At 74.1% G+C, this 57,671-nt stretch carries 53 protein-coding genes and 1 pseudogene (2 of these 54 running past the window's edge); 32 read left to right on the top strand and 22 right to left on the bottom strand.

What is annotated here, in order from left to right:
• From BM093_RS16945 to BM093_RS16930, 4 genes and pseudogenes are all read right to left on the bottom strand, one after another.
• Positions 1–1,616, bottom strand: the 5' portion of a protein-coding gene (locus BM093_RS16945; RefSeq protein WP_093344264.1) for a pyruvate dehydrogenase. 145 nt of this gene lie to the left of the window's left edge; 1,616 of the gene's 1,761 nt are visible here — the first part of the coding sequence; its start codon is at positions 1,614–1,616; its stop codon lies off the left edge, out of view.
• Positions 1,617–1,670: 54 nt separating this feature from the next.
• Positions 1,671–2,455, bottom strand: a pseudogene (locus BM093_RS16940) (DUF5996 family protein).
• A 185-nt stretch (positions 2,456–2,640) separates the two neighbouring features.
• Positions 2,641–3,312 (bottom strand): GntR family transcriptional regulator, encoded by a 672-nt coding sequence (locus tag BM093_RS16935; RefSeq protein WP_093344260.1) that lies wholly within the window; start codon positions 3,310–3,312, stop codon positions 2,641–2,643.
• The gene (locus tag BM093_RS16930) at positions 3,313–4,686 is read right to left on the bottom strand and encodes an L-serine ammonia-lyase (RefSeq protein ID WP_093344257.1); all 1,374 of its coding nucleotides are present in this window, start codon (positions 4,684–4,686) and stop codon (positions 3,313–3,315) included. It abuts the gene before it with no gap.
• Positions 4,687–5,079: 393 nt separating this feature from the next.
• Between BM093_RS16930 and BM093_RS16925 the strand changes: the two genes are divergently transcribed.
• Genes BM093_RS16925 through BM093_RS36000 form a run of 5 tightly spaced genes read left to right on the top strand, consistent with a single transcriptional unit; the run spans position 5,080 to position 10,303 of the window.
• Complete coding sequence (locus BM093_RS16925; RefSeq protein WP_245773579.1) at positions 5,080–6,348, top strand: sarcosine oxidase subunit beta family protein; 1,269 nt, start codon at positions 5,080–5,082, stop codon at positions 6,346–6,348.
• Between the two features lie 34 nt (positions 6,349–6,382).
• Positions 6,383–6,673, top strand: coding sequence for a sarcosine oxidase subunit delta (locus tag BM093_RS16920; RefSeq protein ID WP_093344250.1), 291 nt, complete (start codon positions 6,383–6,385; stop codon positions 6,671–6,673).
• On the top strand, positions 6,670–9,471 hold the full coding sequence (locus BM093_RS16915) for a 2Fe-2S iron-sulfur cluster-binding protein (protein WP_093344247.1): 2,802 nt from the start codon (positions 6,670–6,672) through the stop codon (positions 9,469–9,471). The genes BM093_RS16920 and BM093_RS16915 overlap by 4 nt, the downstream gene beginning before the upstream one ends.
• Positions 9,461–10,093 carry a sarcosine oxidase subunit gamma gene (locus tag BM093_RS16910; protein WP_093344243.1) on the top strand — a complete coding sequence of 211 codons (633 nt, stop codon included), beginning with the start codon at positions 9,461–9,463 and terminating at the stop codon, positions 10,091–10,093. The genes BM093_RS16915 and BM093_RS16910 overlap by 11 nt, the downstream gene beginning before the upstream one ends.
• Positions 10,094–10,141: 48 nt before the next feature.
• A complete protein-coding gene (locus BM093_RS36000) occupies positions 10,142–10,303 on the top strand; it encodes a hypothetical protein (RefSeq protein WP_177238517.1) in 162 nt (53 codons plus the stop codon).
• A gap of 8 nt (positions 10,304–10,311) precedes the next feature.
• Here BM093_RS36000 and BM093_RS16905 read toward each other — a convergent pair whose 3' ends face one another.
• On the bottom strand, positions 10,312–10,977 hold the full coding sequence (locus BM093_RS16905; protein WP_093344240.1) for a GntR family transcriptional regulator: 666 nt from the start codon (positions 10,975–10,977) through the stop codon (positions 10,312–10,314).
• 482 nt (positions 10,978–11,459) lie between these two features.
• On the opposite strand from BM093_RS16905, the gene BM093_RS16900 reads away from it, so the two are divergent.
• The 10 genes from BM093_RS16900 to BM093_RS16855 all read left to right on the top strand — a co-directional run bounded on the left by BM093_RS16900 (position 11,460) and on the right by BM093_RS16855 (position 21,379).
• On the top strand, positions 11,460–12,551 hold the full coding sequence (locus tag BM093_RS16900) for an SMP-30/gluconolactonase/LRE family protein (protein WP_143105411.1): 1,092 nt from the start codon (positions 11,460–11,462) through the stop codon (positions 12,549–12,551).
• Positions 12,551–13,324 (top strand): SDR family NAD(P)-dependent oxidoreductase, encoded by a 774-nt coding sequence (locus BM093_RS16895; RefSeq protein WP_093344233.1) that lies wholly within the window; start codon positions 12,551–12,553, stop codon positions 13,322–13,324. Before BM093_RS16900 ends, BM093_RS16895 begins: the two co-directional genes overlap by 1 nt.
• A gap of 28 nt (positions 13,325–13,352) precedes the next feature.
• The gene (locus BM093_RS16890) at positions 13,353–14,501 is read left to right on the top strand and encodes an acyl-CoA dehydrogenase family protein (RefSeq protein WP_093344230.1); all 1,149 of its coding nucleotides are present in this window, start codon (positions 13,353–13,355) and stop codon (positions 14,499–14,501) included.
• Positions 14,502–14,543: 42 nt separating this feature from the next.
• Positions 14,544–15,437 carry an SMP-30/gluconolactonase/LRE family protein gene (locus tag BM093_RS16885; protein WP_093344227.1) on the top strand — a complete coding sequence of 298 codons (894 nt, stop codon included), beginning with the start codon at positions 14,544–14,546 and terminating at the stop codon, positions 15,435–15,437.
• Positions 15,434–17,044: a class I adenylate-forming enzyme family protein gene (locus tag BM093_RS16880; RefSeq protein ID WP_093344224.1), complete on the top strand. Its 1,611-nt coding sequence runs from the start codon at positions 15,434–15,436 to the stop codon at positions 17,042–17,044. The genes BM093_RS16885 and BM093_RS16880 overlap by 4 nt, the downstream gene beginning before the upstream one ends.
• 45 nt (positions 17,045–17,089) lie before the next feature.
• Positions 17,090–18,283 (top strand): thiolase family protein, encoded by a 1,194-nt coding sequence (locus BM093_RS16875; RefSeq protein ID WP_093344221.1) that lies wholly within the window; start codon positions 17,090–17,092, stop codon positions 18,281–18,283.
• Complete coding sequence (locus BM093_RS16870) at positions 18,280–19,170, top strand: enoyl-CoA hydratase (protein WP_093344218.1); 891 nt, start codon at positions 18,280–18,282, stop codon at positions 19,168–19,170. The genes BM093_RS16875 and BM093_RS16870 overlap by 4 nt, the downstream gene beginning before the upstream one ends.
• Entirely contained in the window at positions 19,167–19,949 is a 783-nt protein-coding gene (locus BM093_RS16865; protein ID WP_093344215.1) for an enoyl-CoA hydratase/isomerase family protein, read from the top strand. The genes BM093_RS16870 and BM093_RS16865 overlap by 4 nt, the downstream gene beginning before the upstream one ends.
• Entirely contained in the window at positions 19,946–20,707 is a 762-nt protein-coding gene (locus tag BM093_RS16860) for an SDR family NAD(P)-dependent oxidoreductase (RefSeq protein ID WP_093344213.1), read from the top strand. Before BM093_RS16865 ends, BM093_RS16860 begins: the two co-directional genes overlap by 4 nt.
• Positions 20,708–20,785: 78 nt before the next feature.
• Positions 20,786–21,379: a TetR/AcrR family transcriptional regulator gene (locus BM093_RS16855; RefSeq protein ID WP_093344209.1), complete on the top strand. Its 594-nt coding sequence runs from the start codon at positions 20,786–20,788 to the stop codon at positions 21,377–21,379.
• 40 nt (positions 21,380–21,419) lie between these two features.
• Here the strand turns inward: BM093_RS16855 and ribB are convergent, their stop codons facing one another.
• The 5 genes from ribB to BM093_RS16835 all read right to left on the bottom strand — a co-directional run bounded on the left by ribB (position 21,420) and on the right by BM093_RS16835 (position 26,219).
• A complete protein-coding gene (gene ribB, locus BM093_RS16850) occupies positions 21,420–22,526 on the bottom strand; it encodes a 3,4-dihydroxy-2-butanone-4-phosphate synthase (RefSeq protein WP_093344206.1) in 1,107 nt (368 codons plus the stop codon).
• Between the two features lie 37 nt (positions 22,527–22,563).
• Positions 22,564–23,058 carry a flavin reductase family protein gene (locus tag BM093_RS16845; RefSeq protein WP_093344203.1) on the bottom strand — a complete coding sequence of 165 codons (495 nt, stop codon included), beginning with the start codon at positions 23,056–23,058 and terminating at the stop codon, positions 22,564–22,566.
• A 136-nt stretch (positions 23,059–23,194) separates the two neighbouring features.
• Positions 23,195–23,359, bottom strand: a complete 165-nt coding sequence (locus tag BM093_RS35995; protein WP_177238524.1) for a hypothetical protein — start codon at positions 23,357–23,359, stop codon at positions 23,195–23,197.
• A gap of 281 nt (positions 23,360–23,640) precedes the next feature.
• Positions 23,641–24,561: an alpha/beta hydrolase gene (locus BM093_RS16840; protein ID WP_093344200.1), complete on the bottom strand. Its 921-nt coding sequence runs from the start codon at positions 24,559–24,561 to the stop codon at positions 23,641–23,643.
• Positions 24,562–24,575: 14 nt separating this feature from the next.
• Positions 24,576–26,219 carry a flavin-containing monooxygenase gene (locus BM093_RS16835; RefSeq protein ID WP_093344197.1) on the bottom strand — a complete coding sequence of 548 codons (1,644 nt, stop codon included), beginning with the start codon at positions 26,217–26,219 and terminating at the stop codon, positions 24,576–24,578.
• Between the two features lie 245 nt (positions 26,220–26,464).
• Here BM093_RS16835 and BM093_RS16830 point away from each other — a divergent pair, with 245 nt between their 5' ends.
• From BM093_RS16830 to BM093_RS16820, 3 genes are all read left to right on the top strand, one after another.
• Positions 26,465–28,894 (top strand): ATP-binding protein, encoded by a 2,430-nt coding sequence (locus BM093_RS16830; RefSeq protein ID WP_093344194.1) that lies wholly within the window; start codon positions 26,465–26,467, stop codon positions 28,892–28,894.
• 62 nt (positions 28,895–28,956) lie between these two features.
• Complete coding sequence (locus BM093_RS16825) at positions 28,957–29,472, top strand: hypothetical protein (protein WP_093344193.1); 516 nt, start codon at positions 28,957–28,959, stop codon at positions 29,470–29,472.
• Between the two features lie 15 nt (positions 29,473–29,487).
• Positions 29,488–29,934 (top strand): DUF421 domain-containing protein, encoded by a 447-nt coding sequence (locus tag BM093_RS16820; protein ID WP_093344191.1) that lies wholly within the window; start codon positions 29,488–29,490, stop codon positions 29,932–29,934.
• A gap of 11 nt (positions 29,935–29,945) precedes the next feature.
• Here BM093_RS16820 and BM093_RS16815 read toward each other — a convergent pair whose 3' ends face one another.
• Both BM093_RS16815 and BM093_RS16810 read right to left on the bottom strand, forming a co-directional pair.
• Positions 29,946–30,587: a UdgX family uracil-DNA binding protein gene (locus BM093_RS16815; protein WP_093344188.1), complete on the bottom strand. Its 642-nt coding sequence runs from the start codon at positions 30,585–30,587 to the stop codon at positions 29,946–29,948.
• 144 nt (positions 30,588–30,731) lie between these two features.
• Positions 30,732–31,079 carry a DUF3140 domain-containing protein gene (locus tag BM093_RS16810; protein WP_093344185.1) on the bottom strand — a complete coding sequence of 116 codons (348 nt, stop codon included), beginning with the start codon at positions 31,077–31,079 and terminating at the stop codon, positions 30,732–30,734.
• A gap of 105 nt (positions 31,080–31,184) precedes the next feature.
• On the opposite strand from BM093_RS16810, the gene surE reads away from it, so the two are divergent.
• The 10 genes from surE to BM093_RS16760 all read left to right on the top strand — a co-directional run bounded on the left by surE (position 31,185) and on the right by BM093_RS16760 (position 42,832).
• A complete protein-coding gene (surE, locus tag BM093_RS16805) occupies positions 31,185–31,931 on the top strand; it encodes a 5'/3'-nucleotidase SurE (protein ID WP_245773578.1) in 747 nt (248 codons plus the stop codon).
• Positions 31,928–32,857: a 1-phosphofructokinase family hexose kinase gene (locus BM093_RS16800; RefSeq protein WP_093344182.1), complete on the top strand. Its 930-nt coding sequence runs from the start codon at positions 31,928–31,930 to the stop codon at positions 32,855–32,857. Before surE ends, BM093_RS16800 begins: the two co-directional genes overlap by 4 nt.
• Positions 32,858–33,545: 688 nt before the next feature.
• Positions 33,546–33,818, top strand: coding sequence for a hypothetical protein (locus tag BM093_RS16795; RefSeq protein ID WP_093344179.1), 273 nt, complete (start codon positions 33,546–33,548; stop codon positions 33,816–33,818).
• A 54-nt stretch (positions 33,819–33,872) separates the two neighbouring features.
• Positions 33,873–34,205, top strand: coding sequence for a plasmid stabilization protein (locus tag BM093_RS16790; protein WP_218162806.1), 333 nt, complete (start codon positions 33,873–33,875; stop codon positions 34,203–34,205).
• 47 nt (positions 34,206–34,252) lie between these two features.
• Positions 34,253–36,592, top strand: coding sequence for a molybdopterin oxidoreductase family protein (locus tag BM093_RS16785; protein ID WP_093344173.1), 2,340 nt, complete (start codon positions 34,253–34,255; stop codon positions 36,590–36,592).
• Positions 36,583–37,035 (top strand): hypothetical protein, encoded by a 453-nt coding sequence (locus tag BM093_RS16780; protein ID WP_093344170.1) that lies wholly within the window; start codon positions 36,583–36,585, stop codon positions 37,033–37,035. The genes BM093_RS16785 and BM093_RS16780 overlap by 10 nt, the downstream gene beginning before the upstream one ends.
• 52 nt (positions 37,036–37,087) lie before the next feature.
• Positions 37,088–38,023 (top strand): alpha/beta hydrolase fold domain-containing protein, encoded by a 936-nt coding sequence (locus tag BM093_RS16775; protein ID WP_093344167.1) that lies wholly within the window; start codon positions 37,088–37,090, stop codon positions 38,021–38,023.
• Between the two features lie 64 nt (positions 38,024–38,087).
• Entirely contained in the window at positions 38,088–39,320 is a 1,233-nt protein-coding gene (locus BM093_RS16770) for a PP2C family protein-serine/threonine phosphatase (protein WP_143105410.1), read from the top strand.
• Between the two features lie 214 nt (positions 39,321–39,534).
• Positions 39,535–40,812 carry an ATP-grasp domain-containing protein gene (locus BM093_RS16765; RefSeq protein ID WP_218162802.1) on the top strand — a complete coding sequence of 426 codons (1,278 nt, stop codon included), beginning with the start codon at positions 39,535–39,537 and terminating at the stop codon, positions 40,810–40,812.
• 10 nt (positions 40,813–40,822) lie between these two features.
• Positions 40,823–42,832, top strand: coding sequence for a CocE/NonD family hydrolase (locus tag BM093_RS16760; protein ID WP_093344392.1), 2,010 nt, complete (start codon positions 40,823–40,825; stop codon positions 42,830–42,832).
• 70 nt (positions 42,833–42,902) lie between these two features.
• Here BM093_RS16760 and BM093_RS16755 read toward each other — a convergent pair whose 3' ends face one another.
• Both BM093_RS16755 and BM093_RS16750 read right to left on the bottom strand, forming a co-directional pair.
• Entirely contained in the window at positions 42,903–43,385 is a 483-nt protein-coding gene (locus BM093_RS16755; protein WP_177238523.1) for a hemerythrin domain-containing protein, read from the bottom strand.
• An 11-nt stretch (positions 43,386–43,396) separates the two neighbouring features.
• Positions 43,397–44,983: an HAD-IIIA family hydrolase gene (locus BM093_RS16750; protein ID WP_245773577.1), complete on the bottom strand. Its 1,587-nt coding sequence runs from the start codon at positions 44,981–44,983 to the stop codon at positions 43,397–43,399.
• A 160-nt stretch (positions 44,984–45,143) separates the two neighbouring features.
• On the opposite strand from BM093_RS16750, the gene BM093_RS16745 reads away from it, so the two are divergent.
• The gene (locus BM093_RS16745; RefSeq protein ID WP_093344158.1) at positions 45,144–46,031 is read left to right on the top strand and encodes a polysaccharide pyruvyl transferase family protein; all 888 of its coding nucleotides are present in this window, start codon (positions 45,144–45,146) and stop codon (positions 46,029–46,031) included.
• A gap of 16 nt (positions 46,032–46,047) precedes the next feature.
• Here the strand turns inward: BM093_RS16745 and BM093_RS16740 are convergent, their stop codons facing one another.
• Entirely contained in the window at positions 46,048–47,139 is a 1,092-nt protein-coding gene (locus BM093_RS16740; RefSeq protein ID WP_093344387.1) for a glycosyltransferase, read from the bottom strand.
• 5 nt (positions 47,140–47,144) lie between these two features.
• The gene (locus tag BM093_RS16735; RefSeq protein WP_245773576.1) at positions 47,145–48,539 is read right to left on the bottom strand and encodes a cytochrome P450; all 1,395 of its coding nucleotides are present in this window, start codon (positions 48,537–48,539) and stop codon (positions 47,145–47,147) included.
• A gap of 74 nt (positions 48,540–48,613) precedes the next feature.
• On the opposite strand from BM093_RS16735, the gene BM093_RS16730 reads away from it, so the two are divergent.
• Positions 48,614–49,852, top strand: a complete 1,239-nt coding sequence (locus BM093_RS16730) for a glycosyltransferase (protein WP_093344152.1) — start codon at positions 48,614–48,616, stop codon at positions 49,850–49,852.
• On the opposite strand, the gene BM093_RS16725 is transcribed toward BM093_RS16730, so the two are convergent.
• Genes BM093_RS16725 through BM093_RS16710 form a run of 4 tightly spaced genes read right to left on the bottom strand, consistent with a single transcriptional unit; the run spans position 49,824 to position 53,782 of the window.
• Complete coding sequence (locus tag BM093_RS16725) at positions 49,824–50,246, bottom strand: nuclear transport factor 2 family protein (protein WP_245773575.1); 423 nt, start codon at positions 50,244–50,246, stop codon at positions 49,824–49,826. The two genes, BM093_RS16730 and BM093_RS16725, sit on opposite strands and share 29 nt — an antisense overlap.
• Positions 50,243–50,953 carry a ThuA domain-containing protein gene (locus tag BM093_RS16720; protein ID WP_093344383.1) on the bottom strand — a complete coding sequence of 237 codons (711 nt, stop codon included), beginning with the start codon at positions 50,951–50,953 and terminating at the stop codon, positions 50,243–50,245. The genes BM093_RS16725 and BM093_RS16720 overlap by 4 nt, the downstream gene beginning before the upstream one ends.
• Complete coding sequence (locus tag BM093_RS16715; protein WP_093344149.1) at positions 50,950–51,462, bottom strand: (2Fe-2S)-binding protein; 513 nt, start codon at positions 51,460–51,462, stop codon at positions 50,950–50,952. The genes BM093_RS16720 and BM093_RS16715 overlap by 4 nt, the downstream gene beginning before the upstream one ends.
• 1 nt (position 51,463) lies before the next feature.
• Positions 51,464–53,782 carry a xanthine dehydrogenase family protein molybdopterin-binding subunit gene (locus tag BM093_RS16710; protein WP_093344146.1) on the bottom strand — a complete coding sequence of 773 codons (2,319 nt, stop codon included), beginning with the start codon at positions 53,780–53,782 and terminating at the stop codon, positions 51,464–51,466.
• 211 nt (positions 53,783–53,993) lie between these two features.
• On the opposite strand from BM093_RS16710, the gene BM093_RS16705 reads away from it, so the two are divergent.
• Positions 53,994–54,212, top strand: coding sequence for a ferredoxin (locus tag BM093_RS16705; protein WP_093344143.1), 219 nt, complete (start codon positions 53,994–53,996; stop codon positions 54,210–54,212).
• A gap of 98 nt (positions 54,213–54,310) precedes the next feature.
• Here BM093_RS16705 and BM093_RS16700 read toward each other — a convergent pair whose 3' ends face one another.
• Together BM093_RS16700 and BM093_RS16695 are read right to left on the bottom strand one after the other, a co-directional pair.
• Complete coding sequence (locus tag BM093_RS16700) at positions 54,311–55,333, bottom strand: amidohydrolase family protein (RefSeq protein ID WP_093344140.1); 1,023 nt, start codon at positions 55,331–55,333, stop codon at positions 54,311–54,313.
• Complete coding sequence (locus tag BM093_RS16695) at positions 55,326–56,687, bottom strand: metal-dependent hydrolase family protein (protein ID WP_093344137.1); 1,362 nt, start codon at positions 56,685–56,687, stop codon at positions 55,326–55,328. Before BM093_RS16695 ends, BM093_RS16700 begins: the two co-directional genes overlap by 8 nt.
• Positions 56,688–56,938: 251 nt before the next feature.
• Between BM093_RS16695 and BM093_RS16690 the strand changes: the two genes are divergently transcribed.
• On the top strand, positions 56,939–57,671 hold the start of the coding sequence (locus BM093_RS16690) for an FAD-dependent oxidoreductase (protein WP_245773574.1). It continues 737 nt past the right edge of the window; the window shows 733 of its 1,470 coding nt (coding positions 1–733); the start codon lies at positions 56,939–56,941; its stop codon lies off the right edge, out of view.

The raw sequence follows: 57,671 nt of genomic DNA, 5'->3' as shown, positions 1-57,671 counted from the left end.
AGCGCGTTGGGGTCGGTCCGCACGTCGACCAGCGACGGGCCGCGGTGCGCCAGCGCCTCCCGCAGCGCACCCCGCAGCTGCGCCGGGTCCTCGACGGTGCGGCTGTGCAGCCCGGCGGCCCGGGCGATCCCGCCGAGGTCGGCCGGCCCGTGGTCGGTCTCGAACGCCGGGAACCCGGCGACCATCATCTCCAGGCGGATCATGCCCAGCGTGCCGTTGTTGAAGGCGACGATCGTGAGGTCCAGGTCGTGCTCGACGGCGGTGAGCAGCTCCCCGAGCAGCATCGTGAGGCCGCCGTCGCCGGACATCGACACCACCTGCCTGCCGGGGTGCGACACCGCGGCGCCGATGGCGTGCGGCAGGGCGTTGGCCATCGTGCCGTGCCGGTAGGAGCCGATGATCCGCCGGCGACCGTTCGGGCTGATGTAGCGGGCGGCCCAGACGTTGCACATCCCGGTGTCCACGGTGACGACGGCGTCGTCGGCGAGCTCGTCGTCGAGCACCGACGCGACGAACTCCGGGTGCACCGGGCGGTGGTCCTCGACCCGGGAGGTGTAGGCCTCGACGACGTTCTCGAGGGCCTGGGCGTGCCGGCGCAGCATCTGGTCGAGGAAGGAGCGGTCGGTCTTGCGCTCGAGCAGCGGCAGCACGGCCCGCAGCGTCGCGCCGACGTCGCCCTGCACCCCGAGCTCGAGCACCGAGCGCCGGCCCAGGTGCGCGGCGCGCCGGTCGACCTGCACGGTCCGGGCCTGCGGCAGGAACGCGTCGTAGGGGAAGTCGGTGCCCAGCAACACCAGCAGCTCCGCCTCGTGCGAGGCCTCGTAGCACGCCCCGTAGCCGAGCAGCCCGCTCATCCCCACGTCGTAGGGGTTGTCGTACTGGATGTACTCCTTGCCGCCGAGTGAGTGCCCGATCGGGGCGTTCACCGTCCCGGCGAGCTCCAGCACCTCCTCGCGGGCGTCGCGGGCACCGGCGCCGACGAACAGCGTCACCGTCCGCGCGGCGTTGATCCGTTCGGCCAGGGCGGCCACGCGGTCCTCGGACGGGTGCACCGTCGCCGTCGGCGGTACGAGGTCGCAGTGCCCCGTCGGGTGGGCCGCCCGCTCGGCGGTCATGTCGCCGGGCAGCACCAGCACCGACACCCCGCCCTCGGCGAGCGCGGTCTGCTGGGCGATCCGCTGCAGCCGCGGCAGCTGGTCGGGCCGGGACACCAGCTCCACCCACGACGAGCACTCCGCGAACAGCGCGGTCGGGTGGGTCTCCTGGAAGTAGTTCGTCCCGATCTGTCCCGTCGGGATGTGCGAGGCCAGCGCCAGCACCGGGGCACCGGAGCGGTGGGCGTCGTAGAGCCCCTGGATCAGGTGGGTGTTGCCCGGCCCGCAGCTGCCCGCACACACCGCGAGCCTGCCGGTGAGCTGGGCCTCGGCGGCGGCCGCGAGGGCGGCGGCCTCCTCGTTGTGGACGTGCACCCAGTCGATCCCGCCCTGCGCCGACCCTCCGGAGCGCCGGACCGCGTCGACGATCGGGTTGAGGCTGTCGCCCACCAGCCCGTAGATCCGTTGGACACCGGCCTGGACGAGTACCTCGACCAGCTGATCACTGACGGAGACGGCCACGGCCCGGGAGGTTACCGCTCCACGGGCCGATCGGCCCGGCCACGACGTGACGGGTCAGCGTCGGATGCGGTCACCCCACCGGTAGGGATCGTCCTCGAGCGCGGCGCGGTCCCACCGCGCGCGTTCGGCGGCGGCTTCGTAGGTGGTGTGCAGGAACTCGGTCAGGGCCCGGTCCGGGTCCGGGGCGGTGCGGACCGCCTCGTAGGGGAGCAGGAACTGGCCGAACTCGTCGCTGAAGTGGGCCGCCGCGGGGCCGACGGGGTAGTCGCGGAAGCCCGCGGGCTCGGGGTAGGCGTAGGAGTAGAAGGCGCCCTCCTCACCCCCGCCGGGCCAGAACCCGCAGCTGGACAGCTCGCGGGAGTACCCCTCGACCATGACCCAGTCCCCGCAGTTCGGTGCCCCTCCGGGGTGCGGGGGCGCGGGGCGTCCGGAGAATCGGGTGCAGGCCAGGTCCATCGCGCCCCAGAAGAAGTGCACCGGGCTGACCTTGCCGGTGAAGTGCGACCGGAACTCGCCGATCACCCGGTTCGCCGCGAGCAGCTGGCGCCAGAACAGCTGGGCGGCCTCGCCGTCGTAGGAGGCGTGCTCGTGGTCCTCGGCGAACGGGATCGCGGGGTCGACCTCGTTGGGGCTCGGCCGGATCGGGGCCTCGATCCCGAGCCGGCCGAGCATGTCCAGGACGTGGTGGTAGAACTCGGCGACCGGCATCGGCCGCAGCGGGAGGCTGCGGTGCCCGCCGTCGCTGGTGCGTACCGCGAGCCGTAGAGCGTCACCTGCCACCAGTGGTTGACCAGCGGGGCGTGCGCCATGCGGATCTTGCCCACGATCTGGGTCCACATGTGCAGGGTGTCGCGGGTGGCGGTCCAGTCCGCGACCCGCAGGCTCGGCCAGCCGGTCGGGCCCGCCCTGTCCTCGGCTGCTCCGGTCACGCGGCCTCCCGGTCTCGTCCGCACGGCCGGCGTCCGGTGTGACCGGCGTCATGGCGGTGTCGAGGGGACCGTACCGGCGATCGGGGACCGGGCGCTCAGAGCACCGCGCGGATGGCGGCCTCGAACCCGACGACGTGGTCGTGGCACACGGTCGCGGCCCGGTCCGCGTCGCCGTCGGCGATCGCGTGGAGCAGGTCGGCGTGCTCGTCGACGTGCCTGCCGACCTCGGCCAGCCGGTCGAGGAACAGGCAGTGGATCCGGGTGGCGAGGTTGTTGTACAGGGTCAGGGTGTCCTCGAGGTAGGGGTTGCCCGCGGCCCGGTACATCGAGCGGTGCACGCTGGTGTCCCAGCGCATCAGCTCCACCCGGCTCATCCGGGCGTGGTCGAGGGTGCGGATCCGCCGGGCGAGTTCGCGCAGCTGCGCCCGGAGCTGCGGCGGCGCGGCGGTCGCGGCGCGGCGGGCCGCCAGCGGTTCGAGTGCCGTGCGGATCTCGGAGACGTCGCGCAGGTCGGAGATGTCGACGGTGGTCGCGAACGTCCCGCGCCGCGGGTAGGACACGACCAGCCGCTCGGCCTCCAGCCGCTTGAGCGCCTCGCGGACCGGGGTGCGGCCGAGGTCGAGCGCGCGGGCGAGCTCCTCGTCGTCGAGCGGCGACAACGGTGCGATGTCCAGCATCACCAGCTGGTCCCGGATCGCCACGTAGGCCCGGTCGGCCAGCGAGGCCGGGGCGTCGAACTCCAGCGGGGTGTCGCGTACGGCAGTCATTCAGCACTCCACGATGTTCAGCGCCAGCCCGCCCCGGGCGGTCTCCTTGTACTTGTCCTTCATGTCCGCGCCGGTCTCGCGCATCGTCCTGATCGCCTTGTCCAGCGACACGTGGTGGACCCCGTCGCCGTGCAACGCCATCCGGGCCGCGGTGATCGCCTTGATCGCGGCGACCGCGTTGCGCTCGATGCACGGGATCTGCACCAGGCCGCCGACCGGGTCGCAGGTCAGACCCAGATTGTGTTCGATGCCGATCTCGGCGGCGTTCTCGACCTGCTCCGGCGTGGCCCCGAGGAGCTCGGCGAGGCCGGCCGCGGCCATCGCGCAGGCCGACCCGACCTCGCCCTGGCAGCCGACCTCGGCGCCGGAGATCGAGGCGTTCTCCTTGAACAGCACCCCGACCGCACCCGCGGTGAGCAGGAAGCGGACCACGGCGTCGTCGTCGAACCGGGGCAGGAACTTCGCCGCGTAGTGCAGCACGGCGGGCACGATCCCGGCGGCGCCGTTGGTGGGTGCGGTGACGACCCGCCCGCCGGCGGCGTTCTCCTCGTTGACGGCCAGCGCGAACAGCGTCACCCACTCCATGGCGTAGAGCGCGTCGGGCTCGCCGGTCGAGGACCCGAGGTGCTCGCGCAGTGCGGCGGCCCGCCGGCGCACCCGCAGCCCGCCGGGCAGCGTGCCGGTGGCGTGGCTGCCGCGCTCGACGCACTCGCGCATCACCGACCAGATGTGCAGCAGCTCGGCGCGGACCTCGTCCTCGCCGCGCCAGGACAGCTCGTTGGCGAGCATGATTCCGGAGATCGGCAGCCCGTGCGTGCGGGCCAGGCCGACCAGCGCGTCCCCGGTGGTGAACGGGTACGCGACGGGCGTTGCGTCGGGGACGAGGGCGGGGGTGCCCGCTCCGTCGGAGTCGAGCACGAAACCACCGCCGACCGAGTAGTACTCGCGGCGCTCGACGACCGCGCCGTCGCCGGCCAGGGCGTGCAGCACCATGCCGTTGGAGTGGAAGTCCAGACGCCGGTTGCGGTGCAGCACGACGTCGTCGTCGGGGGAGAAGGCGATCGGCTGCAGCCCGCCCAGCACCAGCCGCCCGCTCGCGCGGACCGCGTCGACCAGCGGATCGGCGCGCACCGGATCGACCAGGTGCGGCTCGTGCCCGGCCAGCCCGAGGACCACCGCCTTCACGCTGCCGTGGCCGTGCCCGGTCGCGCCCAGCGAGCCGAACAGCTCCACCCGCACCGACGTGGTCCGGGACGGCCGGCCGGAGTCGATCAGCCGGGAGACGAACAGGAAGGCCGCTCGCATCGGACCCACGGTGTGCGAGCTCGACGGGCCGATACCGACCTTGAACATGTCGAACACGGAGATGGTCATGCGAGCTCCCCTCGCCGCCGACCGCGGTACCCGGTGGAGGGTAGACTGATATATCAAACGTGCCAAGGGTCACGGTGCTCGTCGTCGCGGAACCGGGGCTCAGGTCCGGCCGTGACCCCGTTCGCCGTCGACCCTGCGCCTACTGCGGTCCGGCGCCTGCCGTCCCGAGGGGGACTCGCCGTTGACGACCGCCCTGTTCCTCGACGTGGACGGCTTCCCCGCCGGCGTCCTCGGGCTCGACCGGCCCCGGTGGTTCGGCTGGTAATACGTGGCTTGTGAGTGGTTATCGCGGTCAGGACCGCGATAACCACTCACAAGCCCTTGACGCCCCTTCCGCTCGCGGTTACTGATATATCAGTTCACCAGCATCCCCTATATATGGAGCTGACCCGAGTGAGCACCGCCCACGCCACCGCCGGTGACCCTCCCGGCGCGCACCTGCCCGAGCACCCCGACTTCCTCTGGCGCACCCCGGAACCGCAGCGCTCCTACGACGTCGTGATCGTCGGCGGCGGCGGGCACGGCCTGGCCACCGCGCACTACCTGGCCCGCAACCACGGGATCACGAACGTGGCGGTCGTGGAGAAGGGCTGGCTGGCCGGCGGGAACATGGCCCGCAACACCACCCTGATCCGGTCCAACTACCTCTGGGACGAGTCCGCGGCGATCTACGAGCACGCGCTGAAGCTCTGGGAGGGCCTCGAGGAGGACCTCGGGTACCCGATCCTGTTCTCCCAGCGCGGGGTGCTGAACCTGGCCCACACCGAGCAGGACGTCCGCGACTCGGTGCGCCGGGTCGAGGCCAACAAGCTCAACGGGATCGACGCCGAGTGGCTCGGCCCGGACGACGTCGCGAAGATCTGCCCGATCCTCAACATCTCCGACGACATCCGGTACCCGGTGCTGGGCGCGACCTACCAGCCGCGGGCCGGGATCGCCAAGCACGACTACGTCGCCTGGGGGTTCGCCCGCCGCGCCGACGAGGCCGGGATCGACCTGATCCAGGACTGCGAGGTGCTGGGCTTCACCACCGAGGGCAGCGTCGACGACGGCACCGCCCGGGTCACCGGCGTGCGGACCTCACGCGGAGACATCGCCTGCGGGCAGGTCGCGCTCTGCTCGGCCGGGCACACCTCCACCCTGCTCGACCAGCTGGGCGTGCGGGCCCCGCTGCAGTCGCACCCGCTGCAGGCGCTGGTCTCCGAGCTGCTCGAACCGGTGCACCCGACGATCGTCATGTCGAACGCGGTGCACGTGTACGTCTCCCAGGCCCACAAGGGCGAGCTCGTGATGGGCGCCGGGGTGGACTCCTACAACGGCTACGGCCAGCGCGGCGCGTTCCACATCATCGAGCGTCAGATGGCCGCCGCCGTCGAGCTGTTCCCGATCTTCTCCCGGGCGCACCTGCTGCGCAGCTGGGCCGGGATCGTCGACGTCACCCCGGACGCCTCACCGATCGTCGGGCGGACTCCCTACGCCAACGTGCTCGTGAACTCGGGCTGGGGGACCGGCGGGTTCAAGTCCACCCCGGGCCTGGGCTGGTGCCTGGCCCACACGATCGCCACCGGCGAGCTGCACCCCTACATCGCCCCGTTCGGCATCGACCGGTTCGTCACCGGCGCGCTCGTCGACGAGCACGGCGCCGCCGCCGTCGCGCACTGACCCGCCGCCCAGACCCCTCCCCAGGAGGCCCACCGTGCAACTCATCGACTGCCCGTGGTGCGGGCCCCGAGAGGAACTCGAGTTCCACTACGGCGGCCAGGCCCACGTCTCCTACCCGCCCGACCCGCAAGCGCTCACCGACGAGCAGTGGGGGCACTTCGTGTTCTTCCGGGACAACCCGAAGGGGCCGTTCCCCGAGCGCTGGGTGCACGGCGCCGGCTGCCGCCGCTGGTTCAACGCCGTCCGCGACACCCGCACCCACGAGTTCCTCGCCGTGTACCCGATCGGTGCGGCCCGGCCGGGCGTCCCGGGAGGTGACGCATGAACCGCGTCGACGGGTACGGCCGGATCGACCGCAGCCGCACCCTGCGGTTCACCTTCGACGGCACCGTCTACACCGGCCACCCCGGCGACACCCTCGCGTCGGCGTTGCTGGCCCACGGCGTGCGCGTCGTCGGCAGCAGCATCAAGCTCGGCCGTCCCCGCGGCATCACCGCGGCCTGGAACGACGACGCCACCGGCCTGGTCCAGATCGAGGAGCCGTTCCCCGAGCCGATGCTGCTCGCGTCCACCGTGGAGCTGACCGACGGGCTCGTCGCCGGCGGCGTCAACGGTCAGGGGCGGCTCGCCACGGTCGCCGACACCGCCCGCTACGACCGCCGCCACACCCACTGCGACACCCTCGTCGTCGGCGCCGGCCCGGCCGGCCTGCTGGCCGCCCGCACCGCGGCCCGGCGGGGGGAGCGGGTCGTGCTGGTCGACGACCGGCGCGAGGCGGGCGGCAGCCTGGCCCCGACCGACCGGATCGACGGCCGCGCGGCCCACCGGTTCGTCGCCGACGTCGTCGCCGAGCTGGCCGGGTACACCGACGTGCTGCACCTGCAGCGCACCACCGCGTTCGGCCACTACGACGACGGGTTCGTGCTCGCCCTCCAGCGGCGCACCGACCACCTCGGGAGCGACGCCCCGGGGCACCTGTCCCGCCAGCGGGTGCACCGCATCCGGGCCCGGCGCACGGTCGTCGCCGCCGGGGCCCACGAGCGCCCGGTCGCGTTCGCCGACAACGACCGTCCGGGGATCATGCTCGCCTCCGCGGGGCGCGAGTACCTGCTCCGCTACGGCGTGCTGGTCGGCCGGGAGGTCGCGGTGTTCACCACCGACGACGCCGCCTACGCGGCCGCGGCCGACCTCGCGGGCGCCGGGGCCCGGGTGACGCTGTTCGACGCGCGCACCACGACGCCCGCGCACTGGACCCGCGCGTGCACCGACACCGGGGTCACCGTGCGGGCGGGCACCGTCGTGACCGGTACCGAGGCCGGGCCCGACGGCGCGGTCACCGCGGTGCGGACCGGGCCCGCACCCGGCGGGGACCCGGCAGGCGGCACCACGACCCCCTGCGACACCCTGCTGGTCTCCGGCGGGTGGACGCCGGCCGCGCACCTGTTCAGCCACATCCGCGGCACCCTGGTCTTCGACGACGCCCTGGGCGCGTTCCGGCCGGGCGGCGCGGTCGCCGGCACCGAGGTGATCGGCGCCGCGAACGGGACCCTGGACCTCGCCGGCTGCCTGGCCGAGGGCGCGGGCGCGCAGGCACCGAGCGTCGCGCCGGAGCCGGAGCGGGTCCCGACGCTGGTCACCTGGTGGACCCCGGGCGACCCGGCCCGGCAGTTCGTCGACCTCGCCCGGGACGCCACCGTCGCCGACATCACGCGCGCCCTCGACGCCGGGATGCGCTCGGTCGAGCACGTGAAGCGCTACACCACGATCGGCACCGCGCACGACCAGGGCCGGACCTCCGGCATGATCGCCGCCGGGATCACCGCCGAGCTGCTCGGGCGCTCCGCCGGGGACCTGGGCACCACCACGTTCCGCCCGCCGTACGTCCCTGTCGCGTTCGGGGCGCTGGCCGGACGCGAGCGCGGCGACCTGTTCGACCCGGTCCGGACGACCGCGGTGCACCCGTGGCACGTCGCGCACGGTGCGGTGTTCGAGGACGTGGGGCAGTGGAAGCGCCCGCGCTACTTCCCCCGCCCCGGCGAGGACATGGACACCGCGGTGCTGCGGGAGTGCGCGGCCGCCCGCCGTGACGTCGCCATCATGGACGGCTCCACCCTCGGCAAGATCGACGTCCAGGGCCCGGACGCCGGCGAGTTCCTCGACCGCGTCTACACGAACATGATGAGCAGCCTGCGGGTCGGACGGGTGCGCTACGGCGTCATGTGCGGCAACGACGGGATGGTCGGCGACGACGGCACCGTCCTGCGGCTGGCCGAGGACCACTACCTGCTCACCACGACCACGGGCGGAGCGGCCACGGTGCTCGGGCACCTCGAGGACTGGCTGCAGACCGAGTGGCCGCACCTGCGGGTGCACCTGACCTCGGTCACCGAGCACTGGGCGGTGTTCCCGGTCGTCGGCCCGCGCTCGCGGGAGCTGCTCCGGCAGGTGTTCCCCGATCTGGACGCCTCGAACGACGCGTTCGGGTTCATGTCCTGGCAGGACACCGCGCTCGACGGCGTGCCGGTGCGGCTGGCCCGGATCTCGTTCTCCGGCGAGCTGGCCTATGAGGTCAATGTGGACTCCCGCTACGGGCTCGCGCTGTGGGAGCGGCTGGTCGCCGCCGGGGCACACCTGGGGATCACTCCGTACGGCACCGAGACCATGCACGTGCTGCGCGCGGAGAAGGGCTTCCCGATCATCGGCCAGGACACCGACGGCACGGTCACCCCGCACGACCTCGGGATGAGCTGGGTGGTGTCGGCGAAGAAGGACGACTTCGTCGGCAAGCGCTCGTTCGCCCGCCCGGAGAACAACGACCCGCAGCGCAAGCACCTGGTGGGCCTGCTGCCGACCGACGCGGCGACCCGCCTGCCGGAGGGTGCGCAGATCGTCGAGTTCGCCGCCGACGGCACGCTGCCCCCACCGCCGGTGCCGATGCTCGGGCACATCACCTCCAGCTACCTCAGCGCCGAGCTGGACCGCCCGTTCGCACTCGCCCTGGTCAAGGGCGGCCGCGCCCGCATCGGCGAGGTCGTGCACGTCCCCCACGAGGGCTCGCTGGTCGCCGCCGAGATCACCGGCCACGTCCTCGTCGACCCGGAAGGAGCCCGCCGTGACGGCTGAGACCCGGCCCCTGCGGCCCGCCCACCCGCTCGAGTCGTGGGAGCCGGCGTTCGCCGCGCTGACCCGCGAGGTCGCCGCGCAGGGCGGTGACCTGGTGCTCGAGCCCGCACCGCAGGCGCGGGCGACGGACCTGCGGCTCGACCCCGCCGGTCCGGCCCGGCCGGCCGTGGCAGCCGCGCTGGGGGCGGGCCTGCCGACCCACCCGAACACCTGGACCGCCACCGACGACGGCGAGATCGTCTGGCTGGGGCCCGACGAGTGGCTGGTCACGAGCCGGTACGCCCGGCCGGACGCGGCGGAGCCGGCGCTGCGTCCGCTGGTCGCCGGGCACGGCGGTGCCGCCGTCGACGTGACCGGGCAACGGGTCGCGCTGCGGCTGCGCGGCCGGCTCGCCCGGGAGCTGCTGGCCCTGGGCTGCGCCCTGGACCTGCACCCGTCGGCGTTCCCGGGCGGGCACTGCGCCCAGACCCTGCTCGGGCAGGCGGGCGTGCTCCTGCTGGCGCTCGGCGACGGCGACGACTACCTGATCCACGTCCGGTCCTCGTTCGCCGGCTACCTCGCCGAGTGGCTGCTCGACGCGGCGACCGAGTTCCGCGGCGCCGCCCCGGCGGCGGGAACCTAGCTCCTCCGGGCTCGGGTTCGCCGTGCGGCTGCAGGGCACGGGGACGTCGTGGGCCGGGCCGCGGTCGAGGTCCTCGACGCCTACGCGTGGCTGCCGGCGGGGCCGGCGGTCGGCAGCCCGGTCGAGATCCAGTACTTCGACCGCCGGATCCGGGCCTCGGTCGCGGCCGAGCCGCTGGTGGACCCGGAGATGACCCGGGTCCGGCGCTGAGCCGGGGCCTACACGACCGCGCGGATGGCCTTCTCGAAGCTCAGTACATGGTCACGGGCCCGCTGCTCGGCCTCGTCGGGACGCTGCTCGCCGATGGCCCGCAGCAGGCCCGTGTGCTCGCCGACGTGCTGGTCGAAGCTGGTCATCCGGTCGAGGAACAGGCAGAAGATCCGGGTCGCCAGGTTGTCGTAGCGGATCAGCGTGTCCTCGAGGTGCGGGTTGGCCGCCGCACTGTAGATGGCCCGGTGCACGTGCAGGTCCCACCGCATGAGGGTGTCCCGGTCCAGCGTCCGGACGTCGATCTCCTCGATCGTGTCGGCCAGCTCGAGCAGCTCGGCCTGGGCGGCGGCACCGGCGTACTCGGCGGCGCGGCGGGCGGCCACCGGCTCGAGCTGCACCCGGATCTCGGAGATGTAGGCGAGGTCGGTGATGTCCACCGCGGTGGCGAACGTGCCGCGCCGCGGGTAGGACACGACCAGACGGTCGATCTCGAGGCGCTTGAGGGCCTCCCGCACGGGGGTGCGGCCCACCTCCAGCGACCTGGCCAGCGCGACGTCGTCGATGGCGGTCATCGGGGCGATGTCGAGCATGATCAGCCGGTCCCGGATCGCCGTGTAGGCCTTGTCGGCCAGGGAGGTGTGCTCCGGCTCGCGGACGTCGGGGAGTGCGGTCACTACCGCATGGTAACTCGGGCGACCGGCGTAACAGTCGTTCACCGGCCGCACGGCGACTGACGTACCAGTCGTGCCGTCCTGTCCGGCCGGTGCGGGCCGCGGCCCCCTGATCCTCGCCGAAATGCAGCTCAGCGCTGCCGGGAGATCCACAATTCGCGCTGGTCCGCATCTCGGCGGGTGTGTCGGTCCCGGATCCCGCGGCTCCGCCGCCCGTGAGTGGTTTTCGCGGTCAGAGCCGCGAAAACCACTCACGGGTCAACCGACGCGGGCGCGTACCCAGTCGTGGAACTCGCCGATGTGGTGCTCGCCGGGCACGAGCACGCCCCAATCGAGCACTGGGCCGGCGGCGGGTCCGGGTCGGGTTGCGTTGCTGCGCTGCGTCGGCTTGACCGCGCCGTGCCGGGCTGCTAAAAATCCTAACTGGTTAGGTAACATTGAAGAGTTCGAGCACGATGGGGTGGCGAATGAACCGGCGTCGGGGTGTGCGACGCGCGGCAGCGGTGGGAACCGCGGCCGCGCTCGGTCTGGGGGTGCTCGTCGCGACGGCACATGCCGCCGAGCGGGAGACCGAGCGGGAGTGGCTCGACATCGAGGTCTTCGCGGACGTGCCTGCTCCCGGGCATCCCGAGGGCATCACCGTCGCCGACGACGGCACCGTCTACGTCGGCACGCAGCAGCACGCCAGCGAGCCGCAGACCGGCCCGTCGAAGATCTTCGCCTTCGACCCCACCGGTGACCTCGTCGCGGAGTACGTGATCGAGGGGCAGGACCCTCGGCACGGCGCCGGGGTCGTCGGCCTCGCCCAGGACGGCGACGGGATCGTCTACGCGCTCGACCGGTACCCGCAGCGGGTGATCGCGCTCGATCCGGCGACCGGCGAGCAGACCGACTACGCGACCTTCGCCCAGGTCAAGGACCTCTGCGTGCCGGCGAGCGCACTCACGCTGGTCACCCAGTGTGCGATCCCGGACGGGCTCACCTTCGGACCGGACGGCGCGCTCTACGTCACCGACGTGGCCCAGGCCCTGATCTGGCGTGTCCCGCCCGGTGGCGGCGAGGCGGAGGTCTGGTTCTCCGATCCCCGGATCGAGAGCGTCTTCGGTGCCAACGGGATCGAGTTCGTCGACGAGGACACGATCATGTTCGCCCAGTCCCTGACCGGCCCGGCGGACGGCCTCCCGCCGCGTCCGGACACGAGCAGGCTCTACACCATCGACATCGGACCCGACGGCGGTGCCGGCGAGCTGGAGCTCTTCTGGGAGAGCAGGCCGGCGGACGGGATCGACGGCTTCGCGATCGCCGAGTCGGGCAACGTCTACGCCGCTCTGGCGTTCGCCAAGGCGGTCGTCGTGCTCTCGCCCGAGGGGCGCGAGATCGGCCGCAACCCCGCGACCCCGGCCGAGAACCTCCTGCTCGACGTGCCGATGGACGACCCGGCCAGCGTGGCGTTCCTGGACGACCGTGTCCTGGTCACCAACCACACGCTGTTCCTCGGGAATCCTGCCTCGTGGGTTGTCCATGACGTCTACGCGGGCGAGCCCGGCCGGGCCGAGTTCCGTCCGCAGGTGCGCTGATGCCGACGGACATCGCCGTCACGCCGGGACGGCTGGACCGGAAGGCCGTGCTCGTCACCGGTGGTGCGCACGGCATCGGGGCGGCGATCGCGGACCGGTTCGTCGCGGAGGGCGCCGATGTGCTCGTCGCCGACGTGGCGGCGGGACGCGACTCGGTTGGACGCGACTCCGCTGGACGCGCCGTCCGCTGCGACGTCTCGGTCCCGGAGGACGTCGCTGCGGCCGTCGCCGAGGCCGAGGCCCGGTTCGGCGGGCTGGACATCATGGTCAACAACGCCGGGCTCGGCTCGGCGCGGGACCTGGTCGACCTCGACGACGAGGAGTGGGCGCGGGTCATCGGGGTCAACCTCACCGGAACATTCCACGGCATCCGGCACGCGGCTCCGGCCATCGGCCGGCGCGGTGGCGGCGCGATCCTGAACATGTCCTCGCTCGCCGGCGGACGGGCGTTGCCGGGGATGGGGGCGTACTCGGCGGCGAAGGCCGGGGTCGAGGCGCTGACCCGCACCGCGGCGGTCGAACTGCGCGGCGCCGGGATCAGGGTCAACGCGATCGTACCCGGACTGATCGGGACCGCGGCCGCGCACGGCGGGGCCGCGGTGCTGGCCCGGGGCCTGGGGGTGGACGACGTCGGGGACTACCTGGACCGCAGACAGGGCCGGTGGGGGCGACCGGACGAGGTGGCGGAGGTCGCGGTGCACCTGGTCGAGGACGCCACCGCCTTCACCTCGGGACTGCTCTATGCGATCGACAACGGCGGCAGCGCCTCCTGACCGGGAGGGCGCGCGGAAGAGGGTGGACATGACGTCGACGGAGGACGTGCCGGCTCACCGGTACGAGTTCGTGGAGTCGCTGCGCGACTTCGCCCGGCGCGAGTGCGGGACGCGCGAGCAGCGGCGCGCGCTCAGCGACGACGACCGGATCACGCACAGCGCCGAGCTGTTCGGCAAGCTGGCCGACCTCGGCTGGATCGGCTGTGCGATCCCGGAGGCCTACGGCGGCGGAGGCGGGAGCACCAGCGACGCCTGTCACCTCGTCGAGGAGATGGCGTACGGGAAGGCGCCGCTCTTCGGGCTGGGCGTCTCCCTGGTGAGCGCCACGGTCGTGCAGCGCTTCGGCACGGAGGCACAGAAGCAGGACATCCTGGGCGGGGTCTGCCGGGGAGAGGTCCTGGCCACCGCGATCAGCGAGCCCGGCGCCGGCTCGGACGCCGGGTCGATGAACTGCCGGGCCGAGCGGCGGGGCCGGAAGTTCGTCGTCAACGGGCAGAAGACCTGGATCTCCTGTGCGCACATCGCCTCCCGGATCCTGGTTCTCTGTCGGACCGACGGCACCGGGGACAAGCACGCGGGGATCACCATGCTCGACATCCCGGTCGGCACCCCGGGGCTCGAGATCCGTCCGATCGCGACGATGGGCGGCGACGAGGTCAACGACGTCTACCTCACCGACGTCGAGGTCGACGAGGACCGGGTGATCGGCACCGAGGGCGGTGCGTGGCACCAGATCATGCGCTGCCTGAACGCGGACCGGTTGATGTGCGGTGCGGTGTTCCTCGGTCACGCCAGGCGGGCGTTCGACGACGCGCTGGACTACATCCGGGAGCGGGAGCAGTTCGACCGGCCGATCGGCAGCTTCCAGGCGCTCCGGCACCGGATCGCCGACCTGGCCACCGAGGTGGAGTGCTGCCGGCTGCTCGTGCGCGATGCGGCCCGGAAGCTGGACCGCGATCCCGACCGGCAGGTGCCCCGGGAGGCTTCGATGATCAAGTTGAAGGTCACCGAGACCGCCAAGCGGATCGCGATCGAGGGCATGCAGATGATGGGTGGAGCCGGTTACACGCTGGAGCACGACATGCAGCGCCACCTCCGGCAATCGATCATCTCGACCGTCTATGCGGGAACCAGCGAGATCCAGCGAGAGATCATCGGCCGGTCCTACGGCCTCTGAGCGTGTATCGATCCCAGACGATCGCATTCGAGGAGAACTGACGTGAGCAGAGCGTTCCAGACCGTCGTCGACGGCGGTGACTACTTCGAGGGCGTCCGGTGGCACGAGGGCCGCTGGTACGCCTCGGACGCCTTCCGGGGCATCGTGTGCGCGTTCGATCCTGCCGGGGTGCGGGAGGACCTGATGCAGGTCGACGCCTTGTGCTCGGGACTCGGCTGGCTCCCGGACGGCTCCCTGCTCGTGGTCTCGATGAAGGACCGGACCCTGCTCCGGCGGTCCCTCGACGGGACGGTCTCGACGCATGCGGACCTCGCGCCGGTGTCCGAGCACTGGATCAACGACATGGTCGTCGACCGGCAGGGCCGGGCATGGGTGGGCACCATCGGGTTCGCGATCGTCGACGGTGCCGACCCGGAACCGGGAGCCCTGTACCGGGGCGACCCCGACGGCACGGTCACCGTCGCCGCGGACGGGCTGTGGTGCCCGAACGGCGTCGTCGTGACCGCCGACGGATCGACCCTGGTCGTGGCGGAGAGCTTCGCGGCCCGGCTGACCGCGTTCACCATCGGCGCCGACGGTGCGCTGAGCGGGCGCCGGGTTCTCGCCCAGTTCGGTACACCGCCCGCACCGGGCGGAGCTGCCGAGATGCTCGGCGCCGCCGAGCTCGCCCCGGACGGGCTCGCGATCGACGCCGAGGACCACATCTGGGCGGCGGACGCCGTGGGCCGGCGGTGCGTGCGGGTCTCGCCCGCCGGTGCGGTGGTCGACGAGGTCGCGCACCCGCGGGGCACCAACGTCTACAGCTGTGCGCTGGGCGGTGCCGACGGACGGACCCTGGCGCTCGCGGCCGCCGACGGGTTCTTCGAGGCGGCCCAGGGGGTGACGGGCACCGCCGAGCTGGTCACCAGCACGGTCGAGGTGCCCGCCGCGCGATGAACACCCGGCAGGCGGGGGTGACGCCGGCGGTGAGCACCCCCGCGACGTTGCTGCGCAAGATCGCGGTCACCTACGCGGAGCGGGTCGCGGTGGCCTGCGGTGAGCGCTCGCTGACCTACGCAGCCCTGGCCGAACGGGCCAACCGGTTGGCGAACGCGCTGACCGCGAGCGGGCTGGACAAGGGCGACCGCGTCGCGATGCTCGGCGACAACTGCCTGGAGTCGCTGGAGCAGATCGTCGGCTCCGGGGCGGGCGGGTTCGTGCGGTGCTCGCTGCACGCACACGACGCCCCGGCGCGGCACCGGTACCTGATCGAGATGACCGGCTCGCGGGTCCTCGTGGTGCAGGACTACTACTACGACGCGCTCGTCGCCGAGCTGGACGAGGTGCCGTCGCTGGAGCTCGTGGTCGTCCTCGGTGACCTGCCGCAGAGCCGGGGCCGGGTACCGGTCGTCGGGTACGAGGACTGGCTCGCCGCCGCGTCGCCCCGGCCACCCGGGGTGGTGCTCGAGGGGACCGACCCGAACGTCATCCGGTTCACCTCCGGCACCACGGGGTTCCCGAAGGGGATCATCATCTCGGTCGAGGGCACGATGGCGATGGGCAACGAACTCGCGCTCGTGCTGCCCCGCTTCGACGAGGACGACCGCTATCTCGCGGCGGGCCCGCTCACCCACGCCGCCAGCATGTTCATCTACTCGCTGCTGGCGGTCGGGGCCACCACGATCGTGCTGCCCCGGTTCGACCCGGCCGGCTTCCTCGAGATCGTCGAACGGGAGCGGATCACCGCGACCCTCCTGGTCCCCACGATGATCCAGATGGTCGCCGAGCACCCGGACGCCGCGAGCCGCGACGTGTCCAGCCTGCGGGCGGTGATGTACGGGGCCGCGCCGATCTCGGAGGCGACCCTGTCGAAGGCCCTCCGGCTCTGGGGCAACATCATGTACCAGCTCTACGGCCAGAGCGAGGTGGTGCCGATGGCGGTGCTGACCCCGCGCCACCACCACGTGGACGGGACCGACGCCGAGCGGCGCCGGCTCACCTCCGCGGGGCTGCCGACCCCGAACTCGTACTTCCGGATCGTCGACGAGACCGGCGCGGAGCTCCCGCCCGGCGAGGTCGGCGAGATCGAGGCGTCCGCGCCGTGTGTCATGGCCGGGATCTGGCAGAACGACGAGGCCGCCGCGGAACGGTTCACCGCGGACGGCTGGGTGCGGACCCGGGACATGGGCTACGTCTGCGAGGACGGCTTCCTCTACCTGGCCGACCGGAAGGAAGACCTGATCAACTCCGGTGGCTTCAACATCTGGCCCGCCGAGATCGAGCACGCGGTCGCCGCGCACCCCGCCGTCCGCGACGCCGCCGTGGTCGGTGTCGCGCACCCGAAGTGGGGCGAGACGCCGTATGCGGTCGTCGTGCTCCGGGAGGGCCACACGGTGTCCGAGGACGAGCTCGTCGAGTGGACCCGCCAGGAGGTCGGCTCCTACAAGAAGATCTCCGGCGTGGTCTTCGCGGACGAGCTGCCGAGGACCCCGGTGGGCAAGCTGCTGCGGCGTCAGGTCCGGGAGGAGCACTTCGCCCGGTCCGCCGGTATCAGCGGTGCCTGAACGGAGCGGCGGTGCTCGTTCGGCGGGGGAACAGGGGAGCGGTACGTGCGTGAGGTCGTGATCAGCGGGGTCGGGATGACCCGCTTCGGGAAGCATCCGGACCGGCCGGTGTCCTCGCTCGTCGCGGAGGCGACGAGTGAGGCGCTGGCGGATGCCGGTACGGCCGCATCCGATCCGGCGATCGGCGCGGTGTACTACGGCAACGTGCTCGGCGGGCTGCTGCAGGGCCAGGAGTCGGTCCGCGGCCAGCACGCGGTACGGGAGACCGGCCTGTCCGGGGTGTCGGTGGTGAACGTGGAGAACGCCTGCGCCTCGGGTGCGACGGCGTTGCACCAGGCGTGGCTGGCGGTGGCGTCCGGGCAGGTCGAGGTGGCCGTCGCGCTCGGTGCGGAGAAGCTGGTCGTCGAGGACAAGGGTCGTGCCCTGGCGGCGTTGACGTCGGCGCTGGACCAGGAGCGGCTGGCCGAGATCCGAGCGGAGCTGGGCAGCCGGGACACCGGTTCGGTCTTCATGGACGTCTACGCGCGCTTCGCGGCCTGGTACCAGGAGGCCTCGGGTGCGACGGCCGAGGACTTCGCCCTGGTCGCGGTGAAGAACGCGGCGCACGGTGCGGCCAACCCGAAGGCCCAGTACGGCCGGGAGCTGACCGTCGCCGACGTGCTCGGGGCTCGGACGGTCAGCGGCGCGCTGACGGTGCCGATGTGTGCCCCGCTGTCCGACGGTGCGGCGGCGGTCGTACTGACCACGCCCGAGCTGGCCGGGCGGCACGGTGCGGAACCGGTGCGGCTGCTCGCCACCGCGCTCGGGTCCGGCCGTGCGGGGACCTATGGCGAGCTGGTGCCCTCGGTGGCGGCCCGGGCGTTCCGGGCGGCGGGTCTGGGGCCGGACGAGATCGACGTCGTCGAGTGTCACGACGCGGCGGCCCCGGCCGAGCTGATCGTCCTCGAACAGCTCGGCCTGTGCGCCGCGGGGGAGGCCCCGGGCCTGCTCCGTGACGGGCAGACCCGGATCGGGGGCCGGTTGCCGGTGAACCCCAGTGGCGGGCTCCAGTCCAAGGGGCATCCGCTCGGCGCGACCGGCTTGGCCCAGATCGTCGAGCTCGCCGACCAGCTGCGCGGCCGTGCCGGGGACCGCCAGGCCGAGGGCGCGCGGTACGCCGTCGCGGAGAACGCGGGCGGCTACCTCGGACCGGACGCCGCCGTCGCGGCGGTCACCATCCTGGGAAGGACGGGAGCATGAGCGAGGACTCCACGCAGCCACGGGTCCGCCTCGAGTACCCGGCGGACGGTGTGGCCCGGGTGGTGCTGGCCCGGCCTGCGAAGCTCAACGCGCAGGACCGCCGGATGCTGCACGAGCTCGACGACGCCTACCAGCGGGCGGTGCGCGACGAGGCCGTGCGGGTGGTGGTGCTGGCCGCCGACGGGGAGGACTTCTCCTCCGGGCACGACCTGGACGTCGAGCGTGCCTTCGACATGGACGGCGTCACCCCGCGCACCCTGACCGGCGGCTTCGACGCGCCCGGCGCCGAGGGCTGGTACGCGACCGAGGAGGAGGTCTTCCTCGGGCTGTGCCTGCGGTGGCGGGAGCTGCCGCGCCCGCTGATCGCCCAGGTGCAGGGCCGGGCCATCGGCGGCGCCCTGGAGCTGATCTGGCCGTGCGACCTGATCGTCGCCGCCGACGACACCGTCTTCCTGGACCCGACCAGCGCGTTCGGGGCGGCGGCCGCCGAGTACTTCGTGCACCCGTGGGAGCTCGGGCACCGGCGGGCCAAGGAGATGCTGTTCACCGGGGAACCGATCGGCGCCCGCGACGCCCAGGCCCTCGGCATGGTCAACCGGGTCGTCCCGCGCGCGGAGCTGGAGGCCGAGACGCTGGCGCTCGCGCAGCGGATCGCGGCCCGTCCGCAGTTCGGGATCCGGCTGGCCAAGCGCGCGGTCAACCGCGCCCTCGACCTGCAGGGCATGCGCAGCGCGGTGGAGTCGACCTTCGACACCCACCACCTCGCGCACGCGCACAACCGCGAGCGGTTCGGGGGGCTCGTGGACCCGGCCGGCGCGGCGATCATCCGGGCCGATGCCCAACGCGGACGGCCCGACCACACCAGCGATCGGAGTGACCACCCGTGACGCACGACGACGTCCGGTACGAGATCCGGGGCAGCGCCGCCTGGATCACCCTGAACCGGCCCGAGCGGCGCAACGCGCTGTCGGTCGAGCTGCTCGACGGCGTCGCCGCCGCGCTGCGGGACGCCGCGGGCGACCGGGCCGTCCGGTCGGTGGTGTTCGCGGGGGCCGGTCCGATGTTCTGCGCCGGTGCCGACCTCAAGCGGGTCCTCGGTGAGCTCGGCGGCGCCGGCGTGACCGAGTTCCTGCGGCGGGCCGCGGCGCTGTTCGACCAGGTCGCCCGGCACCCGCAGCCGGTGATCGCCGCCGTGCACGGTGGCGTGATCGCCGGTGGGCTGGAGCTGGTGCTGGCCTGCGACCTGGTCCTGGCCACCCGCACGGCCACCTTCGCCGACGGGCACGCCCGGTACGGGTTGTTCCCGGCCGCGGGCGGCGCCACCCGGCTGCCCCGCCGGATCGGCGCGAACCGGGCCAAGCAGCTGCTCTTCACCGCCGAGAGCTGGAGCGCCGACCGGATGTACGAGGCGGGGCTGGTCAACGAGGTGGTCGACGACGACCGGCTGGTCGCGGCGGTACAGGAGCTGACCGATCGCATCGGCCGGCTCAGCCCGCTCGGACTGGCCCGCATCAAGGACGTCGTCGAGACCGGGCTCGACCGCCCGCTCGACGACGCCCTGGGCTACGAGCTGCGGGCCTGTGAGGAGTACGCGACGAGCCGGGACTTCGCGGAGGGCCTGCGGGCGTTCGCCGACCGCCGCGAGCCGGAGTTCGTGGGCGAATGAACATCACGGGAAAGGTCGCGGTGGTGGCCGGTGGCGCCTCGGGCCTCGGCCGGGCGGTGTGCACCCACCTGGGGGAGGCCGGCGCGTCGGTGGTCGTACTGGACCGGGACCGCGCGGGAGCCGAGGCACTCGCGGCCGAGCTGCCGGCGGCGCTCGGGATCGAGACCGACGTCGCGGACGCCGCAGCGGTGGAGCGGGCGATCGACCGGGCACTGGACCGGTTCGGGGCGGTGCACGTCGGGGTCAACACCGCGGGTGTCGTCGATGCCGCCCGGGTCGTGTCCCGGCGCGGACCGGCTCGCCTGGAGGACTTCGAGCGGGTCGTGCGGATCAACCTGTGCGGCACGTTCAACGTCATGCGGGTCGCCGTCGCCGCGATGCTGCAGAACGAACCGGAGGACGGCGAGCGCGGCGTCATGGTCAACACCGCGTCCGGGGCGGCGTACGACGGGCAGAGCGGCCAGGCCGCCTACAGCGCCAGCAAGGCCGGCGTGATCGGGCTGGCCCTGCCGGTGGCGCGGGACCTGGCCGGTACCGGGGTCCGGGTGAACACGATCGCGCCGGGCCTGTTCGAGACCCCGATGACCGAGTCGCTACCGGAGCGGGTGCGGGCGGGGATCGAGGCGACACTGGTGGAACCGGCCCGGATGGGCCGGCCCGCCGAGTTCGCGAGGATGGTCCTCGGCATCGTCGAGAACGGGTACCTCAACGCCGAGTGCATCCGCCTCGACGCCGCGGTCCGTCCGCCGGCCCGCTGAGCCGCCCCGGCACGGCGGATAACGTCTGTAGACAGGTGCACGGCCCGGTCCGGGCCGGCGCCGCCGAGGAGGAGAGGGATGGCACGGCAGCGAGCCACCAGCGTCCAGGAGCTCGTCGACGCCGCGGCCAGGGTCTTCGAGCGCAAGGGCTACGTGGACGCCACGATCAGCGACGTCGCGACCGAGGCGGGCGTCAGCAAACCGACGCTCTACCAGTACGTCGACTCGAAGCGCTGGTTGCTGGAGACCATCGTCGAGCAGGTCATCTACCCGCTCCGGCACGGCGTCGAGGAGATCGTCACCAGCGACCGGACGCCGCGCGCCAAGCTCGAGGCCTACCTCCGCCTCCAGGTGGACTCGGCGGTCCGGTACCGCACCTACTACCGGGTGCTCACCGCCGACGAGCACCAGCTCTCGCCGCAGGCGTTGCGCAACTACCGGTCCTGGGCGCGGGACGTGAACCACGCAGCCGAGAAGCTGCTGCACGACTGCGCCCAGGCCGGCGTCGTCCGGGACGATCTCGACACCGCGACCGCGGTGAACCTGGTCAACGGGATGCTGCTGTCGGTCGCCCGCTGGTACCGGGGGGCCGGACGGCTCGGCCCGGACGAGTTGCACGTCCAGGTACTCCGCCTGCTGAGCGGCTTCGTCCTGCCCGAGACGGACGACTGACCCCGGTCAGTCGGCACGTGCGGCAGCCCGGGCAGGTCCTTCAGCCGGCGATGCTGTCGGTCCCCGGCGTCCGGCCGTGGCGGGCCGCGGCCCAGTCGGCGAGGCGCGGCGGCTCGTCGCCGGTCGTGGCGCGGGGGGTGGTGAGGTCGGCGACGATCCACTCCGCGGTGATCGCGAGCTCCTCGGCGCGCACCGTGCCGTGCGGCTCCTCGCGCAGGGTGCATGCCCGGACCCCGTCGACCGGACGCAGGTAGACCACGATCCCCGAGCCCTGCGCGGCGAACCGGGCCATCGCCTCGTCGAGCTCCCGCCGGCACGCGCACGCGGTGGAGCGCAGGACATCGCCGCTGAGGCACTCGGTGTGCACGTGGACGGGGGTCTCGGCGGTGACGTGCGCGAGGTCGCCGGCCAGCAGCGCGACGTGCTCGGCCCCGTCGACGGCGCGGTACCCGACGGCCCGGAACGGACCGTGCTCGGTGGGCAGCGCCGTGGTGACCGCGCGCTCGACCGGGTTCTCGGTGCGCCGGCGGTAGCGGATGATGTCGGCGACCGAGACGAGGACGAGGTCGTGCTCCTTGGCGAACCGCTCGAGCTCCGCACCCTGGGCCATCTCGCCGGGGCGGTCGGTGGAGACGATCTCGCAGAGCGCTCCGGCCGGCGGCAGCCCGGCGAGCCGGGCGAGGTCGACCGCGGACTCGGTGTGGCCGGGCCGGGTCAGCACCCCGCCGTCGCGGGCGCGCAGCGGGACGACGTGGCCCGGCCGGACGAAGTCCGCGGCGGTCGCGTCCGGCGCGCCGAGCGCGGCGATCGTGGCCGCCCGCGAGGCGGCGGAGATCCCGGTGCCGGTGCCGTGCAGGTCGACGGTGACCCGGTAGGCGGTGCGGTAGCGGTCGCCGTCCTCGTGGTGCATCGGCGGCAGCGCCAGCCGGTCGCACGCGTCGTCGGGCAGCGCGACGCACACGAACCCGGAGGTGTGGCGCACGGTGAAGGCGACCAGCGACGGCGTCGCGTGCGTGGCGGCGAAGACGAGGTCGCCCTCGTTCTCGCGGTCGGCGTCGTCGACGACCACGACCGGCTGCCCGGCGGCGATCGCGGTCAGGGCGGCGCGCACCCGGGTCTCGGCCGGGTCGGTCTCGTGCAGCGTCACGGGGTGCTCCGGGTTCGTCGTCAGCTCGCGGGGACGGTCAGACCTCGGCCAGGCGCCGGAAGCGGCTGCCGTGGAAGACCAGGGGAGGGGTGTCCGGGTCCGCGCGGATCCCGTGCACGTGGAGCAGCACGATGTCGTGGTCGCCGCTGGGGACCTCGGCGTGGATGGTGCAGTCCAGCCACAGCGTCGCGCCGTCGACGAACAGCGCACCGTCGGCGGCCACGGTGGTCGCGGTGTCGGCGAAGCGGTCGCCGTTCTTGCTCGCCAGCCGCGCGCACGCCACGTCCTGACCCTCGGCGAGCACGCTGACGCCGAGCCGCGGGCGGCCGCGCAGCGTCGGCCAGGTCGTGGAGCTGTGCTGCATGCACACCGACACCAGCGGTGGCTCGATCGAGACCGAGGTGAACGAGCTGGCCGCGAGGCCGACGGGCACGCCGTCGACCTCGGCGCAGACGGCCGTCACACCCGACGGGAAACAGCCGAAGGCCTGGCGGAGCTGGTCGCCGGCGGTCACCGGCTCGATCACGGTCATCGTGGGACTCCCTCCGGAGCGGGCCTCGGTGCCCGGCACTCACTCGTCGACGCTAGTTCGTTGACGACGAAATGAACTGTCACGAAAACGAACGCTCTGCGGGTGCGGAGGTGTCCAACGACACACGGGTAGCCCGTCAGGCCGCGAGTGGACGGCGGCGCAGACCGACCAGCCGCCGGAAGCCGAGATAGCCCCCGAGCACGGAGAAGCCCGCACTCGCCGGGACCGACAGTGCCCGCAGCGCACCGCCGAGCGGGAGCCCGAGGTAGAGCGCGGCGCCGCCGATCCACAGCACGGCCACGCACACCCCGGTGAGCCGGCCGAGGTAGCGCCACGGCGGACCGTCGCGCAGGAACTCCAGGACCCGGGCCCGGACGGCCCCGCGCTCGCGCCGCGCGGGCAGCCGTCCGGGCCGGTGGCCGGCCTGCTCTGCCGTGTCGATGACCTGCTCCCTCGTGGAGTGCCGGACGTGCTCCGACGCTCCGGGGGCCGAGCCGATCGACGGGTGCCGGAGCGTGCGGGCCCCACGCTACGAAGGCCCGCTGTCCCGGCACTGTCCTCGAACTCGCCTGCGCCCGAGGGCTACAGCGAGGCGCGCAGGTGCGCGAGCACCGCGTCGTGGATCTCCGCGCTGCGCGGCACCGCCCCGGACGCCCAGTACAGCGCGTGCACGAGCCCGTCGACCCGGGTGCACGTCGTCGGGGTGCCCGCCTCGGCCAGGGCCGCGGCGAAGGACTCGCCCTCGTCGCGCAGCGTGTCGTACTCCGTGGTGACGACCAGCGTCGGCGGCAGCGAGGCGAGGTCGTTGCGCCCGAGCGCGAGGCGCGGGTCGGCGACGTCGTCCGGGCCGGAGACGTACTGCGCGCCGAACCAGGCCAGCGCGTCGAGGTGGATGAGGTAGCCCTCGGCGAACTCGGCGCGCGACGCGGTCTCGGCGACCGGGTCGACCAGCGGGTAGAGCAGCACCTGCGAGCGGACCGGCGGGGCGCTCTCGTCCCGCGCCCGGATCACCGCCGCCGCGGCCAGGTTCGCCCCGGCGCTGTCGCCCATGACCGCGATCCGGTCGGGGTCGCCGGAGTGGGCGCCGATCTCCTTGGCCGTCCACTGCAACGCCGCGAACACGTCGTCGTGCGCGGCCGGGAACCGGGCCTCCGGCGCCCGCCGGTAGGTCGTGGAGACGACGACGGCACCGGCGTCGAGCGCGAGTGCGCGGGCCCGCTCGTCGACCACGTCCAGGCCGCCGGCGACGAATCCGCCGCCGTGTACGTACAGCAGCACCGGGAACGGGCCGTCACCGAACGGCCGGTAGATCCGCAGCCGCTGCTCGGGTGACGGACCGTAATCCGCCTCGACGACGGCGGCGACGTCCCGGGCGGGCTGCTGCAGCCCGGTGAACGAGTCGACGGCGGCGCGCGTGGCGTCGACGCCGACCTTCTCGAAGGACTGGAAGCCCTGTGCGGCGAGGCCGTCGATGAGGGCCTGCACGTCCGGGTCGAGTGGCATGGTTCGTGGTCCTCTCAGGCGAACGCGCGGTCGGAGTGACGGTCGGAGATCGCGAAGCCCTCGTAGCCGGCCGCGACGACCTCGTCGCACCTGGCCCGGTAGGTGGGCGCGCCGCCGAGGTAGACGAGCACGCGCTGCGGCTTGCCCGGCACGTTCTTGCCCATGTACCAGGAGGTCGGCGAGTCGGGCAGCAGCGTGGCCTGGGCCAGCTCGTTGGTGTGGGCGACCCACTCCTGCTCGGCCTCGGGCGTCGGCTCGATGACCGCGCGGCCCTGCTCCTCCACGTGGGAGATCGCCGCGACCGAGAAGTCGACGTGGTCCTCGATCGCCAGCGGCATGTTGTAGAGCACCGACGGGCTCTGCGGACCGGTGATCATGAACAGGTTCGGGAAGCCCGCCGCCATCAGGCCCAGGTAGGTCTGCGGCCCGTCGGCCCAGTGCTCCTTCAGCGTCCGGCCCCGGCGGCCGGTGACGTTCATGGCCAGCAACGGGCCGGTGCACGCGTCGAAACCGGTGGCCAGCACCAGCACGTCGAAGGCGAGCTCGGTGCCGTCGGCCAGGCGCACACCGCCCTCGGTCACGGCCTCGATCGGGTTGGACTTCACGTCGACCAGGTCGACGTCGGGCCGGTTGAAGGCCTCGTAGTAGTCGGTCTCCAGCGGCGGGCGCTTGGTGCCGTACGGGTAGCCGCGCGGCGCGAGCAGCTCCGCGGTCGCCGGGTCGTCGACCCGCTCGTGGATCCGGTCGCGGATGTACTGGGCGACCGTGTCGTTCGCCTCGTGGTCGAACAGGATGTCGCCGTAGGCGTCGATGAACAGCCGGAACCCGCCGCGGTTCCAGCGGTCGTCGAAGACCTCCCTGCGCTCGTCCAGGGTGGCGGCGACGGCGGAGGGCTGCACGTCGGAGTAGGGGACGCCGAGGAAGTGGTTGCGCGAGGCCTCCCGCAGCGCGGCGTAGTCGGCCTTCTCGGCGGCCTCCTCGGCGGGGTCGGTCGCGTAGTTGCCGATCGGGGTGGCGTAGTTCGGGGTCCGCTGCAGCACGGTCAGGTGCCCGGCCTGCTTGGCGATCTCGCTGACCGCCTGGATCCCCGACGACCCGACGCCGATGATGCCGACCCGCTTGCCCGCGAAGTCGACCTCGTGGTGCGGCCAGTTGCCGGTCGTGTAGGTCTCGCCGGCGAAGTTCTCGATCCCGCCGAACTCGGGCTTCTTCGGCACCGACAGCGTCCCGGCACCGGAGATCACCCAGCGGGCGACGTGCACCTCGCCCGCGTCCGTGGTGGCGGTCCAGAGCGACTCGTCGTCGTCCCAGGTCAGCGACGTGATCCGGGTGTTGAAGCGGATGCTGCGGCGCAGGTCGAAGCGGTCGGCGACGTGCTCGAGGTAGCGCAGGATCTCCGGCTGGGCGGGGAACCGCTCGGTCCAGTGCCACTCCTGCTGCAGGTCCTCGTCGAAGGAGTAGGAGTAGTGCACGCTCTCGATGTCGACCCGGGCGCCCGGGTAGCGGTTCCAGTACCAGGTCCCGCCCACGTCGCCGGCGGCGTCGAAGGCGATGACGTCCTTGGCCTGCTGGTTGCGCAGTGCGTGGACGGCGTACAGACCGGCGAACCCGGCCCCGATGATGATGGCGTCGTGACTCTCGGCGGTGGGGTGCACCACTGCAACCAGCCTCCTTGCGGGTCGTGGTGATCGAGCCGGCCGGATCTCCTCCGGCGGTCGTGTGATCGCCACAACACCGTGGCCGCGGGGCGGGGCGCCCGGACAGCGTGGGAACACCCCAACGGCGCGGCGACGGATACCCCATGCCGGCCCGGGTGTACCCGGGTAGTCACTCCGTGTGGTCGGGTATGGCTCGGGTCACGAACCGTGCGATCCTCGGGGCACTCAGGTGATCGGGAGGCGTCATGGTGGACGACGCCGGGGACGACCCGTGCCGGCTGCCCGCCCGGCGTGGGCGCCACCGGCTGGCGACGGCCCTGGACAGCTTCGTCGGCCGCGCGGAGACGCTGACCCGGCTGCATGCCGAGCTCGCCGCGCACCGCCTGGTCACGGTGACCGGTCCCGGCGGGGTCGGTAAGACCCGTACCGCGCTGACCGCCGCCGAACGGTGGGACGACGACGTCTACGTCGTCGAGCTGGCCAGCGTCACCGACCAGTCCCAGATCGCGCCGACGGTCGCGACCGCGGTCGGGGTGCCCGACCAGTCCAACCGCGACGCCGTCGACCGGGTCGTCGGCCACCTGGCGGCCGCGCCGACGCTGCTGGTCGTGGACAACTGCGAGCACCTGGTCGAGGGCACGGTGCGGCTGCTGCTGCGGCTGCTCGCCGAGCTGCCGGAGCTGACGGTGCTGGCGACCAGCCGCGCGGCCCTCGGGATCCGCGGGGAGCAGGTGCACCGGCTGGACCCGCTCGCGGTGCCCGACGAGGACCCGGTCGGTGAGGACCCGGTCGGTGAGGACCCGGTCGGCGAGGACCCGGGTGGCGAGAACCCGGGTGGCGCCGCCCCGGGTGGCAACGACCCGCGGGACGCCGGCGTGCTCGACGAGGTCCCGTCGGTGCGGCTGCTGCTCGACCGCGTGCACCGCCTGTTGCCCGACTTCCGGATCACCGAGGAGAACCGGGACGCCGTCGTCGCGCTGTGCCGCAAGCTCGACGGCCTCCCGCTGGCGATCGAGCTGGCCGCGGTCCGGCTGCGCTCGCTGTCGGTGTCGCAGGTCGTCGAGCGGCTCGGCGGGCGCCTGCACATGCTCTCCGCACCCGGCACCGACGCCGAACCCCGCCAGCAGTCGCTGCGCGCACTGATCGACTGGAGCTACGACCTGTGCGGCCCGGCCGAGCAGCTGCTCTGGGCACGGATGTCGGTGTTCCCCGCACCGGCCGACCTCGAGGCGCTCGAAGGGGTGTGCGGGCACGGCGACCTCGCCGACGACCGGCTGCTCGACGCGCTCGATGGTCTGGTCGGCAAGTCGGTCGTCGTCGCCGACCGGGACGGCGACCAGCTGCGCTACCGGCAGTTCGTCCCGCTCCGGGAGTACGGCGCCGAGCAGCTGGAGGCCGCCGGCGGCACCGAGGAGATCCGCCGCCTGCACCGGGACCACTACATCGCCCTCGCCGCGGCGACGATCGACCGCTGGTGCGGGCCCGACCAGGCCCGCGACCTCGCCCGGCTGCGCCACGACCACCCCAACCTCCTCGCCGCGCTCGGGTTCTCCGCGCACACCCCGGGTGAGGCCGTCGCCGGTGCCCGGCTCGCGTCGCTGCTGCGCTACCACTGGATCGCCGGGGGCTTCCTGACCTACGGGCGGCGCTGGCTGGAGCGGCTGCTGCGCCGGATCGACCCGGGGACCGCCGAGCGGGCCGAGGCGCTGTGGGTGGTCGCCTGGGTCGCGCTGATCCAGGGCGACCGCGCGGTGGCGCGGGGGTACCTGCGCGAGTGCACCGCGACCGCCGAGCAGCTCGGGGACGTCGCGCTGCAGGGCCACGCCGCGCACTGGACGGCGCTGCTGCACCTGTTCGAGGGCGACCTCGACGACGCCGTCGAGCGTTACCGGTACGCGATCGGCCTGCACCGGCGGGTCGGTGACGTGCCGGCGGAGCTGACCGCCGGGTTCCAGCTCGCGATGGCCGAGACCTACGCCGAGCTGCCCCGCGACGCGCTCGCCACCGCGGCCTCGGTGGTCGAGCGCGCGAGCGCCGACGGTGAGATGTGGAACCACGGCTACGGGCGCTGGATCGAGGCGATCGCCCTGCTGCACCTCGGCGAGCTCGACCGGGCCCGGGACGCGATCCTGCGCACGATGCGGATCGAACGCGACTTCCGCGACGGGGTCTGCACCGCGCTGAGCGTGGAGGTCTGCTCCTGGGTCACGACGGCGACCGGGCGGGCCGCCGACGCCGCCGCCCTGTCCGGGCTGGCGGCCGGGGTCTGGCGGCGACTGGGCACCTCGCTCGCCGCGTTCGGCCCGCACGCGCTCGCCGAGGGGCGCGGGTACGCCGCGCGGATCGACCGGGAACTGGGCGCGGAACGGGCCGAGGCGCTGCGCCAGGAGTACGCCGGCGCCGACGTCGCCGACGCCGTCCGGCTCTGCATCGAGATCGTCACCGCGGGCTGCACCGGCGCCCCGCAGCAGGCCGCCCGCGCCCTGACCGAGCTGACCGGCCGTGAGGAGCAGGTCGCCGCGCTCGTCACCGACGGCCTCAGCAACAAGCAGATCGCGGAGCAGCTGGTGATCTCGCGCCGCACCGTGGACGGGCACGTGGAGCGGATCCTGCGCAAGCTCGACGTCGGGTCGCGCACGCAGGTCGCGGCCTGGGTCGTCGAACGCAGCCGGTGAGGGTGTGACGCCCCGCCCGCGGGGTAGCCGGATCGCTGATCGGACGGTCGGGGACGGGTGCGGTGAGCGGGTCGGAGCGGGAGCTCGGGGACGGCGGGCACGTGCCGCGGGACCCTGTCCGGCAGCGCCGGGCGGGGGCCGTGCAGCGGGTGGCGTGGGCGGTGCTCGCGGTACTCGTGCTCGCCGCGCTCGCCGGCCTGTTCGGGCCGGGGCCGCTCAGCCGGGTGAGCGCCACCGACCCGGCCGGCCTGGTCCGGCTCGAGCACGAACGCTTCACCCGCTACGCCGGCGACACCGACCTGCGGGTGCAGGTCCGTCCCGGCCCGGGCCGTGACGGCACCGCGGCGTTCTGGATCTCCGCGGCGTACCTGTCCCAGGTGCGGGTGCAGCAGGTACAGCCGCAACCGGTCCGGTGGACCACGTCCGGCGACCGCGCGCTGCTCGAGTTCGCGGTCAGCGGGCCGGACCCGGTCACCGTCGTGCTCCAGCTCCGGCCCGACGAGGTCGGGCTGCTGCGCGGCGCGGTCGGCGTCCCGGGCGGGGAACCGATCGGGTTCTGGCAGCTCGTGTACCCCTGAGGGAGGGAGCGACGGATGGACGCGATCCTGCGGGCCGCGCTGGTCTACCTGGCCCTGCTGATCATCTTCCGGGCGATCGGCCGGCGGAGCATGGCCCAGGTGACGACGTTCGACCTGGTCCTGCTGCTGATCGTCTCCGAGGCCACCCAGCAGGCCCTGCTCGGCGAGGACTACTCGGTCACCATGGCGGTCCTGGTGATCGTGACCCTGGTCGGGCTGGACCGGGTCGCGGACTTCCTGGGCTGGCGTTTCCCGCGGGTCGGCCGGACCCTCGACGGCGCTCCGGTGGTGCTGATCGAGCGTGGGCAGCGGCTGGACGAGACGATGCGCCGCCACCACATCAGCATGGAGGAGGTCCTGCAGGAGGCCCGGACCGGCCAGGGGCTCCGCAACGGCGACGAGATCGACTACGCGATCCTGGAACGCTCCGGCACGATCAGCATCATCCCGAAACAACGCTGAGCCATCCCGGCTCAGCGGGCCACCACGCGCAGGTCCTCGACCAGGGCGTCGAACGCCGCGCGGCGCTGCTCGTCGTCGGAACGCAGCACGGACGACGGATGCACGGTCGCCAGCGCCGAGCGCCCGGCACCGCCCGCGGCGTCCTCGGGCAGCGTGAGCAGGTTCCCGCGCTCGCGGGTGACGCGGAACTGCGGGCCGAGCACCGCCTTGGCCGCGGTCGCGCCGAGGAACACCACGACCTCCGGGTCGACCTCGCGGATCTCGGCGTCCAGCCACGGCCGGCAGGCCACCACCTCGGTGCGGCTCGGTGTGCGGTGGATCCGCCGGGTGCCGCGCTCGTCGCGGCGGAACTTGAAGTGCTTCACCACGTTGGTCAGGTACGCCTCCTCGCGGGCGATGCCCGCAGCCTCCAGCGCGTCGTCGAGCACCCGTCCGGCCGGGCCGACGAACGGCGAGCCGCGCCGGTCCTCCACGTCGCCGGGCTGCTCGCCGGCCAGCAACAGCCGCGCGCCGGCCGGGCCCGCGCCGAACACGGCCTGCGTCGCGTCGCGGTACAGCGGGCAGCCCCGGCACCCCTCGACCGCCTCGCGCAGCGCCGGGAGCCCGCCGCGGCCGGGCAGGTAGGCCTGTGCTCCCTCGGCCCGGGTGGCCACGCCGCTCACCGGCCGGCCGGCGGCGCGGTGGCCCGGGCGGTTCCGGGAGCGTGCGGGGCGTGCGTCGGTCCGGTCGGCATGGCGGGCGGGTACCCGCCCGGGTGGCGCTCAACCGGTGGAGGTGCCCGAGGCGGACGGAGCCGGTCAGCCCCGGCGCCCCTCCGGCGGTTCGAGCGGGTCGTGCCCGATCCGCATGAGGTCGCGTCGCCAGGCGGCATCGCCCGCCACGGGCTCCAGGTCGTCCCGGCGGGCCTCGTGCACGTGGTCGACGACCGCCCGCATCGTCTCCGCGTCGTCGCGGGTGAGGTCACCGCGGCGCTTGCGGAGGATGTCGAGCACCCGGCGCCCGTCGGGCGTGGCCCGCTGCTTCGGGTCCGGCTCGCTCTCCTCGCCCGCGGCGTCGGTGGCGAGCCACTCGTCGAGCTCGCGGGCGGACATGTTCACCACGCGGTGGAACTCGTCCCACAGCGCGTCGTCGACGTGTTCGGACATGCCACCCGGCTACCCGGCGCGCGGGTGGTCGATGCCGCCGCGGGCGATGTGTCCGTCGCCCGGTCGTGGGTACCCCGGTGCGTGACCTCAGTCCCCCGAGCTCTCGTGACCAACGACGACGGAATCGACTCGCCCGGGCTGGCGATGCTGGCCGATGTGGCCGCCGGTGCCGGACTCGACGTCGTGGTCGCCGCCCCGGACCGGCAGTACTCCGGCGCGTCGGCCGCGGTGACCGCCGTGCAGGAACAGGGACGCACCGTGACCGAGGAGCGCCCCACGCTGGCCGGGGCACCCGCGCACGCCGTGCGTGCCGCACCGGCGCACATCGTCGTCCTCGCGCTGGGTGGCTGGCTCGACCCGCCCCCGGAGCTGGTGCTCTCGGGCATCAACCGCGGTGCCAACGTGGGGCGCGCGATCCTGCACTCGGGCACCGTGGGCGCGGCGCTCACCGCGGGACAGTTCGGCGCCCGGGGGCTGGCGGTGTCGCTGGACGTGCCGCTCGGCGGGACCGAGCCCGAGCACTGGGACGCCGTGCGCGAGCACGTCGGCACGGTCCTGCCGCTGCTGCGCGACGCCGCGGCCGGGTCCACCTACTCGCTCAACGTGCCGGACCGGCCCGCCGACGAGCACCGCGAGCTGCGTACCGCCCCGCTCGACGCGGAGGGCACGGTGCGGACCCTGGTCGAGGAGTCCGGAGTGGACGGTGTGCTGCTGCGCGAGGTCGGGACCGACCGTCCGGCCGAGCCGGGTGCCGACCGGGCGCTGCTCGCGGCGGGCCACCCGACGCTCACCGCGCTCGGCGGCCTGCGCGAGGTCACGCCGCCCGCCCTGCCGGTCGGGGCGGCCCGGTGACCGCCCGCCCGCAGATCACGGTGCTCGCCCCGTCCCCGATCGTCACGGTGACGGTCGAGGACCGAGCCGGGTCGGCCGAGCTGCACGTGCACGCCGGTGGGCAGGGCGTCTGGCAGGCGCGGATGCTGGCCTCGCTCGGGTCGTCGGTGTGCCTGTGCGCGGCGCTCGGCGGCGAGACCGGGCACCTGCTGGAGCGGCTGATCGCGATCGACGGCGTCGAGCTGCGGACCGTGCACTCCGCCACCCGCAACGGCGGCTACGTGCACGACCGGCGCACGGGTGCCGAGCGCGTCGAGATCGCCACCGACGACGCGGCGCCGCTGGACCGCCACGAACTCGACGGCCTCTACGAGCTGACACTGGCCTCCGGCCTCGAGCGCGGCACCGTGCTGCTGTCCGGGCCGCAGGCCGAGTCGGTGGTCCCCGCCTCGCTCTACCGGCGGCTCGCGCGCGATCTCGCCGCGAACGGTGCCCGGGTCGTCGCCGACCTGTCCGGCGCGCTGCTGGAGGCGGTCGTCGACGCCGGTGTGGACCTGCTGAAGGTGGCCGACGACGAGCTGGTCGAGCACGGGCACGCCGCGTCGACCGGACTCGAGGACCTGGTGCCCGCGCTGCGCGACCTGCACGGGCACGGCGCGCGGCGGGTGCTGGTGAGCCGGGCGGGGGAGCCGGCCCTGGCCTACGACGGCGAGCGGGTGCTGGTGGTGACCCCGCCGCCGGTCGTGGCCGCCGAACCCCGCGGTGCCGGCGACTCGCAGACCGCGGGGATGACCGCCCGGCTCGCGGCGGGCGACGACTGGGAGACCGCGCTGCGGATCGGCGCGGCCTGCGGGGCGCTGAACGTCGTCCGGCACGGGCTGGGCACCGGCAGCCCGGACACGGTCGAGGTGCTGGCCGGCCGGGTCGGCCTGGAGCCGCTCGAGTGACCCCTGCGCCTCGCACGCTGCGGGCGGAAAGGCGCTGATCGACAGGCCGCGCCGCGTCGCGCGCCCGCCCCCGGGCGACAGCGTGCTGATCGACAGTCGCGGGCCGGGTGAGGTGCACGGTCTCGCCCTGCCGCGGGCGGAACTGTGCTGATCGACAGGCGCTGCTCGACGAGTTGCACGTTCCCGCCCCACCAAGGGCGGAAGTGCGCTGATCGACAGGAGCGGCCGGGCGAGATGCACGTTGTCGCCCCGTCGCGGGCGGGACGGTGCTGATCGACAGGCGGGGGCCGGATGAGTTGCACGGTCGTGCCCTGCTGCGGGCGGAACGGTGCTGATCGACAGGGGCGGGCCGGGTGAGGTGCACGTTCTCGCCCTGTCGCGGGCGACAGCGTCCTGATCGGCGGGCGCTGTCCGGCGAGTTGCACGGTCCTGCCCTGCCGCGGGCGGAAGCGTGCTGATCGACTGGTACGGCCCGGCGAGGCGCACGGTCTTGCTCCGCCGCGGGCGAGAGTGTGCTGATCGACGGGGGCGGGCCGGGCGAGGTGCACGCTCTCGCCCTCCCGAACCCGGCGGGCCCGTCACGGGGATGCCGACGACCGGACCGTTTGGGCCGGGGCACCGGTGGTATCGCGGTCCACATGCCCCGGCAGCCGCCGGGACGGCAACAGCACGAAGGGACACGGAGGCCATGACGCCCTCCACGATCACCGATCAGCAGCGGGAAGCCGACACCGTCCGCTCCGCTCCCGGCCGCGGTGGACACCACGTGCCCACCCTCGCCGCCGTCGACCGCGTCCTCGGCAAGCTCAGCGCGGACCTGAGGTCACCGAACCTGGCCCCCGCCGGGCGCCGGCGCATCCTCGACGACATCGACGCCCTGCTCGAGCGGCGCCGCTGGTTCATGGAGTTCGGTGACATCCCGCGCCCGTCCGGATCCCCCGCAGCCCGTCCGGGTGTGTGACCGGCCGAGGGCCGGGTACTCATCGCGCGAACAGGACCCCGTTTCGGAGGTGACATCGTGCCGCAGGCATGGAGTGACAAGCGGGAACGTCAGTACGAGCACATCAAGGAGCAGACCGAGGAGCGCGGCTCCTCGGAGAAGCGGGCCAAGGAGATCGCCGCCCGCACGGTGAACAAGGACCGTGCGCAGGAGGGCGAGTCCCGCCAGGCGAGCTCGACCTCGACCAAGGACGTCTCGCCCGAGCACCGCGGTGGCAAGCGCTCCGGGCGCCGCGAGGGCCCGAAGGGGCAGACCAAGGACCAGCTCTACCAGGACGCGAAGCGGGCCGGGGTCTCCGGGCGCTCGTCGATGTCCAAGGACGAGCTGCGCTCCGCACTCGGCCGCTGACCCGGGTGGTCCGGTGTGGAGCACGTCCACCCGGGTAGGGCTCCGGGATGACCGATCAGGACGACCGCATCCGGGACCCGTGGGGCCCGCGCACCCCGCACGCGGCGGGCACCGCCTGGCCCGAGCGGGTGGACCAGCACCTGCGTGACGGGGTGCGGGCCGAGGACGTGCAACGCTGGGTGCGTTCGGCCTGCGTGTTGTGCAGCAACGGGTGCGGCCTGGACATCGGAGTGATCGACGACGAGATCGTCGGGGTCCGTGGCCGCGCCGACGACCGGGTCAACCGTGGCCGGCTGGGCCCCAAGGGCCTCTACGGCTGGAAGGCCACCGACCGGGACCGGCTCACGAAGCCGCTGCTGCGCGACGACGACGGCCACCTGGTCGAGGTCGACCACGACACCGCGATGCGGGCGGTCGTCGAGCGGTCCCGCTCGCTGCTGGAACGCCGTGGCGGGCTCTCGCACGGCTTCTACACCTCCGGCCAGCTGATGGCCGAGGAGTACTACACGCTCGGCGTCATCGGGAAGGCCGGGCTCGGGACCCCGCACATGGACGGCAACACCCGGCTGTGCACGGCGACCGCGGCGGCGTCGATGAAGGAGAGTTTCGGCGCCGACGGGCAGCCGGGCAGTTACGACGACATCGAGCACTGCGACGCGTTGTTCCTGTTCGGACACAACGTCGCCGAGACCCAGACCGTGCTGTGGGCGCGGATGCTCGACCGGCTCGACGGGCCCGACCCGCCGGCGCTGGTCTGCGTCGACCCGCGGCGCACCGAGGTGGCCCGCCGCGCGACGGTGCACCTGCCGGTCCGGCCCGGTACGAACGTCGCCCTGGTCAACGGGCTCACCCGGGCGCTGATCCACCGGGGCGCCGTCGACCACGACTGGGTGCGGGCACACACGATCGGTCACGACGAGCTGGCCGCGGTGGTGGAGCCCTACGACCCGGCCCGGGTGGGCGAGATCTGCGGGATCGACCCGGCCGACCTGCAGGCCGCGGCGGACCTCTTCGCCGACGCCCGCGCCCCGTTGTCGACGGTGCTGCAGGGCTTCTACCAGTCCCACCAGGCCACGGCGGCGGCCGTCGGCGTGAACAACCTGCACCTGCTGCGCGGGATGATCGGCCGTCCGGGCGCGGGCGTGCTGCAGATGAACGGGCAGCCGACCGCGCAGAACAACCGGGAGTGCGGCGCCGACGGCGACCTGCCCGGGTTCCGCAACTGGGACAACGAGGCCCACGTCGACGAGCTCGCCGAGCTGTGGGACGTCGACCCCATCACCATCCCGCACTGGTCGCCGCCCACGCACGCGATGCAGCTGTTCCGCTACGCCGAGCAGGGGTCGATCAACTTCCTGTGGATCGCCGGCACCAACCCGGCGGTGTCGATGCCGGACCTGGGCCGGATCCGGAAGATCCTCTCCTCCGAGGACGTCTTCGTGGTGGTCTCCGACGCCTACCCGACCGAGACCACGGCCCTGGCCGACGTCGTGTTCCCGGCCGCGTTGTGGGGGGAGCGGACCGGCACGTTCACCAACGCCGACCGCACCGTGCACCTGTCGGAGCAGGCGGTCGACCCGCCCGGGGAGGCCCGCAGCGATCTCGACCTGTGGCTCGACTACGCCCGCCGGATGGACTTCCGGACCCGCTCCGGGCGGCCCCTGCCGTGGTGGCGCACCCCGGAGGAGGCGTTCACCGAGTGGGTCCGGGCCTCCCGCGGTCGTCCGTGCGACCAGAGCGCGCTGACCTACGAGCTGTTGCGGCACCACTCGGGCATCCAGTGGCCGGTCACCGAGGAGGCCCCGACCGGGACCGCGCGGCTCTACACCGATGCCGTGTTCACCACCGACACCGACCGCTGCGAGACCTACGGCCACGACCTGCTGACCGGCGCCACCGTCACCCGCGAGCAGCACCGCGCGTTGCGGGCCGACGGGCGGGCGCTGCTCAAGGCCGTCGAGCACACTCCGCCGCCCGGGTCCCCGGACACCGACTTCCCGCTGCGGCTGATCACCGGCCGGACCGTGCAGCACTTCCACACCCGCACGAAGACCGGGCGGGTGCCGGAGCTCGAACGGAGCGCCCCGCGGGCCTGGGTGGAGCTGTCCGCCGACGACGCCGGCCGGATCGGCGTCGTGGCCGGGGACGCCGTGCGGGTCTCCAGCCCGCGCGGATGCATCGAGGCACCGGTACGGATCACCGAGGTACGGCCGGGCACCGTCTTCGTGCCGTTCCACTACGGCGAGCAGGCCGCCAACGAGCTCACGCTGACCGCATGGGACCCGGTCTCCAAGCAACCGCAGCTGAAACTCACCGGGGTCCGGGTCGACCCGGTCACCACCCCGGCCGGCACGTCCACCGCACAGCAGGAGGCAGCGTGGGACTGACCGTCTACCTGGGGATGCTGCACGCGGCCGAGCGCACCCTGGCCGAGTCCTGGCGGCTGGTCGCCGACGGGCACGCCGCCGAGGCCGACCTGCACCACCTCGGGCACCTGCTGGGGGACCGGGCCGATGCCCGGGTCGCCCGGCTCGCGCCGCTCACTGAGCGGTACGGCGAGCGCTACGACGACGAGCCCGAGCGGCTCGAGGCCGAGGGGCTCGGCTCGCTGCGTGAGGGTCCGCTCGGGCTGCTGCGCGACCTGCAGGACCTGTACCTGCTCGCGTCGTTCGTCGCGATGACCTGGGACCTCGTCGGGCAGGCCGCCCAGGCCACCCGGGACCGCGAGGCCCTCGACGCCGTCGCGTACGCCCGGCCCCAGGTGCGCAACCAGATGGGGTTCCTGCGCACCCGGCTGGAGCAGGCCGCCCCGCAGGCGCTGGCCGGGTGAGCCGGGCCGCGGTTCCGTGTGGAACGCCTGCCGATCGGGGTACTGGCATCACATGACAGACACCCAGGCGGAGCCCTGCCCGACGCATCGGGTGAGCCTGCGTGCGCGCGCCGCCATCGGGCTGATGCGGCTGCAGCGCACATCGGAGTTCTACGACGACGCCGAGACCATGCGCGCCCGGCTCGCCGAGCACCAGGACCCGTCGCTGACCCGGCCGCCGTACTGGGTGCGGGCCGTCACCGACGTGGAACACCAGGTCGTCGACGGGCACGACAGCTGGACACTGCGGGCGCCGCAGGGGGCCCGTTCGAGCATGCACGTGCTGCACCTGCACGGCGGCGGCTTCGTCGAGCAGCCCGGCCGGCACCACTGGTTCCTCGCCCGCTGGCTGGTCCACCGGCTCGGCGCGACGGTGACGCTGCCGATGTACCCGCTGGCGCCGGGCGCCGACCACCGCGACATCTGGCCGGTCGCCCAGCACAGCTACGAGCGGTTCCTCGCGGCGCACCCGCCGCAGGACCGGGTCGTGCTCGGGGACTCCTGCGGTGGGGCGCTCGCGCTCGCACTGGCCCAGCTCCTGCGCGACCGCGGCGAGCCGGTGCCGTCGCGGATCGGGCTGTTCTCCCCGTGGCTGGACCTGGCGGTGAGCGACCCGCTGTCGGCCCGGATCGCCCCGCACGACCCGGCGCTCGGGACCGAGGGGCTCCGCCAGGCCGGGCGCTGGTACGCCGCGGGCACCCCGCTCGACGATGCGGAGATCAGCCCGGTCGACGCCGACCTGCGCGGGCTCGGCCGGATCGCCGCGTTCGTCGGCACCCGCGACCTGTTGCTCGCGGACGCACGCCGGCTGAAGCGCGACGCCGAGCAGGTCGGGCAGGACATCGAGCTGCACGAGTACCCGGGCATGTTCCACAACTGGATCATGCAGCCGCCGCTGCCGGAGGCCCGCCTCGCCCGGCGGCACCTGCTCGAGTTCCTGCGGCGCTGACCGGCTCCCCGAGCGTGCTCGGCGGGTGGCCGGACGGCCCGGGGATGCCGGTACGGTCGTCGCCGTGCACGACCCGGACGACGCGGTGTGGGCGCGGATCCTGACCACGGTGATCGACGAGTCGCACCTGGTCGCGGCCGAGCGGCTCACCGAGACGGTGGACCGGGCGGTCCGCCCGGCCGGGGTCGGCGTCGAGGTGCTGATGGTCGACCTGGCCCAGCGGACCCTGCACGTCGTGCTGGTCGATGCGCCCGGAGCCGCGATATCGGTGGAGGGCACCGCGGGTGGTCGTGCCTACCAGCTGACCGAGATCGTCGTCGGCGGCGAGCACGACAGCGACCGGATCCTGTGGCTGCCGTTGCTGGACGGGACCGAACGCGTCGGGGTCCTCCGGGTCGAGTTGGACGACGACGTGGTCGACGGGGTGACCCTGCGCCGACGGCTGTGGGCGCTGGCCGGGCTGGTCGGGCACCTGCTGATGACCAAGCTCGGGCAGAGCACGTGGCTGCAGCAGCTGCGTGCCCGCGCGATGTCGCCCGCATCGGAACTGCTGTGGCAGCAGCTCGCGCCCCGGACGCTGGCGACCGACCGGGTCGTGATCTCCGCACTGCTCGAGCCCGCCCTGGAGGTGGCCGGCGACGCCTACGACTACGCCGTGGGCGACACGATCGACCTCGCGATCTTCGACGGCGTCGGTCACGATCTGATGGCCGGGGTCAGTACCGCCGTGGCCGTGACCGCGATCCGCAATGCGCGTCGCGACGGGGTCCGCGACCTCGCGGCCCAGGCCGAGCGGGCCGACGCGCTGCTCGAGGAGTACGACCGCCCGGGTCGCTTCGTCACCGCGGCGCTGGGCCGGCTCGACGTCGTGACCGGAGAGCTGACCTACCTGCTCGCCGGTCACCCGCCGCCGCTGCTGCTGCGCGGCGGTCAGGTGGTCAAGGAGCTGTCGCTGCCTCCCCGCCTGCCGCTGGGCGTCACGGCCCCGGCGGCCACGTCCGCGGGCGTCGTCGGGCGCGAACACCTCGAACCCGGCGACCGGGTGCTGTTCTACACCGACGGGGTCACCGAGGCCCGTGACGGGCACGGCCGGTTCTTCGGCGAGCAACGCTTGATCGACATGGCCGAACGCGCGGAGCAGGACCAGCTCTCGGCACCGGAGACCCTGCGGCGCCTGGCCGCCGCCGTCATGGCGCACCAGAACGAGCGACTGCAGGACGACGCCACGCTCCTCGTGCTCGACTGGGCCTCCGACCGTCATCCGCGCCTGTTCCCCAGTTTGTCCGACCACGGCTGAACCCGGCCCGGCCTGCACGTCGCCGTCCGGCGGCGGTGCCGCCGTGACCCGGATCGTGAGCCGCCGAAACCCGGGGAGCGCACGGGCGAATGAACCCCCGGGATGCCGGGTAGGCGTTGACCATGAGACTTCAGGTGATCGACGTCCGGTACATCCTGTGCGACGCGTCCCGGCCGCGCCGCAGCGGTCGGGTCTCCTGAGGAGGGGCGCGCAGGTGGACGAGAAGCTGCTGACCGTGGCCGTGCCCGGTCTCGACGACCACAACCGCGAGGTCCTCGAACTGCTCCCGGACGCGGACCGGTACCGGTTCATCCCGCTGCTGACGATCGAGGAGCTGCAGTTCGGCGACGAGATCCCGGTGCTGGAGCTGCTGGAGAAGGCGAAGGCCCAGCTCGACGAGGCCGGGCCGGTCCACGGCGTGATCGGCTTCTGGGACTTCCCGGTGAGCACGATGGTGCCGCTGCTGTGCGAGCACCTCGGCACGCCGGGCCCGACCCTGGACGCCGTGCTGCGCTGCGAGCACAAGTACTGGAGCCGGCTCGAGCAGCGGGCGGTGATCGACGAGTACCCGGCGTTCGCGCTGGTCGACCCCGACGCGGACACCGCGCCGCCGGAGAACGTCCGCTATCCGATGTGGGTGAAGCCGGTCAAGTCGTTCTCCTCGGACCTCGCCATCCGGGTCGAGGACGACGAGGGCTTCCGGGCCGCGCTCGCCGAGATCTCCGAGGGCATCGGGCGGGTCGGCGAACCGTTCGAGGAGCTGCTCGCGAAGGTCGACCTCCCGGCGGAGATCCGGGACGGCGACGGGCGGGTCTGCGTGGCCGAGGAGGCCGTCGCGGGCCGCCAGGTCACCCTCGAGGGCTGGGCCCGCGACGGCGAGCTGCACGTGCTCGGCGCGGTGGACACGATCAACCGCGACGACGTCCCCAGCCAGGACCGGTTCGTCTACCCGTCCTCGGTGCCCGAGCAGGTCGTCGAGCGGATGACCGACGTCACCGCGAAGATCGTCCGCCGGGTGGGGCTCAACGACACCACGCTCAACGTCGAGTTCTTCTGGGACCCCGACAGCGACCGGCTCACCGTCCTCGAGGTGAACCCGCGGCACTCGCAGTCGCACGCGGAGCTGTTCACCGACGTCGACGGCGCGGCGAACCACCGCGCGATGGTGCGCCTGGCGCTGGGCCAGGACCCGGAGATGCCGTACCGGGAGGGCCGGTACGCGGCGTCGGCGAAGTACTTCCTGCGCCGGCTCGAGGACGGCGTCGCCCGGCGGGTCCCGACGGCCGAGGAGGTCGAGGAGGTGCAGCGGTCCGTCCCCGGGACCACGGTGGACGTGATCGTGGCCGAGGGCGACCGGCTCAGCGAGCTCCCGGACCAGGACAGCTACAGCTTCAAGATCGCGAACATCTACGTCAGCGGGAACGACGAGCGGGACCTCGCCGATCGGTACCGGCGCTGTGCCGAGCTGCTCCCGTTCGCGTTCGACGCGTGAGGGGGAGCGGTTGCGCACCATCGACCCGAAGGACCTGCCGCACAAGGTGCGGTGCGAGGACACCCGGATCACCCTGAGCGACGGGACGACACTGGCCGCGCGGATCTGGCGGCCGGAGACCGACCAGCCGGTGCCGGCGGTGCTCGAGTTCATCCCGTACCGGCTGCGGGACATGACCGCGGTCCGCGACTCGGTGCACCACCCGTACCTGGCCGGGCACGGGATCGCCGGGGTGCGGGTGGACCTGCGCGGCAGCGGCGACTCGCGCGGCGTGCTCGCCGACGAGTACCTGGAGCAGGAGTTCGACGACGCCCGGGAGGTGCTCGCCTGGCTGGCCGACCGCCCGTGGTCCAACGGCCGGACCGGGATGATGGGCATCTCCTGGGGAGGGTTCAACGCGCTGCAGGTCGCCGCCCGCCGCCCGCCGTCGCTCGGGGCGATCGCCACGGTCTGCTCCACCGACGACCGCTACGCCGACGACGTGCACTACATGGGCGGCTGCCTGCTCGGGGACAACCTGTCCTGGGCGTCGGTGATGCAGTCGGACAACGCCCTGCCGCCCGACCCGGAGGGGCTCGGCGACGACTGGCAGGACGTCTGGCTGGAGCGGCTGCACGGCAGCGGGCTCTGGGCGGAGAAGTGGCTCGAGCACCAGCGCCGCGACGACTACTGGCGGCACGGGTCGGTGTGCGAGGACTTCGCCGCGATCGAGTGCCCGGTGCTGGCCGCCAGCGGGTGGGCCGACGGGTACTCGAACGCGGTCTTCCGGCTGCTGGAGCATCTCGACGTGCCCCGCCAGGGCATGATCGGGCCCTGGTCGCACACCTACCCGCACCTGGGCCGCCCCGGGCCCGCGATCGGGTTCCTGCAGGAGCTCGTGCGGTGGTTCGGGCACTGGCTGGCCGATGTGGACAACGGCGTCGACGAGGGGCCGCGCCTCTACACCTGGATGCAGGACAGCGTGCCGCCCTCGACGGCCTACGAGGACCGGCCGGGCCGCTGGGTGTCCGACCCGTCGTGGCCGTCGCCGCACGTGACGGCCGAGCAGCGGCCGCTGCTGGCGGGCCGGCTCGGCGAGCCGGGGGACACCGGCCCGGAGGCCGAGCTGATGGTCAGCTCACCGCTGTCGGTCGGCCAGTTCGGCGGCAAGTGGTGCTCCTACAACGCGCCGCCGGACCTGCCCTACGACCAGCGTGAGGAGGACGGCGGCTCGCTGGTGTTCGAGACCGAGCCGCTGGACGCCCCGGTGGAGATCCTCGGCGCGCCGGAGCTCGACCTGCAGATCACCGTGGACAAGCCGGTCGCGATGGTGGCGGCGCGGCTGTCGGACGTGAGCCCGGACGGGGCCGCCACCCGGGTCACCTACGGACTGCTGAACCTGACCCACCGCGACTCGCACGCCGACCCCGCACCGCTGGAGCCCGGCCGCGGGTACCAGGTCCGGGTCCCGCTCAACGGGGTCGCGCAGCGGTTCAGCCCGGGGCACCGGATCCGGGTCTCGCTGTCCACGTCGTACTGGCCGCTGGCCTGGCCGTCGCCGGAACCGGTACAGCTGGCGGTGACGGCCGGGCGGTCGTCGCTGACCCTGCCGGTACGCGACGGCGACGCCCCCGACGCCGAGCCGTTCGGCCCGGCGGAGGGGGTCACCCCGCTGGAGGTGCAGCAGGTGCGCCCCGGTGAGCAGCGCTGGGAGGTCCGCCGCGATCTCGTCGACTACGTCTCGGAACTGCTGGTCGTCAAGGATCTCGGCCGCAAGAGGTTCCCGGACGGGCTGGAGGTCGACCAGCGGGTCGAGGAGCGCTACAGCGCCCGCGGCGACGACTACGACTCGGTACGCGGTGAGGTGACGTCCACGGTGACCTTCCGCCGGGGCGAGCACGCGACCACGTCGGTCACCCGGGCCGTGCAGACCTCCGACGCGGAGAACTTCCACCTGCACGCCACGACGGACGCCTACCACGGTGAGGCGCGGATCGCCTCGATCGACCGTTCGAGGTCGCTGCGCCGCGACCTGGTCTGAGCTCGGGCCCCGGCGTCCGTCGCGCCCGGCGCGGCGGACGCCGGGGCCGTACTCGGCGCGGTCGCACCGCTCACCCGAGCATCGTCGCCGGACCCGGCCGGTCGTCGGAGTGCAGGTCGGCCCGCGCCTCGCGGGCCAGCTCCTGGAGCTCGGTCACCGTGAGCCGCTCGCGCAGCACCGGCAGCCGCCGGCCCTCGACACCCTCGACGTGGTGCCGGGTCGAGGTCGTCAGCCGGTGCAGCAGGTCCCCGGCCGCGGGCGAGCCCGGCCCGGCGTCGAGGAGCGCCGTGGCCAGCTCCTCCAGCTGCTCGTGTTCCTCGGTGTCGTGCTCGGCGCACCGCTCGCCGTCGTCGAGGTGACGGCGCAACACCGGGTGGAGCAGCCGCTCCTCGGTGGCACAGTGCCGGCGGACGGCGTTGACCGCGCGCAACGCCAGGTCGGAGCGCTGCGGGCCGGGGTCGGCCGCCGCTGCGTGGTCGAGCAGGGCGAGCAGCGTGCGGTGGTCGTCGGCGAGGACGTCGACCACGTCCTCGTGCCCGGGATCAGGTGTCACGGGATCAGGTGTCACGGTCGGGGTATCACCGGTGCTGCGCGGTCCAAACCCGGGCGCCGTCCATCGCCGGGCGTCCGGCCGCACCCGGGTGTCCGGCTGCTGGGGCGTGGCGGGAGGCCGAGTGCGAGGTCGACGGCGGCGCCGAGGTCGGGCGCGACCCGGGCGTGCCGGTGGGCGTCACGGATCTCCTCGGGCCGGGTGCGCGGGGTCGGCACCAGCACGGCCCGGGCGCCGGCGGCCCGTGCCGCGTCGACGTCGGCCCCGGTGTCGCCGACCAGGACGCAGTCCCGGGGCGGCACCCCGAGCGCCCGGGCCGCGGCGCGCACCATGCCGGGTTCGGGCTTGCGGCAGCCGCAGCCACCGCTCTCGTCGTGCACGCAGACCTGCCAGGTGCCGAACGGGCCGAGCAGCTCCTGCACACGCGCGTTCACCGCGCTCAGCGCCTCCGGGGCGATCAGCCCGCGGGCCACCCCGGACTGGTTGGTGACCACCCCGGTCGCGATGCCCGCGGCCCGGGCCCGGTCGAGCGCGGCGCCGGCACCGTCGACGGGCACCACCCGGTCCGGGTCGTCGCAGTAGGGCACGTCGTGGACCAGCGTGTCGTCGCGGTCGAACAGGATCGCGGCCGGCAGCCGGCGCGCGCGCAGCTCACCGGCGATCCGGTGCCCGACGGCCGCGGGCGGGATCAGCGCGCTGGTCAGCACCATCGTGGCGACCTCGGCCGGGGTGCGCGGACCGGGCCGGATCCGCCGCGCCGCGAACGCCGCGGTCGACCCGGCCCAGACACCGGCGGCGGCCCGGGCGGTGCCGCGGCACCCGGCCGCCGCGGCGACCGCGGCGACCGCCGCGGCGGCCGTGGTGAGCAGGTGGGTGCCGAGCATGCCCGGGCCGGCGCCGGTGGCCTCGCGCCACCCGCGGCCGTGCTTGTGGCGCATCCGGGCGTCGTCGGCGTTGCCGGCCTGGGCGCGCACGCTGGCCAGCGGGCCGCCCGCCCGGGCCGGGTGCGTGGTGACCCGGTCCCCGACGACGATCCGGTACCCGGCCGAACGCACCCGCAGCGCCAGATCGGCGTCCTCCCGGTAGGCCCGGGGGAACCCCTCGTCGAACCCACCGGCCGCGGCGAGCGCGCCCGTGCGGTAGGCCATGTCCGCGGTGATCCACCGGGCGGTGGCCAGGCCCGCGGTGTTGCGCTCGGCGTCGGTGGGCCGGCGGTCGGCGGGGAGCGGGACCGCGATCCGGGCCTGCACGGCGCCCACCCCGTCCGCGACCCCGGCGAGGTCACGGGCCAGCCCGGCCGCCCACTCCCGGCCGGGTTCGACGTCGTCGTCGACGAACGCGACCCAGCCCGGCCCCGCCGCGCGCCACCCCGCGTTGCGGGCGGCGGCCGGACCGCGGCCGCCGGTGCGCAGCACCCGGACCGGCGGTGCCCCGTAGCGAGGCCGGATCCCGGGCAGCGGTGTGCCGGCGCCCCGGCGGTCGTCGACGACGATGACCTCGGCGAGCACGCCGCCCGGCGTGCACACATCGTCGAGCACGCGGGCGAGCCGGGCCCGCCCCGTGGTCGGGATGACCACGCTGATCCGTCCGGCGGCCGTCACTCCGTACCTCCGGGGCTGCGCATCGCACCTCCTGATCACCACGATCACCGGCCCGCCGTCGCGGACCGGCGCACTCCTACCCGGGGTGACCGGGCACAAACGCCCCCCCGGCGGGCGGCAGGCCGGCATGGTCGGGCGGGGCCCGGGTAGCCGGGCCGCCGTGCGCATCGTGGTGGCCGGGTGGCCGAGTTTCGTCGACGGTGAGGCGACCGCGGGCGACCTGCTCGCCATGGCACGGGTCGCCGAGGCACTGCGCGGGCCCGGGCGCCGGGTCGAGCAGCTGTTCAGCCCGGTGCTCGACGCGGCGGCCGAGTCGGCGACGTCGGTGGACCCGCACGGCTGCTCGTTGCTGGTGTTCGCCTGCGGACCCGTCCGCGGGCGCCAGGTCGCCGCGCTGCACGAGCGCTTCGCCGCGGCCCGGCGGATCGCGGTGGGCGTGTCCGTGCCGGATCCCGCGGACCCGGCCGCGACCGGGTTCGACCGGATCCTCGCCCGCGACACCGGCGGCTCGCCCGCGGCCACCGCGGACCTGTGCCGGCACGCGCCGGACCCGCTGCCGGTCCCGGTGGTGGGCGTGGTGCTCGCGCCCGGCCAGCCCGAGTACGGCGACCGGCGCCGGCACGACGCCGTGCACACCGCCCTGGAGGACTGGCTGACCGGCCTGGACGCCGCCCGGCTCCCGCTCGACACCCGGGTCGACCCGCGCGACTGGCGCCACGCCGCCACCGCCGACCAGTTCCGGGCGGTGCTCGAGCGGCTCGACGTCGTCGTGACGACCCGGCTGCACGGCCTGGTGCTCGGACTGCGCGCCGGGGTGCCGGTGCTGGCCGTCGACCCGGTCGCCGGCGGGGCGAAGGTCGCGGCGCAGGGACGCGTGCTCGGCTGGCCGGTGCTCGACGCCGACGACGTCACCGGACCGTGCGGCCGTGCCACCCTCGACCAGGCGTGGCGCTGGTGCACCGACGCGGCCGGCCGGGCCCGCACCCTCGCGGCCGGACGCGGCACGGACCCGGTCCTGACCGCGCTGCAGGAGGAGACGGCCGGGTGAGCGCCCCCGGGCGGGGTCAGGCGGGCCGCGACCCCGCGGCGGTCGGCTCCGGCCCGGCCGGGGGCTCCGCGGTCGTCCGCGCAGGCTCGGCGGGGAACTCCGTGGCCGTCCGTGCGGGTTCCACGGGGGGCACAGCCCGGCCGGCGACCACCGCGTCCAGCACCGCATCCCACCGGTGCAGGAACCGGGCCAGGCCGAAGTGCTCCAGCACGTGCGCCCGCGCCGCCGCACCGGCGGCCGCGGCCCGCCCCCGGTCGGTGGCCAGCCGGCGTGCGCCCTCGACGAGGTCGCGCACCGAGGTCCCCACCACCCCGGCCGCGGGCGGGACGGCGACCGCGGCCTCGGTCGTCGCCGGGGCCACCACCGGCATCCCCAGCGCCATCGCCTCCAGCAGGGACAGGCCGAGCGAGGTCCAGCGGGCGGTGTGCAGGTAGAGCCTGCGCCGGGCCATCCGCGGGTGCAGGCCGGACTGGGCGACGTCACCGAGGCCGCGCACGTCGGCCTCCGCGGGCCGGCCGAGGTCGGCGGCGGTCACGCCGTCGGTGCCGATGCCGAACAGGTCCACCGGGACCGCCGCACCGAACCGGGGGAGCAGGTCGCTGCCGGTGACCCGGCCCCGGCGCACCGGCTCGTTGATCAGCGCGACCGCCCGGTCCAGCTCACCGGTCCACAGCGGACCGGGGTCGGCGATCCCGTGCGGCACCGTCGTGGTCGGGGCGTCCCCGCAGTCCCACATCAGCTCGTTGAAGTGCGTGACGTGCACCAGCGGCACACCCGGCCACCCGGCCACCGGGTGCCGGGAGCGGACCGCGTGCTCCGGCGGGGCGTTGTGCTCCACGTACACCGCGGGCACGTCCACCCCGGGCCGCCGGCCCAGCCAGCCCTCGGCCAGCGCCGCCTCCTCGGGCCGCTGCAGCACGACGACGTCCACATCGGTCCCGGCGAGCTCGGCGGCGGGGACCTCGTGCGCCGTCGCGGGCCAGTCCCGGCCGCAGCGGCCGCGCCCCCACGGCCCGCCGCCGGGCAGCACCGGCAGCAGGTAGTGGTGCGGCCCGGCCACGAACGAGCCGGTCCAGGAGCCGTGCACGTGCCACAGCAGGATCCGCAGCGGTCTCATGCCGCCGCCCGGGACAGACCGAACCGCAACGCGTAGGGGTTGAGCCCGCGGGGCAGCGGGCGCGCGGCGTCGAACGACTCCGGCGGCAGCAGCACCGCGTGGTGGTCCTCCAGCAGCGCGGCCAGCACCGTCGAGGCGACGAACAGCACCAGCTCGCGGCCCGGGCAGGCGCCGTGGCCACCGCTGAACGGGGTCAGCATCCAGTCGTCGGCCGCGGCGCCGTCGAGCCACTGGTCCACGTCGAGCCGGTCGGCGTCGGCGCGGCGGCGGTCGTCGCGGTGCAGGAACCAGGTCGGGACCAGGACCGACGTGCCGGCGGCGAGCTCGCCGGCCGGCCAGCTCGTCGCCGTCGTGGACTCGCGCAGCAGCAGCGGGGTGGTCGGCCACAGCCGGGTGGACTCCAGTACGCAGCCGCGCAGCACCGGGAGCTCGGCCGGGCCGTCCGCGGGGGCGGCGTCCGCCTCGGCGCGGGCCCGGCGGCGGACGTCCGGATGGGTGGCGACCAGGGCCAGCGCCCGCAGCGTCACCGCCGCCGCCGGGTCCCAGGCGAACAGCCAGTGCCCGATCTGGTCCTCCGGGGCGACGTCGCCGTCCGGGGAGGGAGCGGCCCGGGCGATCCGCGCGGCGAGGCTGCCCTCCTCGGCCCGGTCGAGGTGCCGGCGCACCCCGGTGGCGAACCGCTGGTGCAAGTCGGCGCGGCGCGGGGCGAGGAACGACCAGTTCCCGCGCCGGCGCAGCCGGGTCAGGAGGTCGGTCAGGTCGTGGTCGTCGCGGGCACCGTCGCCGAGCACGATCCGGCGCACGACCCGCCACCACATGGTCACGAACTCGTCCCAGCCGAAGGCGCCGGTCCGGGCGGCGGCGTCGCGCAGCGCGGCGGTCTCGGCGCGGGCCACCGCGGTGATGTGCGCGGCGTCGGCGTGCAGCGGGGACCCGGTGTCCAGCACGGCCTCGGTGAACCGGCGGCGCTCGGTCCGGGCGGCGCCGTGCGAGACCAGCACGCCGTGCGGCTGGAACTGGCGCAGCGCGCCGCGCTTCTCCCAGGACGCGGGCGCGAACGGCTCCGGCCCCTCGGTGAGCACCCGCCGGACCCCGCCGGCGTCGAGCACCAGCGCGGCGGGCCGCCCGGGCAGCGGCACCCGGACCGGTCCGTCGCCGTAGCGGGCGCGCAGCTCCTGCAGCAGCCGGACCGCCCGGTCGTCGGTGCCGGCCTTCCCGGCTGCCGCGACCACCCGGGGCCGGCGGGCGATCACGCCCTGCGCGACGATCGGGCCGAGCGCGCTGCCGACCAGCCGTGCGGTGTCCGCGGCGGAGAGCACGGGCAGCGTGTCCGGGCCACCGCCCGGGTGCAGTGGCGCGGGATGCATGGCGGGGGAGGGCGGGGTGGACATGCCCGGTCGCTACCCGCGGGAGCACCGTTTCATGCCGCAGGGTTTGGACCGGCCTGCAGCGGCGATGCGCCGGCGTGCGTATCTCGATGGTCTCCGAACACGCGAGCCCGCTGGTCGATCCGGGCGGCCCGGACGCCGGCGGGCAGAACGTGCACGTCCGCGAGCTGGCACTGGCGCTGGGCCGGGCCGGGCACGACGTCACCGTGTGCACCCGCCGGGACGACCCGGCCACGGCCGAGGTCGTCGAGCTGGCGCCGTCGGTGCGGGTGCGGCACGTCCCGGCGGGACCCGCGGAGCCGATCCCGAAGGACGAGCTCGTCGACCACATCCCGGAGCTGTCGGCGGGGCTGGGCCGGGCCTGGCGCACCGACCGGCCGGACGTGGTGCACGGCCACTTCTGGATGTCCGGCTGGGCCGCGACCGGCCCGGCCCGGCAGCGGGGCACGCCACTGGTGCAGACCTTCCACGCGCTCGGGTCGGTCAAGCGCCGCCACCAGGGCGCGGGGGACACCAGCCCGGACGGCCGGATCCGGGTGGAGACCGCGGTGGCCCGCCGGGCCCGGCGGGTGATCGCCTCCTGCCCGGACGAGGCTGCGGAGCTGGTGCGGCTCGGCGTACCGGCGGCCTCGATCGACACCGTGGGGTCGGGGGTGGACACCCGCATGTTCACCCCCGACGGCCCGGCGGCCCCGCGCGGTGCCGCGCCCCGGCTGCTGGTGCTCGGCAGGCTGGTCCGGCGCAAGGGGGCCGACGAGACGGTGCAGGCGCTCGCCGACGTGCCGGGCGCCGAGCTGGTCGTCGCCGGGGGCGGGAACGATCCGGCGACCGATCCGGACGTGGCCCGGCTGCGCCGGCTCGCCGGGGAGGCCGGGGTCGGTGACCGGGTCCGGTTCACCGGCGCGGTCCGCCGCGACGAGGTGCCGGAGCTGCTGCGCTCGTCCGACGTCGTGGTGTGCGCGCCGTGGTACGAGCCGTTCGGCATCGTGCCGCTGGAGGCGATGGCCTGCGGGCGGCCGGTGGTTGCCAGCCGCGTCGGCGGGCTGCAGGAGACCGTCCGGTGCGGCCGGACGGGCCTGCACGTCCCGCCGCGCGACCCGCGGGCGCTGGCCGCGGCGCTGCGGGAGCTGACCGGCGACCCGGACCGCGCCGCGGCGCTGGGTGCGGCCGGGCGGCGCCGCGTGGTGGCGGCCTACGCCTGGGACCGGATCGCCGAGCAGGTGCTCGCGGTCTACCGGAGCGCCGGGGCCGGCGCCACGGCACCGGCCGGCGAGCCGGCGTACCGGCTCACCGTCCCCGCAGGACGGGGCCGATGAGCTCCCGCCACGGGCCGAGATCGACGTAGTCGCGGAACGCCGAGATCAGGCCGGTGTCGTCGACCTCCAGGACACCGTTGCAGGCGACCGCGTACTCCTGGCCGTCGACGACGAACCGGTCCACCCGCTCCAGCCACGCCCGCCGCGGCGTGTAGCTCGCGGTGACGATCTCCCACCGGACCCGTTCCGACCGGTCCAGGATCGGGGCGAGCATCCCCTCGACCCCGGCCGGCCCGCGCACCGGCGGGTGCGGGACGTTCGCGTACTCGGCGTCCGGGGCGAAGCAGGCACCGGCGGCGCGGGCGTCGCGGGCCTCCACCGCGGCGAGGAAGCGCTCCGCCGCCGCGCGCGCATCGGCGGCCGTTCCCGGCCCGCCCATCCCGGTGTCGCTCATCCCGCCGTCACCCACGTGATGGCCCGCCGCACGATCTCCCGGTGCTCGGGCACCGCGTAGGAGGGCGGGTGGTGGCCCAGCGCGTCGTAGACGACCCGGCCGCCACCGTGCTCGCGGGCCCAGAGCATCGATTGCACGGCCCCGGGCACCTCGGCGCCCGGTGTCGCCGCGCTCGCGAGCGCGGCGAGGCCGGGTGCGGTGCGCAGGTCGGAGTAGACCTCGTCGACGACGGTGAAGTCGTCGACGCCGTCGACCACCGGGTGGCCCTCGCCGACCGTGACCCGGATCGGTGGCCCGAGCGGCGGGTGGTGCGAGTGCCCCCACTCCCAGCGGGCGCCGAGCGTGTCCGCCCAGCCGGGCCAGTCGTCGAAGCAGAGCGTCGCGGTGTGCATGCCGAGCACCCCACCACCCGCGGCGAGGTGCGCGCCGAGCGCGTCGCGGGCCCGCGGCGACGGGCTGGCGGCCTCCACGCCGGCCTGCACGCGGTACCGCTCGGGGGTCCCGGAGCAGGTCATCGTCCACCGCAGCGCGTTCACCACCAGCAGTGCCGCGCCCGGCAGCGCTGTCAACGCCGAGTCCACACCGGACGTTCCGGTGTGGACGTCGACATCGAACCCGGCGTCCTCCAGCAGCTCGGCCAGGCACCCGGTCGTCGCGGGGAAGTCGTGGGTCAGGCCGCCGGAGAGCACGACCGCGCGCCGGCTCACGAGGACGCGCGCTCCGCGTGCGTGGTCGCCGCCGTCCCGGCGCCCCCGTTCTCCGCCGCCCACCGCACCGAGTCGACGATCATCTGGTATCCGGTGCACCGGCAGAGGTTGCCCTCGATCCCGGCGCGGATCTCGGCCTCGTCGGGAGCGGGGTTCTCCAGCAGCAGACCGGTCGCCGCCATCACCATGCCCGGCGTACAGTACCCGCACTGCAGCCCGTGGCAGGCGCGGAAGCCCTCCTGCACCGGCGACATCGCCTCGTCGTCGGCGAGGCCCTCCACGGTGAGCACCTCGGACCCGTCGGCCGCCACCGCGAGCACCGTGCACGACTTGACGGTCATCCCGTCGAGCAGCACGGTGCAGGCACCGCAGTTCGACGTGTCGCAGCCGACGTGCGTGCCGGTCAGGCCGCGGGTCTCGCGCAGGTAGTGCACCAGCAGCCGGCGGGACTCGACCTCGTCCTCGCCCGGCACGCCGTTGACACTGATCCGGACCTTGTGGTGGGACATGTCAGCTCCCGTTCGCGGTGTTCAGCAGGCCCCAGACCTTCGCCGGGGTGCAGGGCATCTCCACGTCGCGGACCCCGAGGTGGGACAGCGCGTCCACCACGGCGTTGACCACGGCCTGCGGGGCCGCGGTGGCGCCGGACTCGCCGAGCCCCTTCGCCCCCAGCGGGTTGAACGAGGTCGGGGTGACCAGGTGGTGGGTCTCGTAGGGCGGCAGGTCCTCGGCGGCCGGCACCGTGTAGGTGACCAGGTTGCCGGTACGGGGCTGCCCGTCCTCGTCGTAGGAGACCTCCTCGTACAACGCCTGGGCGATGCCCTGGGCGAGCCCGCCGTGGATCTGGCCGGTGGCCAGCAGCGGGTTGATCACCGTGCCGCAGTCGTCGACGGCGACGTAGCGGACGACGTCGACGCGGCCGGTCTCCCGGTCGATCTCGACGACGCAGCAGTGCGCCCCCGACGGGTAGGACAGGTTGGACGGCTCGTGGTGGGCGGTCTCCTCCAGCCCCGGGTCGACGCCCTCGGGGAGCAGGTGCGGCTTCAGCGACCGCAGCGCCACCTCGGCGAGGGTCACGGTGGGGCCGGTCGTGCCCGCTACCCGGAACGTGCCGTCGGTCAGCTCGACGTCGGACTCGTCGGCCTCGAGCATGTGCGCGGCGATCCGCAGCGCCTTGGCCCGCACCTTGTCCGCGGCCTTGAACACCGCCGAGCCGCCGACCGGCGCACCGCGGCTGCCCATCGTCCCGATGCCCTCCTGGACGGTGGCGGTGTCGCCGTGGAGCAGCGAGATCCGGTCGATGTCGATGCCGAGCTGGTCGGCGACGATCTGCGCGAACGTCGTCTTGTGCCCCTGCCCGTGCGGGCTCGTACCGACCTTGATCACCGCGGAGCCGTCGGTGGTGAGCCGGACGTTCGCCGACTCCCACCCGCCGACGTAGCCGAACTGCTCGAACAGCGGGGTCGGGCCGAAGCCGCCCATCTCGACGAACGTGGAGAACCCGATGCCGAGCAGCGGGGCGGTGGGGTCGTCGCGCTGCGCGTCCCGCCGCCGGCGCAGGTCGTCGTAGTCGACGTGGGTCAGCAGCAGGTCCAGGCAGCCCGGGTAGTTCGCCTCGTCGTAGACGATGCCCTCGAACTGGGTGGCGTAGGGCATCTCGTCGGGGCGGATCAGGTTGACCCGGCGCACCTCGACCGGGTCCCGGCCCAGCTCGGCCGCGACGTGGTCGACCACCCGCTCGATCATGTACGAGGCCTCGGGGCGGCCCGCCCCGCGGTAGGAGCCGACCGGGGTCGTGTTGGTGACGACCGACCGGAAGCTCGCCGCGATGACCGGGATGCGGTAGCAGCCGCCGGACATGAACGAGGTCAGGGTCGGCAGCCCGACCCCGGTGGTGTCCGGCCAGGCGCCGCAGTCCTGGGTGATCCGCACCCGCAGCGCCAGCAGCCGGCCGTCGTCGTCGAAACCGACCTCGACGTCGTGCTCCTGGGCCCGGCCGTGCACCATCGAGGTCATGTTCTCGCTGCGCGTCTCCACGTAGCGCACCGGCCGCTGCACCCGCCGGGACAGCTCCGCGGCGAGCAGGAACTCGGGGTAGCAGGAGGCCTTCGCGCCGAACCCGCCGCCGACGTCGGGCGCGATCACCCGCACCTGCTCCTGGGCCAGCCCGAACCACTGCGCGAACTCGTTGCGCATGTGGTGCGGGGTCTGCGTGGTCAGGTACACGGTGAGCCCGGAGTGCTGCCAGTCGGCCAGGCACACGGTCGGTTCCATCGGCACCGCGGCGCAGCGCTGGTTGCGCAGCCGGATTGCCATCCGGTGCGGCGCGGCGGCCAGCTCCGCCTCGGCGTCGGTCGCCGAGAGCACCTGCTCGAGCACGACGTTCGACTCGAGACCGGGCAGGATCGGCGCCGCGTCCGCGGCGGTCGCGGCCGCCACAGACGCCAGTACCGGCAGGTCGTCGTAGTCGACCTCCACCAGCTCGGCGGCGTCGGCGGCGAGGTAGCGGTCGGTCGCGACGACGACGGCCACCGCCTCCCCGACGAAGCGCACCGCGCCGTCGGCGAGGCAGGGGCGCTCCATCCCCGGCACCGACCGGGTCGGCGGGAGACCCGGCAGGTCGGCGTGGGTCCACACGCCGAGCACGCCGGGCGCGGCGGCGGCCTCCTGCGTGTCGATCGCGGTGATCCGGGCGTGCGCGACCGGGGAGCGCACGTAGGCCATGTAGGCGGTACCCGGGAGCCGGAGGTCCTCCACGAAGGTCCCGCGGCCGGTCAGCAGGGCGGGATCCTCCTTCCGGACCACCGCGGCACCGATCATCGACCCCATGCGGACCTCCTCGTCACCGGTGGGGATGCTGCTGCGACGGACCCTAGTGGCACTCGCAGCTAGAGAGCTAGCGTCGTTTCCCCGAATCCTGCCGATGGTGCACTGCTTCGCGTGGTAACGATGGCGGCGTCACTGTTCTAGCTACTACCGTGCCGGCGCGACTCGGGAGCGCTACGATCCGGGGGTCCCGAACGAGAGCGAGAGGCGAGCCATGACGTACCGAGTCACCGTCGACGCCGACGTCTGCATCAGCTCCGGCAAGTGTGTGGCCGACGAGCCCGAGGCGTTCCGGTTCGACGACGACGACATCGCCGAGACGGTGCCGGGCGCGCCCGAGCTGCCCGACCGGCGCCTGCTCGACGTCGCCCGGAACTGCCCGTCCGGCGCGATCCGGCTGTTCGACGGCGACACCGAAGTCGACGTTCTGTGACGGGCGACGTCCTGATGATGGGCGACCGCCTGTGACGGGCGAGCGCCTGTGAGCGACCCGGCCCGCCGGTACACCACGACCGGCGGGCCGGGTACCACTCAGGCCGGCAGCCGGTCGCCGGCCGGGAGCCGGAGCAGCCGGGCCGCGTTGCCGGCGAGGTCGATCCCGGACGGGACCTCCTTCGCGCCGCTGTCCCAGCCGGCGAAGTTGGTGCCGAACACCAGCCGCTCGGTGCCCGCGTGCCCGATCAGCAGCTCCAGCGCGCCCTCGTCGTGCACGTGGGTGTCGAACCACAGTCGCCGGTAGTAGTGCGCGAAGCCGTTCTCGCGCAACGCAGGGCTCGCCCAGGCGCGCTTCTCCACCGCCTTGGCGAACCGGCCCGCGACGTAGGCCGCCGCGCCGCCGCCGTGGCTGATGCAGACGTCCAGCGCCGGGTGGCGTTCCAGCACCCCGCCGAACACCAGCGCGGCGACGGCGAGGGTCTCGTCGCGGGCGAACCCGAACAGCAGGTCGAGGTCGAACCGGCGCAGCCGCGGGTCGTCCGACGGGCCCTCCGCGCCCAGCGGGGTCGGGTGGACGAACAGCGGGACGTCGAGCTCGACCAGCGCCTCATAGAGCGGGTCCAGCTCCGGGTCGTCCAGCGTGCGCCCGGCCGGGTCGGTGTCGGTGTAGACCGCGACCATGCCCAGCTCGCGCACCGCGCGGCGGGCCTCGGCGACGGCCGCGCCGACGTCCTGGACCGGGAGCTGGGCCGCGGCGAGCAGCCGGTCCGGGTACCGCGCGGCGGTGGCCGCGAGCGCGTCGTTGTGCGCGCGGGCGAACCCGGTGGCGTCCGCCGCAGGCAGGTCGCCGAAGTAGGTCAGCGGGTTGGGCGAGAGCAGCTGCACGTCGATGCCGGCCTCGTCCATCGCCGCGACCCGCAGGTCGACGTCGGTGAACGGGCTGCCGCGGTAGCGGACGCCGTGCAGCACGTAGTCCCCGACCCGGTAGTAGGGCGTGCCGTCGGCGCCGGCCCCGGTCTCGGGCCCCGCCGTGCCGGCGGCACCCTCGGTGACCTCCAGGACCGCGTGCGCGTGCACGTCGACCAGGGGCAGGCGCTGCCCGGGGAGCTGCTCAGACATGGGACATCCGTTCCAGGTCCTCCTCGGTGAGGGCGAGGCCGCGGGTCAGCGGGCAGGAGGCGAGCATGCGCACCTGGTCGCTGCTGCGCATGGTGCGCTCGGGGATCGGCGTGGTGATGTCGATCCGGCGGCCCTGCTTGATCACCTCGACGATCCGCTCGGGGTCCTGCAGGATCCGGATGTCGGCCAGCGGGTCCCCGTCGATCACCAGGGCGTCGGCGATCCGGCCCGGCTCGAGCGTGCCCAGCTCGCCCTCCATCCGCATCGCGAACGCCCCGTTGCCGGTCGCGGCGACGATGGCGTCCATCGGGCTCATCCCCATGTACTCGACGAACATCTCCAGCTCGCGGGCGTGCCACTCGCCGACCGGGGTGACGGCGAACCCGGTCTCGGAGCCGGTCAGGAACCGCACCCCGGCCTGGTGGGCCTTGTGCATCTGGGCGGCGGTCACCTCGATCTCGGCACGGAAGACGTCCAGCAGCTCCGGCGCCGAGCCGATCTTCGTGCCGTAGTCGGCGAGGTTGCCGAGCAGGGTGAACGTGGGGCACAGCGACGCCCCGGCCTCCAGTACGGCCTCCAGCGCCTCGTCGTCCATGTAGGACGCGTGATAGATCAGGTCGACGCCGGCGCGGGCCGCGTCGCGGGTGCTCTCGGAGTTGCGGCAGTGCGCGACGACCTTCGTGTTGAGCTCGTGCGCGGCGTCGCAGACGGTCCGCAGCTCGTCGAAGTTCCAGACCTTGACCTCGGGGCCCTTCATCGACGGGATCAGCCCGGTGACCATGATCTTGATCCAGTCGACGCCGTACTTGATCTGTCGCCGGATCTCGTTGACCATCATGTCCCGGTTGTGCACGACGGTCGCGTAGCCGGTCCGGCCCTCGTCGGCGATCATCCGGCCCGCGGTGCCGCCGAGCATCGTCATCAGTGCCTGGCCGCCGGCCCGCATGCGCGGACCCTCGACGATGCCGGTGTCGATGGCGTCCCGGAGCTCGACGCCGATGTTCCACAGGCAGTCCGCGTCGAGCACGCTGGTGACCCCGGCCCGCAGGACCTTGCGCGCGTTGTAGGCCGAGAGCATCGAGCTGTAGGCCTCGGTGCGGTGGTGGAACAGCTCGTCGTTGCCGGTCGGCTCGCCGAAGGTCAGGTGGGTGTGCGCGTCGATCAGGCCCGGCATGACCGTCCGCCCGGTGGCGTCGATGCGCTCCGCGGGCGGGTTCGACGCCGCCTCCGAGAGGGCCGCCGCGCCCGTCGAGTGGATCCGGCCGTCCCGCAGCAGGACCGCCTCGTCCGGCCGGGGCGCGGCCCCGGTGCCGTCGATGACCGTCCCGCCGGTGATGAGGACGCTGTCGCCCATGACGCCTCCTGTCCGCCTCTGTGAGTGGCAAGCCTAGCTACTAGCTCCGGTCGCGGCCAGGGCGCTCGTCGCCGACGCCGTCGCCGGTCCCCGCCCACGGTGGTGAACAGCAGGTCCATCGCGGTATGGGCCGATCGGCGGATCGGGTCGCAGGCCCCGGCCCAGATCCGGATGGAGTCATAGTGGTGAGAATCTTGACGTCGTTCCGGCCGCCTCCCTAGATTGTTGCCCGGCTCACAGGGAGGTGGGACGTGGTCGCAGCGGTGGAGTCGCTCGAGGCCGACGTGGTGGTCCTCGGCGCCGGTCCGGGCGGGATGGCCGCCGTCGCCGCCGCGGCCGACGCGGGGGCGACCGTCGTCGTGCTCGAGGCGCAGGAGCACATCGGCGGCAACGCCGTCTGGTCCACCGGATACTTGGCCTTCGTCGGGTCCGCGATGCAGGCCGAGCAGGGCATCGCCGACGACGAGGAGCGGTTCGTCGCGGACGCCCGCGCCCAGGTCGACCTCCTGGAGGACCGCTACGGAGTCGAGTGGAACGAGGACCTCGTCCGGTTGTTCGCGCGGGAGAGCGCCCGGACCTACGACGACCTGACCGCCCGCGGGGTCCGGTTCAGCCGGTTCATCCCGCGGCCCCGCCAGCACTCGGTCGACCGGATGGCCGCGGTCGAGGACAGCTGGATGCTGGGGCGCGCCTACTCCGCCGACTTCCGCCGCGACGAGGTCACCGTCCGGTACGGCACGGTCGCGGACCGGCTGGTCGTCGAGGACGGCCGGGTGACCGGCGTGCTCGCCCACCGCAGCGCCGACGGCGAGCGGATCCGGGTCGCGGCGCGCCGCGCGGTGGTGCTCGCGACCGGTGGCTACCAGGCCAACCCCGAGCTGCGGCGCCGGTTCCAGCCGGGCTTCGCCGCTCGCGGGCCGTACCTGGGCATCGACAGCTGCCGCGGCGACGGGCACCTGATGGGGCAGGCGGTGGGCGGCGACC

The sequence above is a fragment of the Pseudonocardia ammonioxydans genome, from assembly GCF_900115005.1.
GTDB lineage: Bacteria > Actinomycetota > Actinomycetes > Mycobacteriales > Pseudonocardiaceae > Pseudonocardia > Pseudonocardia ammonioxydans.
Note: the sequence above shows the minus strand (reverse complement) of the source record. Positions and strands in the feature narration are given on the sequence as shown.

Excerpts from the sequence above, each read along its gene's own strand:
- BM093_RS16935 (WP_093344260.1), bottom strand. The coding sequence starts at position 3,312 with ATGACTGCCGTACGCGACACCCCGCTGGAGTTCGACGCCCCGGCCTCG.
- BM093_RS16930 (WP_093344257.1), bottom strand. The coding sequence starts at position 4,686 with ATGACCATCTCCGTGTTCGACATGTTCAAGGTCGGTATCGGCCCGTCG.
- BM093_RS16915 (WP_093344247.1), top strand. The coding sequence starts at position 6,670 with ATGAACCGCGTCGACGGGTACGGCCGGATCGACCGCAGCCGCACCCTG.
- BM093_RS16895 (WP_093344233.1), top strand. The coding sequence starts at position 12,551 with ATGCCGACGGACATCGCCGTCACGCCGGGACGGCTGGACCGGAAGGCC.
- BM093_RS16890 (WP_093344230.1), top strand. The coding sequence starts at position 13,353 with ATGACGTCGACGGAGGACGTGCCGGCTCACCGGTACGAGTTCGTGGAG.
- BM093_RS16880 (WP_093344224.1), top strand. The coding sequence starts at position 15,434 with ATGAACACCCGGCAGGCGGGGGTGACGCCGGCGGTGAGCACCCCCGCG.
- BM093_RS16870 (WP_093344218.1), top strand. The coding sequence starts at position 18,280 with ATGAGCGAGGACTCCACGCAGCCACGGGTCCGCCTCGAGTACCCGGCG.
- BM093_RS16860 (WP_093344213.1), top strand. The coding sequence starts at position 19,946 with ATGAACATCACGGGAAAGGTCGCGGTGGTGGCCGGTGGCGCCTCGGGC.
- BM093_RS16855 (WP_093344209.1), top strand. The coding sequence starts at position 20,786 with ATGGCACGGCAGCGAGCCACCAGCGTCCAGGAGCTCGTCGACGCCGCG.
- BM093_RS16845 (WP_093344203.1), bottom strand. The coding sequence starts at position 23,058 with ATGACCGTGATCGAGCCGGTGACCGCCGGCGACCAGCTCCGCCAGGCC.
- BM093_RS16840 (WP_093344200.1), bottom strand. The coding sequence starts at position 24,561 with ATGCCACTCGACCCGGACGTGCAGGCCCTCATCGACGGCCTCGCCGCA.
- BM093_RS16830 (WP_093344194.1), top strand. The coding sequence starts at position 26,465 with ATGGTGGACGACGCCGGGGACGACCCGTGCCGGCTGCCCGCCCGGCGT.
- BM093_RS16820 (WP_093344191.1), top strand. The coding sequence starts at position 29,488 with ATGGACGCGATCCTGCGGGCCGCGCTGGTCTACCTGGCCCTGCTGATC.
- BM093_RS16810 (WP_093344185.1), bottom strand. The coding sequence starts at position 31,079 with ATGTCCGAACACGTCGACGACGCGCTGTGGGACGAGTTCCACCGCGTG.
- BM093_RS16795 (WP_093344179.1), top strand. The coding sequence starts at position 33,546 with ATGACGCCCTCCACGATCACCGATCAGCAGCGGGAAGCCGACACCGTC.
- BM093_RS16785 (WP_093344173.1), top strand. The coding sequence starts at position 34,253 with ATGACCGATCAGGACGACCGCATCCGGGACCCGTGGGGCCCGCGCACC.
- BM093_RS16775 (WP_093344167.1), top strand. The coding sequence starts at position 37,088 with ATGACAGACACCCAGGCGGAGCCCTGCCCGACGCATCGGGTGAGCCTG.
- BM093_RS16735 (WP_245773576.1), bottom strand. The coding sequence starts at position 48,539 with ATGTCCACCCCGCCCTCCCCCGCCATGCATCCCGCGCCACTGCACCCG.
- BM093_RS16725 (WP_245773575.1), bottom strand. The coding sequence starts at position 50,246 with ATGAGCGACACCGGGATGGGCGGGCCGGGAACGGCCGCCGATGCGCGC.
- BM093_RS16715 (WP_093344149.1), bottom strand. The coding sequence starts at position 51,462 with ATGTCCCACCACAAGGTCCGGATCAGTGTCAACGGCGTGCCGGGCGAG.
- BM093_RS16710 (WP_093344146.1), bottom strand. The coding sequence starts at position 53,782 with ATGGGGTCGATGATCGGTGCCGCGGTGGTCCGGAAGGAGGATCCCGCC.
- BM093_RS16705 (WP_093344143.1), top strand. The coding sequence starts at position 53,994 with ATGACGTACCGAGTCACCGTCGACGCCGACGTCTGCATCAGCTCCGGC.
- BM093_RS16700 (WP_093344140.1), bottom strand. The coding sequence starts at position 55,333 with ATGTCTGAGCAGCTCCCCGGGCAGCGCCTGCCCCTGGTCGACGTGCAC.
- BM093_RS16695 (WP_093344137.1), bottom strand. The coding sequence starts at position 56,687 with ATGGGCGACAGCGTCCTCATCACCGGCGGGACGGTCATCGACGGCACC.